Annotated in this window: 49 protein-coding genes (1 of these 49 running past the window's edge); 26 read left to right on the top strand and 23 right to left on the bottom strand. The window is 65.9% G+C overall.

All coding sequences use genetic code 11. From position 1 onward, the window contains the following. Nucleotides 1-967, top strand: the 3' portion of a protein-coding gene (locus tag E4K64_RS34585; RefSeq protein WP_135167347.1) for an MFS transporter. The gene continues 230 nt to the left of window position 1, outside the view; the window shows 967 of its 1197 coding nt (coding positions 231-1197); its start codon lies off the left edge, out of view; the stop codon is at nt 965-967. Here the strand turns inward: E4K64_RS34585 and dgcA are convergent. After that, on the bottom strand, nt 937-1932 hold the full coding sequence (gene dgcA / locus E4K64_RS34580; RefSeq protein ID WP_135167346.1) for an N-acetyl-D-Glu racemase DgcA: 996 nt from the start codon (nt 1930-1932) through the stop codon (nt 937-939). The genes E4K64_RS34585 and dgcA overlap by 31 nt on opposite strands. Nucleotides 1933-2066: 134 nt before the next feature. Here dgcA and E4K64_RS34575 point away from each other — a divergent pair, with 134 nt between their 5' ends. From E4K64_RS34575 to E4K64_RS34565, 3 genes are read left to right on the top strand one after another with little or no spacing between them, the layout of a single operon-like run. Further along, entirely contained in the window at nt 2067-3200 is a 1134-nt protein-coding gene (locus E4K64_RS34575; RefSeq protein ID WP_135167345.1) for an MlaE family ABC transporter permease, read from the top strand. Between the two features lie 2 nt (nt 3201-3202). After that, nucleotides 3203-3973: an ABC transporter ATP-binding protein gene (locus E4K64_RS34570; protein WP_167772417.1), complete on the top strand. Its 771-nt coding sequence runs from the start codon at nt 3203-3205 to the stop codon at nt 3971-3973. 29 nt (nt 3974-4002) lie between these two features. Further along, nucleotides 4003-4878 (top strand): MlaD family protein, encoded by an 876-nt coding sequence (locus tag E4K64_RS34565; protein ID WP_135167343.1) that lies wholly within the window; start codon nt 4003-4005, stop codon nt 4876-4878. A 112-nt stretch (nt 4879-4990) separates the two neighbouring features. Here E4K64_RS34565 and E4K64_RS34560 read toward each other — a convergent pair whose 3' ends face one another. From E4K64_RS34560 to E4K64_RS34550, 3 genes are all read right to left on the bottom strand, one after another. After that, complete coding sequence (locus tag E4K64_RS34560; RefSeq protein ID WP_135167342.1) at nt 4991-5299, bottom strand: GIY-YIG nuclease family protein; 309 nt, start codon at nt 5297-5299, stop codon at nt 4991-4993. Nucleotides 5300-5646: 347 nt separating this feature from the next. Then, the gene (locus E4K64_RS34555; RefSeq protein ID WP_135167341.1) at nt 5647-6153 is read right to left on the bottom strand and encodes a hypothetical protein; all 507 of its coding nucleotides are present in this window, start codon (nt 6151-6153) and stop codon (nt 5647-5649) included. Between the two features lie 92 nt (nt 6154-6245). After that, nucleotides 6246-12008, bottom strand: a complete 5763-nt coding sequence (locus E4K64_RS34550) for an apolipoprotein A-IV repeat region-like domain-containing protein (RefSeq protein WP_135167340.1) — start codon at nt 12006-12008, stop codon at nt 6246-6248. Between the two features lie 398 nt (nt 12009-12406). Between E4K64_RS34550 and E4K64_RS34545 the strand changes: the two genes are divergently transcribed. Beyond that, nucleotides 12407-12781, top strand: coding sequence for an Hpt domain-containing protein (locus tag E4K64_RS34545; RefSeq protein WP_135167339.1), 375 nt, complete (start codon nt 12407-12409; stop codon nt 12779-12781). Between the two features lie 177 nt (nt 12782-12958). Continuing rightward, entirely contained in the window at nt 12959-13279 is a 321-nt protein-coding gene (locus tag E4K64_RS34540; RefSeq protein WP_018317347.1) for a 2Fe-2S iron-sulfur cluster-binding protein, read from the top strand. 16 nt (nt 13280-13295) lie between these two features. Here the strand turns inward: E4K64_RS34540 and E4K64_RS34535 are convergent, their stop codons facing one another. Next, nucleotides 13296-13763, bottom strand: a complete 468-nt coding sequence (locus E4K64_RS34535) for an acyl-CoA thioesterase (RefSeq protein ID WP_135167338.1) — start codon at nt 13761-13763, stop codon at nt 13296-13298. Nucleotides 13764-13963: 200 nt separating this feature from the next. Between E4K64_RS34535 and E4K64_RS34530 the strand changes: the two genes are divergently transcribed. The 3 genes from E4K64_RS34530 (at nt 13964) to E4K64_RS34520 (ending at nt 16299) form a co-directional block, all read left to right on the top strand. Continuing rightward, nucleotides 13964-14992, top strand: a complete 1029-nt coding sequence (locus tag E4K64_RS34530; RefSeq protein WP_135167337.1) for an NAD(P)/FAD-dependent oxidoreductase — start codon at nt 13964-13966, stop codon at nt 14990-14992. A 105-nt stretch (nt 14993-15097) separates the two neighbouring features. Further along, nucleotides 15098-15691, top strand: a complete 594-nt coding sequence (locus E4K64_RS34525) for a DUF2147 domain-containing protein (protein WP_135167336.1) — start codon at nt 15098-15100, stop codon at nt 15689-15691. A 251-nt stretch (nt 15692-15942) separates the two neighbouring features. Continuing rightward, a complete protein-coding gene (locus tag E4K64_RS34520) occupies nt 15943-16299 on the top strand; it encodes a hypothetical protein (protein WP_126255814.1) in 357 nt (118 codons plus the stop codon). Between the two features lie 52 nt (nt 16300-16351). Here the strand turns inward: E4K64_RS34520 and E4K64_RS34515 are convergent, their stop codons facing one another. The 3 genes from E4K64_RS34515 to E4K64_RS34505 form a co-directional block, all read right to left on the bottom strand. Then, nucleotides 16352-16621, bottom strand: coding sequence for a hypothetical protein (locus E4K64_RS34515; protein ID WP_235884871.1), 270 nt, complete (start codon nt 16619-16621; stop codon nt 16352-16354). A 196-nt stretch (nt 16622-16817) separates the two neighbouring features. After that, a complete protein-coding gene (locus tag E4K64_RS34510; RefSeq protein WP_135167334.1) occupies nt 16818-18182 on the bottom strand; it encodes a sensor histidine kinase in 1365 nt (454 codons plus the stop codon). Further along, nucleotides 18179-18859, bottom strand: coding sequence for a response regulator transcription factor (locus E4K64_RS34505; RefSeq protein ID WP_135167333.1), 681 nt, complete (start codon nt 18857-18859; stop codon nt 18179-18181). Before E4K64_RS34505 ends, E4K64_RS34510 begins: the two co-directional genes overlap by 4 nt. Before the next feature lie 346 nt (nt 18860-19205). On the opposite strand from E4K64_RS34505, the gene E4K64_RS34500 reads away from it, so the two are divergent. Beyond that, a complete protein-coding gene (locus E4K64_RS34500) occupies nt 19206-20093 on the top strand; it encodes a MipA/OmpV family protein (RefSeq protein ID WP_167772416.1) in 888 nt (295 codons plus the stop codon). Between the two features lie 6 nt (nt 20094-20099). Next, nucleotides 20100-20840, top strand: a complete 741-nt coding sequence (locus tag E4K64_RS34495) for a hypothetical protein (protein ID WP_135167332.1) — start codon at nt 20100-20102, stop codon at nt 20838-20840. 17 nt (nt 20841-20857) lie between these two features. Here E4K64_RS34495 and garD read toward each other — a convergent pair whose 3' ends face one another. The 8 genes from garD to E4K64_RS34455 form a co-directional block, all read right to left on the bottom strand. Next, nucleotides 20858-22399: a galactarate dehydratase gene (garD, locus tag E4K64_RS34490; RefSeq protein ID WP_135167331.1), complete on the bottom strand. Its 1542-nt coding sequence runs from the start codon at nt 22397-22399 to the stop codon at nt 20858-20860. A 116-nt stretch (nt 22400-22515) separates the two neighbouring features. Further along, complete coding sequence (locus E4K64_RS34485; RefSeq protein ID WP_135167330.1) at nt 22516-23964, bottom strand: aldehyde dehydrogenase family protein; 1449 nt, start codon at nt 23962-23964, stop codon at nt 22516-22518. A gap of 18 nt (nt 23965-23982) precedes the next feature. After that, nucleotides 23983-25341, bottom strand: coding sequence for a glucarate dehydratase (gudD, locus tag E4K64_RS34480; RefSeq protein WP_135167329.1), 1359 nt, complete (start codon nt 25339-25341; stop codon nt 23983-23985). A gap of 24 nt (nt 25342-25365) precedes the next feature. Next, nucleotides 25366-26310 (bottom strand): 5-dehydro-4-deoxyglucarate dehydratase, encoded by a 945-nt coding sequence (kdgD, locus tag E4K64_RS34475; protein ID WP_135167328.1) that lies wholly within the window; start codon nt 26308-26310, stop codon nt 25366-25368. A gap of 135 nt (nt 26311-26445) precedes the next feature. Then, complete coding sequence (locus E4K64_RS34470) at nt 26446-27351, bottom strand: LysR family transcriptional regulator (protein ID WP_135167327.1); 906 nt, start codon at nt 27349-27351, stop codon at nt 26446-26448. A 421-nt stretch (nt 27352-27772) separates the two neighbouring features. Further along, nucleotides 27773-29725, bottom strand: a complete 1953-nt coding sequence (locus E4K64_RS34465; protein ID WP_135167326.1) for an SGNH/GDSL hydrolase family protein — start codon at nt 29723-29725, stop codon at nt 27773-27775. Nucleotides 29726-29811: 86 nt separating this feature from the next. Further along, nucleotides 29812-30894: a lysylphosphatidylglycerol synthase transmembrane domain-containing protein gene (locus E4K64_RS34460; protein ID WP_135167325.1), complete on the bottom strand. Its 1083-nt coding sequence runs from the start codon at nt 30892-30894 to the stop codon at nt 29812-29814. A 254-nt stretch (nt 30895-31148) separates the two neighbouring features. Then, nucleotides 31149-31358, bottom strand: coding sequence for a hypothetical protein (locus E4K64_RS34455; protein WP_135167324.1), 210 nt, complete (start codon nt 31356-31358; stop codon nt 31149-31151). On the opposite strand from E4K64_RS34455, the gene E4K64_RS34450 reads away from it, so the two are divergent. Both E4K64_RS34450 and E4K64_RS34445 read left to right on the top strand, forming a co-directional pair. Continuing rightward, nucleotides 31345-31851, top strand: coding sequence for a YciE/YciF ferroxidase family protein (locus E4K64_RS34450; protein WP_126255827.1), 507 nt, complete (start codon nt 31345-31347; stop codon nt 31849-31851). The two genes, E4K64_RS34455 and E4K64_RS34450, sit on opposite strands and share 14 nt — an antisense overlap. A gap of 287 nt (nt 31852-32138) precedes the next feature. After that, a complete protein-coding gene (locus E4K64_RS34445; protein ID WP_135167323.1) occupies nt 32139-34538 on the top strand; it encodes a bifunctional diguanylate cyclase/phosphodiesterase in 2400 nt (799 codons plus the stop codon). Nucleotides 34539-34541: 3 nt separating this feature from the next. Here the strand turns inward: E4K64_RS34445 and E4K64_RS34440 are convergent, their stop codons facing one another. Then, a complete protein-coding gene (locus E4K64_RS34440; RefSeq protein ID WP_135167322.1) occupies nt 34542-34976 on the bottom strand; it encodes a hypothetical protein in 435 nt (144 codons plus the stop codon). Between the two features lie 79 nt (nt 34977-35055). On the opposite strand from E4K64_RS34440, the gene E4K64_RS34435 reads away from it, so the two are divergent. Then, nucleotides 35056-35643: a hypothetical protein gene (locus E4K64_RS34435; protein WP_135167321.1), complete on the top strand. Its 588-nt coding sequence runs from the start codon at nt 35056-35058 to the stop codon at nt 35641-35643. An 8-nt stretch (nt 35644-35651) separates the two neighbouring features. Here the strand turns inward: E4K64_RS34435 and E4K64_RS34430 are convergent, their stop codons facing one another. Next, a complete protein-coding gene (locus E4K64_RS34430; protein WP_135167320.1) occupies nt 35652-36995 on the bottom strand; it encodes an aminotransferase-like domain-containing protein in 1344 nt (447 codons plus the stop codon). A 187-nt stretch (nt 36996-37182) separates the two neighbouring features. Here E4K64_RS34430 and E4K64_RS34425 point away from each other — a divergent pair, with 187 nt between their 5' ends. Together E4K64_RS34425 and E4K64_RS40700 are read left to right on the top strand one after the other, a co-directional pair. Then, nucleotides 37183-37419 carry a DUF1127 domain-containing protein gene (locus tag E4K64_RS34425; protein ID WP_164718393.1) on the top strand — a complete coding sequence of 79 codons (237 nt, stop codon included), beginning with the start codon at nt 37183-37185 and terminating at the stop codon, nt 37417-37419. A 1376-nt stretch (nt 37420-38795) separates the two neighbouring features. Then, entirely contained in the window at nt 38796-39065 is a 270-nt protein-coding gene (locus tag E4K64_RS40700; RefSeq protein WP_167772413.1) for a hypothetical protein, read from the top strand. A 256-nt stretch (nt 39066-39321) separates the two neighbouring features. Here E4K64_RS40700 and E4K64_RS34405 read toward each other — a convergent pair whose 3' ends face one another. The 4 genes from E4K64_RS34405 to E4K64_RS34390 form a co-directional block, all read right to left on the bottom strand. Further along, entirely contained in the window at nt 39322-39516 is a 195-nt protein-coding gene (locus E4K64_RS34405) for a hypothetical protein (RefSeq protein WP_126262056.1), read from the bottom strand. Between the two features lie 354 nt (nt 39517-39870). Next, the gene (locus E4K64_RS34400; RefSeq protein ID WP_135167317.1) at nt 39871-40677 is read right to left on the bottom strand and encodes a transglutaminase-like domain-containing protein; all 807 of its coding nucleotides are present in this window, start codon (nt 40675-40677) and stop codon (nt 39871-39873) included. A 417-nt stretch (nt 40678-41094) separates the two neighbouring features. Continuing rightward, nucleotides 41095-41520, bottom strand: a complete 426-nt coding sequence (locus E4K64_RS34395; protein WP_135167316.1) for a universal stress protein — start codon at nt 41518-41520, stop codon at nt 41095-41097. A 67-nt stretch (nt 41521-41587) separates the two neighbouring features. Continuing rightward, a complete protein-coding gene (locus E4K64_RS34390; protein ID WP_135167315.1) occupies nt 41588-42124 on the bottom strand; it encodes a SixA phosphatase family protein in 537 nt (178 codons plus the stop codon). A gap of 96 nt (nt 42125-42220) precedes the next feature. Here E4K64_RS34390 and E4K64_RS34385 point away from each other — a divergent pair, with 96 nt between their 5' ends. From E4K64_RS34385 to E4K64_RS34345, 9 genes are all read left to right on the top strand, one after another. Beyond that, nucleotides 42221-43690 (top strand): NAD(P)/FAD-dependent oxidoreductase, encoded by a 1470-nt coding sequence (locus E4K64_RS34385; RefSeq protein WP_135167314.1) that lies wholly within the window; start codon nt 42221-42223, stop codon nt 43688-43690. A gap of 186 nt (nt 43691-43876) precedes the next feature. Next, nucleotides 43877-44389 (top strand): peptide-methionine (R)-S-oxide reductase MsrB, encoded by a 513-nt coding sequence (gene msrB, locus E4K64_RS34380; protein ID WP_135167313.1) that lies wholly within the window; start codon nt 43877-43879, stop codon nt 44387-44389. 177 nt (nt 44390-44566) lie between these two features. Further along, a complete protein-coding gene (locus tag E4K64_RS34375) occupies nt 44567-46819 on the top strand; it encodes a flagellar hook-basal body complex protein (RefSeq protein ID WP_135167312.1) in 2253 nt (750 codons plus the stop codon). A 34-nt stretch (nt 46820-46853) separates the two neighbouring features. After that, on the top strand, nt 46854-48737 hold the full coding sequence (gene flgK / locus E4K64_RS34370; protein ID WP_135167311.1) for a flagellar hook-associated protein FlgK: 1884 nt from the start codon (nt 46854-46856) through the stop codon (nt 48735-48737). Nucleotides 48738-48758: 21 nt separating this feature from the next. After that, nucleotides 48759-50642, top strand: coding sequence for a flagellar protein (locus E4K64_RS34365; protein ID WP_135167310.1), 1884 nt, complete (start codon nt 48759-48761; stop codon nt 50640-50642). A gap of 71 nt (nt 50643-50713) precedes the next feature. Beyond that, nucleotides 50714-51499, top strand: coding sequence for a methylenetetrahydrofolate reductase (locus E4K64_RS34360; RefSeq protein ID WP_135167309.1), 786 nt, complete (start codon nt 50714-50716; stop codon nt 51497-51499). Continuing rightward, nucleotides 51489-53138 (top strand): hypothetical protein, encoded by a 1650-nt coding sequence (locus E4K64_RS34355; protein ID WP_167772415.1) that lies wholly within the window; start codon nt 51489-51491, stop codon nt 53136-53138. Before E4K64_RS34360 ends, E4K64_RS34355 begins: the two co-directional genes overlap by 11 nt. Before the next feature lies 1 nt (nt 53139). After that, nucleotides 53140-54393, top strand: coding sequence for an ATP-grasp domain-containing protein (locus tag E4K64_RS34350; protein WP_167772414.1), 1254 nt, complete (start codon nt 53140-53142; stop codon nt 54391-54393). Then, nucleotides 54390-55889 carry a pyridoxal phosphate-dependent decarboxylase family protein gene (locus E4K64_RS34345; protein ID WP_135167307.1) on the top strand — a complete coding sequence of 500 codons (1500 nt, stop codon included), beginning with the start codon at nt 54390-54392 and terminating at the stop codon, nt 55887-55889. Before E4K64_RS34350 ends, E4K64_RS34345 begins: the two co-directional genes overlap by 4 nt. Nucleotides 55890-55992: 103 nt before the next feature. Here E4K64_RS34345 and flbT read toward each other — a convergent pair whose 3' ends face one another. Next, nucleotides 55993-56433 (bottom strand): flagellar biosynthesis repressor FlbT, encoded by a 441-nt coding sequence (gene flbT / locus E4K64_RS34340; protein ID WP_126262042.1) that lies wholly within the window; start codon nt 56431-56433, stop codon nt 55993-55995. 319 nt (nt 56434-56752) lie between these two features. Between flbT and E4K64_RS34335 the strand changes: the two genes are divergently transcribed. Then, the coding region (locus E4K64_RS34335; RefSeq protein WP_135167306.1) for a DUF1522 domain-containing protein at nt 56753-57671 on the top strand (919 nt) is incomplete at its 3' end.

Raw genomic sequence — 57671 nt, 5'->3', positions numbered from 1 at the left:
GCGACAGGCGATCCGCGCGGCCATGATGGTGTCGGTGCTGGCGACCGCGATCGGCTTTACGGCGGTCGGCCTGCAGCAGCAGCCGCTGGCGCTGTTCCTGATCTACGCGCTGACCTGCACGATGTGGACGCCGACGATGCCGCTGACCGATGCCTATGCGCTGCGCGGCGTCGCCCGTTACGGGCTCGATTATGGACCCTTGCGGCTGTGGGGCTCGGCGGCGTTCGCCGCCGGCTCGCTCGCCTGCGGCTATCTCATCGACAGCATCGCCGCGCGCGACCTGATCTGGATCATCGTCGCGTGGGCCGTCGTTGCGGTCGCAGCCAGCCTGCTGCTTCAGCCGCTCGACGATCTCAGGCGCAAGACGACGGAGAGGCATGCCGGCAAGGCGCTGCTGCGCGATGCCGGCTTCTGGGCGATTATCGTCTCGGCCGCGCTGATTCAGGGCAGCCACGTCGCCTATTACACCTTCTCGGCCATCAACTGGCAGCTCCATGGGATCAGTGGGCTGACCATCGCGGGGCTGTGGACGCTGGGCGTGATCGCGGAGATCGTCGTGTTCGCGCTGTCGCCGCGCTTCTCGCTGCATCCCTCCACCATGATCGCGATCGGCGGCTTAAGCGCCGTGGTGCGCTGGATCGTCACCGCGAACGAGCCGCCGCTGGCGCTGCTCGCGATCGTCCAGCTTGGCCACGGCTTCACCTTCGGCATGACCATCCTCGGCACCATGAGTCTCCTGGTGCGGCGTGTGCCGCAGCACCAGATCGCGCGGGGGCAGGGCTACTACGCCGCGTGCAACGGCCTCCTGGGGGCTGCGACCTCGATCGCGTCGGGCGCGATCTACGCCCGCATCGGTGACGGCCTGTACTACGTGATGGCCGTGATGGCGGCCGCCGGTGCGCTGGTGATCTGGTCAGCGCGGCACCGGCTCATGGCTCAGCCCCAGAGCGAGGCGTCCGGCGGATAGACCAGGCTGTCGTCGTACCGCAGCCCGTGGTCGCGGTCGCGTGCCAGCAACAGCGGGCCGTCGAGATCGACGAAGCGCGCCTGCGGCGTCACCAGCATGGCCGGGGCCATCGACAGCGATGTCGCGACCATGCAGCCGATCATGATCTCGAAGCCGAGCGCCTGCGCCGCATCGGCCATCGCGAGCGCCTCGGTGAGGCCGCCGGTCTTGTCGAGCTTGATGTTCACGGCGTCGTAGCGGTCGCGCAAGGGCGCAAGCGAGGAGCGGTCATGCACGCTCTCATCGGCGCAGACCGCGAGCGGCCGCCTGATCCGCGCCAACGCCTCGTCCCTGCCCGCCGGCAGCGGCTGCTCCACCAAGGTGACGCCGACGGCGGCGCAGGCGGCGAGGTTGGCTTCCAGATTGGCTTCGGTCCAGGCCTCGTTGGCATCGACGATCAGCTCGGATTCGGGCGCGGCCCTGCGCACCGCCGCGATCCGCTCCGGATCGCCGTCGCCGCCGAGCTTGATCTTGAGCAGCGGCCGGTGCGCCGCCTTGGCGGTCGCGGCCGCCATGGCCTCGGGGGTTCCTAACGAGATCGTGTAGGCGGTGGTGCGCTCGCCCGGCACCGGGCGCTCGAGCAGGTTCCAGGCGCGCAAGCCGGCCGCCTTGGCCTCGAGGTCGATCAGGGCGCAATCCAGGGCGTTGCGGGCCGCACCGGGCGCCATGGCGGCCTGGAGGGCCTGCCGCGAGATACCGTCGGCGAACGCCTCCTGCATGGCCTGGATGGCCGCCAGCGTCGCCTCCGGCGTCTCGCCATAGCGGGGATAGGGCACGCACTCGCCGCGGCCGGTCAGCCCGTCCCGGCTGACCTCAACCGTGACGGTCACGGCCTCGGTCTTGGCCCCGCGGCTGATGGTAAAACTGCCCGCGATCGGGAAGCGCTCGATTCGCGCCGCCAGGGACGCAAATTTGATGGAAGTCATTTTGAACTCTGGCGAAATCTGAACCTGCTAGTTACCTCTAGCAACTAACATTAACCACTTGGGGATACCTTCTCTGGGTAAGGGCGCGTGCGCAACTCTCTGATTTTCTCCGCCCCGGTACGGGAGCGGACATCTTGAACAGCGATCCGAAGCTGGAACGGATTGCCAAGGGCAACGCGCTGGCACTTTGCGCCACTGGGACCTGGACCGCGAGCTTCGCGCCGGTGCTGGAACGGATAGTGGCCGACGCCGAGAAGCTCGCCGGCAGCCCCCAAAGCATCTTCATCGACGTCTCCGAAGTCGCCAAGCTCGACACGTTCGGGGCCTGGCTGATCGAGCGGCTGCGCCGCAGCCTGACCAAGGGGCCGGTCGAGGCGCAGATCGCGGGGCTGTCCGCCAATTATTCCAGCCTCGTCGACGAGGTGCGGCGGGTCAGGGCGGGGGCCGTGGTCGACAGCAGCCCGATCACCATCGCCGGCATGCTGGAGCAGATCGGCCGGACCGTGGCCGGCGTCGGCGGGACGGTCGCGGGCCTCGTCGACATGCTCGGTGCCGTGCTCGCGGCCTGGTTTCGCGTTCTCATCCATCCGCGCTCGTTCCGCCTGACCTCGACCGTGCACCACATGGAGCAGGTCTGCTGGCGCGCGGTGCCGATCATCGTGCTGATCACTTTCCTGATCGGCTGCATCATCGCCCAGCAAGGCATCTTCCATTTCCGGCGGTTCGGCGCCGACATCTTCGTGGTCGACATGCTCGGCGTGCTGGTGCTGCGCGAGATCGGCGTATTGCTGGTCGCGATCATGGTCGCGGGCCGCTCGGGCAGCGCCTACACCGCCGAGCTCGGCTCGATGAAGATGCGCGAGGAGATCGACGCGCTGCGCACCATGGGCTTCGATCCGATCGAGGTGCTGGTGCTGCCGCGCATGATGGCGCTGGTGCTGGCGCTGCCGATCCTGGCCTTCCTCGGCGCCATGGCCGCGCTCTATGGCGGCGGGCTCGTGGCCTGGCTCTACGGCGGCGTCGAGCCCGAGGCCTTCCTGCTGCGGCTGCGCGACGCCATCTCGATCGATCATTTCATCGTCGGTATCGTCAAGGCCCCGGTCATGGCCGCCGTGATCGGCATCGTCGCCTGCGTCGAAGGGCTTGCCGTGCAGGGCAGCGCGGAATCGCTGGGCCAGCACACCACGGCGTCGGTGGTGAAGGGCATCTTCTTCGTCATCGTGATGGACGGCGTGTTCGCCATCTTCTTCGCCTCGATCGGGATGTGACGATGGCTGGCGAGATTCAGAATCCCATCATCCGCGTCCGCGACATCACCGTGCAGTTCGGCACGACGCGCGTGCTCGACGGCCTCAACCTCGACGTCAAGCGCGGCGAGATCCTCGGCTTTGTCGGCCCGTCGGGCGCGGGCAAGTCGGTGCTGACGCGTACCATCATCGGCCTCGTGCCGAAGGTCGCAGGCTCGATCGAAGTGTTCGGCGTCGACCTGGATTCCTCCAGCACCGCGCAGCGCCGCAACGTCGAGCGGCGCTGGGGCGTCCTGTTCCAGCAGGGCGCGCTGTTCTCCTCGCTGACCGTGCGGCAGAACATCCAGTTTCCGATGCGCGAATATCTGCGGGTCTCGCAGCGGCTGATGGACGAGATCACCATGGCCAAGCTCGCCATGGTCGGCCTCAAGCCGGAAGTGGCCGAGCGCTTTCCCTCCGAGCTCTCCGGCGGCATGATCAAGCGCGTGGCGCTGGCCCGGGCGCTGTCGCTCGATCCGGACCTCGTGTTCCTGGACGAGCCGACCTCGGGCCTCGATCCCATCGGCGCCGGCGACTTCGACGAGCTGGTCAGGACGCTCCAACGCACTTTGGGGCTGACGGTTTTCATGGTAACCCACGATCTCGACAGCCTTTACACAGCATGTGACCGCATCGCCGTTTTAGGGAACGGTAAGATCATTGCGGCAGGGTCGATCGCCGACATGCAGGCCTCGCAGCATCCCTGGTTGAGGCAGTATTTCCATGGCAAGCGCGCCCGCGCGGTCATGACTTGAGTAGCTGGGATGAGTAGCCGGAGCACCTGATGGAAACGCGGGCGAACTACGTCTTGATCGGGTCGTTCACGCTGGCGGTAATCGCCGCGGCGATCGGCTTCGTGCTGTGGTTTCAGTCGCTGCACACCACCAAGCAGCGCAGCCCCCTGCGCGTCGTGTTCGAGGGCCCGGCGGCGGGCCTGCGCAACGGCGGCAGCGTCAACTTCAACGGTATCCGGGTGGGCGAGGTGGTCTCGGTGAAGCTCGACAACCCGCGGCGGGTTGTCGCACTCGCCATGATCGAGAACAACGCCCCGATCCGCAAGGACACGCTGGTCGGCCTCGAATTCCAGGGCCTCACCGGCGTTGCCGCGATCTCGCTCAAGGGCGGCGACGAGGCCGCGGCCCCGCCGCCGCTCGACCAGGACGGCATCCCGACGCTCACCGCCGATCCCAACAAGCTGCAGGACGTCACCGAGGCGATCCGCGGCACGCTGCAGAACATCAACAAGATCGTCGCCGACAATCAGGAATCGGTGAAGAACTCGCTGAAGAATCTGGAGACCTTCACCAATTCGCTCGCGCGCAATTCCGAGAAGATCGACGGCGTGATGGCCAAGGTCGACGGCGTCATGCTCAAGGCCGACAATCTCATGCTCGGTCTCAACACGCTCGCCGGCGGCAAGGATGGCGGCGAGCTGTTCCAGGCGGTGAAGTCGATCCGCGAGCTCGCCGACGATTTCGACAAGCGTTCCGGCGCGCTGATGGCCGACGGCCGCCGCACCCTCGGCGACATCAGTCGCGCCGTGAACAATTTCGACCGCAACCCGACCCGCGTGCTGTTCGGCGCCAGCAACAGCAGCGCCCCACCGCCGCCGCCCGAGCCGCCGAAGCCGGCGGCCGGTCCCGCGCCCCGGCGTCAGTAGTGCATCCTGCGCCCCCGCTGATAATTCCGTCATCCTGAGGTGCGCGGCCTGCGATGCGCAGCAGCGCGGGCCAAGCCTCGAAGGATGTCCGGCCCTTCTGCTGCGTCTCAATCTACGTTCTGGACTTCGGCGCGCGTGCGCGCCGTTGCGCAAGCTGGCTGACTGCGCTCCAATCCGAACGGACGAGCGCCTCTTTCTTGGCGCGGCTCCAGCCCTTGAGCTGTCGTTCGGCCGCGATACCGTCGGTGATGCGTTCGAAATGTTCAGACCACACGAGCACGACCGGCCGTCGCGAATATGTGTATCCGGGATATGCGCCGGCGTTGTGCTCGTCGACGCGCTTGGACGTGTCCTCGCCAGTCGCGCTCCCGATGTAATAGGAGCCGTCCGCACATTTCAGCATGTAGACGTAGATGCCCACACTGTCGTCCTTCGAGGCTCGCCGTCTGATGCTTGGCACCGTATGACGCGCAACTCAGGATGACGGCGGCGAGTTCCGTGTCAAGCAGAATTCTGCAATTTAAAGCTGCGTATCAGAGTTAAGTCATCCTGAGGTGCGAGCCATGCGGCGCAAAGCGGCGCATGGGGAGCCTCGAAGGACGCACGGCCGATGCAGCCGGGCTGTCGCCCTTCGAGGCTCGCCCTGCTTCGCAGGACGAGCTCCTCAGGATGACGGGATGGCGCGGTGGTTGCCGAGTCCAACTTCCAACGCTGCGCGCCTCGCAATCGCTCAAGCAAAAACGGAGGCCAGAGCACCGAACGCTGCTCTCAGCCGCACTCTGGCTTCGGTACCCACCGGAATTCGATATCGTCGGCTTCGATCATCCATACGAATGCCTTTCGCTGAGCGCCGTAGGCCCACTCGATCTCATGAATCAAGTGACCACGATCTGAAACCCGAAACTCGTCGTATCGCCAGTCGCCGTGTGACGTCGCATCCGCCGATAGCTCTTGAAGCGAATAGGCGTACACGGTCGGATATGTGATCTCGATGTGCCCGTCGTGGTAGGCGCCGAGCAGACGAAGCGCGATTGAGCAGGATCGCTGACGGGTCCGAGCGCCAGGTCTTTTCGATATTTGCAGCGACTCCAGCCAGGCATCATGCGGGCAGCGGTGGTCTCGCGGATTGTAGAACCAGTCGGAGGTCGCAAGTTCGTAGGCGCGCGGCGGGAAGGCGGACTGGCTTTCGGCCAGGTAAGTTTCGTACCGCTCGAACGCAGTCTTTGCCGCTGGATATCCGTCGTCGCGTCCGTCATCCGAGAGAATGAAGACCATCGGCGATTCCCGTGCTTGGCGCTTCCACAATGCAAAACGGAGCCCCCTGAGGGCTCCGCTTCGTTCGCTGTTCGCCACTCGCTATTCGCCGCTCACCCCAGCCGTCCGGCCGCATGCGCCAGCAGCGTGTAGACCAGGCCCGTCTCCGAGGTCAGGTGGCCGCGCAGCTCCTGCGGGCCGCGGCCGTCGCGGGCGACTTCGTCGAGCAGGCGCTCGAACTCGGCGACGTAGCGGTCGACCGTGCCCTTGAAGTTGCGGTCGGCGCGGTACTTGCGGGCGACCTCGTCGAAGGCCTTCTGGCCGGCGGGCGTGTAGAGGCGCTTGGTGAACGCCTTGTTCTCGCCGCGCTGGTAGCGGTCCCACATCTCGGCGGCGAGGTTGCGGTCCATCAGCCGGCCGATGTCGAGCGACAGCGATTCCAGCGGATTGCTGTTGGCCTGCGGGGCCTGCGGCTGCGGCGCGGGGCGGCCACGGGGAGCCTCACGTCCGGTCGGGGCGCCCTGATTGGCGTCGGTGCGGCTGAGCAGGTCCGACAGCCAGCCGTCACGGCCCGGATCGTTGCCGCCAGGCGCGACCGGCGGCGCTTCGGTGCGGCGCGCGGCCGGCATGCCGAGGTCCGGCGGCGGCAGCGTGGAGGCGCTGCCGGTGTCGCGCATGCGGGTCTCGGTCGCGCGAGTGCCCGCAACGGCCATGATCGGCTCCTCCTGGCGATGCACGGCGACGGAGGCGCGGCCCGCCGTGGTGACGTCGAGGCCGCGGCCGTGCTGGGCCACGATGCGGTTGAGCTCGGCGAGCGCCTCGATCTGGTCGACGATCACCTTGCGCATCTGCGCGGTGCTCTCGGCGGCCTCCTGCGGCATCTCGAGCACACCGCGGCGCAGCTCGTTGCGGGTGGCTTCGAGCTCGTTGTGCATCTCGAGGGCCATCTGCTTCATGCTGGCGACGAGGTTGGTGAACTTCTCGGTCGACTGCTTGAACATCGCGTCCGCCTCGTCGGTGGTCTGGCGGTAGATGTCGTGCATCGCCTCGATGGTCTGGCGGTGCTCCTCCTCGGAGGCCACGCGCACCGCCTCGAACTGGCGGGTGATCGCGGCCGAGCCGGCGCCGGCGGTCTCGGCGACGACGCGGGCGATATCGCGGGCACGCTCCTCGGCCGCGGCCAGCGATTCATCGAGCAGGCCGGTGAAGCGCGACAGCCGCTGGTCGAGATCGGCGGTGCGCAGGTCGATCGTGGTGACCAGCGATTCCAGCGCCTGCTTGCGCTCGGCGAGCGAGGCGGTGGTGTTCTTGTTGCTCTGCTCGACGACCTGAGCGGCCTCGACCAGTGCCTTGCCGTGCGCGTCGAACTGGGTCGAGAGCTCGCCGAGATCCTGCAGCGCCTTCGTGGTCTTGCTGTTGAAGACGTTGAGCTGCTCTTCCAGGTTCTGCGTCGCCGCGCCGTTGCGCGAGGTGACGTCGTTCATCGCCGAGACGAAGTCGGCGACGCGCGTCACCAGCGCCCGCTCGAGCGAGTTGAGGTTGTCGTGCGCACCGGTCAGCACTTCCTGGAGCAGGATGTTGCCTTCGCGCAGACGCTCGAACAGCGCCACGGTGTCGGTGCGCAGGATCTTGCTGGTCTCCTGCATCTCGGTGACGGCCGCGACCGAGACCTGGCGCGACTGGTCGATCGCGGAGCGCGAGGCCTGCTCGAGATCCTTGAGCGACTTGCCGACCGCGCTGGTGGCGATCTCGCTCGCCGCGTTGATGGTGCGGGCCACTTCCGAGCCGTTGCCCATCATGGTCTGCGAGAAGGCCTGGCCGCGCGTCTCGATCGACTTCAGCGCGTCCGAGGTGACGCGGTCGATGTCGAGCGTGAGCTGGCTGGTCTTCGAGCCGATCGCGTCGACCAGCGCGCCGCGCTTGGCGTCGATCATGTTCGACAGACGGTCGGCCTGCTGCTGCACGTAGGTGACGATCTCGTCGGTCTTGCCGGTCATGGCCTGGCCGAAGCTGGAGCTGGCGGCGAGCACCGAACGTTCGACGTCGGCCGAGCTCGACTTGACCCGCGAGCTCGCCTCGTTGGAGGCCGAGATCAGCGCGTTCTGGGCGTTGAGCGCGCTGGTCTGGATGTCGTTGGTGGCGTTCGCGGCGGCCGCGCTCAGCGTGCGCTCGATCTCGGTCGAGATCGTGCGGATCTGGCTCGCGGCGTCCGCCGAGGTCGAGGTCAGCGAGGTCTGGGCCTCACGGGCGCTGTTGAGGATGGTCGAGGCGGTGTCGGCGCCGACCGCGGTCAGCGTGCGCTCGATGTCCGTGGTCAGCGACTTGATCTGGCTCGCCGCGTCGGTCGAAGCCGAGATCAACGTGCCCTGGGCCTCGCGCACGCCGCTGGTGAGCGCCTCGATGGTGGCGCCGCCGGCGGTCGCCAGCGCGCGCTGCATCTCGGCCGCGAGCGAACGGACCTGGCTGGTCTGTTCGGCCGAGACCGTAAGCAGGGTGCTCTGGGCGTCGCGGGCGCTGGTGGTGATGGTCTCGGCGGTCGACTGGCCGACCTGCGAGAGCGAACGATGAACTTCGGCCGCCAGCGACTTGACCTGGTTCGCCGCATCCGAGGATGCCGTGACCAGCGTGCTCTGGGCTTCGCGGGCGCCGCTCATGATGGTTTCGGCCGTCGAGGTGCCGGCCATGGTGAGCGAGCGCTGCACGTCCGAGGACAGCGCCTTGATCTGGTTGGCGGTCTCGGTCGAGGCCGCGATCAGCGCGCTCTGCGCGTCGCGGGCGCCGGCGGTGATCGATTCCGCCGTGGTGGTGCCGGCCAGCGACAGCGAGCGCTGCACGTCGGCGGTGAGCGTCTTGACGTGGTTGGCCGCGTCCGAGGACGCCGTGACGAGAGTGGTCTGCACCTCGCGGGCGCCGGCCAGGATCGAGGCTGCGGTGGCCGAGCCTGCCGCCGACAGCGTGCGCTCGACGTCGGACGCGAGCCCCTTGATCTGGTTGGAGGCTTCGCCCGACGCCGCGACCAGGGTCGACTGCGCCTCGCGGGCGCTGCTCAGGATCGAGTTCGCAGAACCGGTGCCGGCCGCGGTCAGTGCGCGCTCGACCTCGGCGGAGGTCATCTTGAGCTGGGCGTTGACGTCGGAGGAGACCGTCATCAGCGACTGCTGGGCGGCGCGCGCGCCGGTCTGGATCGTCTCGCTGGTGTTGACGACGAGATTGGTGAGCGAGCGCTCGGCGTCCTCGACGTGCGAGCGGATCGCGGTCGAGATCATCTCGGCGCGGGACATCATGTCCTCGCTGGCCTGGCGGCCGCTGCTCTCGATGCGGCCGGCAACGGCCTCGACGCGCGAGCCGAGCAGGTCCTCGAACTGCGCCACGCGCACGTCGATGTCGCTGGCGACCGAGCCGACCTTGGTCTCGATGGCCTGCTGGATCTCCTGGAAGCGCGCGGTGACCGTGTCGGTCAGATGCATGCTGCGGCCGTCGATGATCTCGGTGACACCGGTGATGCGGCGGTCGACCGCCTCGATCGCCTGCGCGGTGCCGTCCGTGAGCGTCGAGGTCAGCAGCGTCAGCCGCGTGTCGATCGAGTGCACGGCCTGCGAGGCGCCGTTGGTCACCGTGGTGGTCAGGTAGGTGAGGCGGCTGTCGATCGACTCGAGCGCCTGCGAGGCGCCGCCGGTGAGCGTCGTCGTGAGGTGGGTCAGACGGGTGTCGATCGACTGGATGGTCTGCGAGGCGCCGTCGGTCAGCGTGCTCGTGAGGTGGTTGAGGCGCGCATCGATGGTTTCGACGGCCTGCGATGCACCCTCGGTGAGCGAGGTCGTGAGGTGGTTGAGGCGCGCATCGATGGTTTCGACGGCCTGCGATGCGCCCTCGGTGAGCGAGGTCGTGAGGTGGGTGAGGCGGCTGTCGATCGACTGGATCGCCTGCGCGGCGCCGTCGGTCAGCGACGAGGCGAGCGTGTTGATGCGCCCGTCGATCGTCTCGGTCATCGACCTCGCGCGGCTGTCGAACGACTGTTCGAGCGCGGTGACGCGGCCGCCGAGCTGCTCGTCGAAGGTCTTGATGTGGCCTTCGATCGTGGAATCGAGGCCGGCGATCTTGCCGTTCAGCGAGGCGTCGAAATTGCCGACGCGGTCGCCGATGGTGGTCTCGAACTGCGCCAGGCGCTGGTCGAGGATCGCGGTGATCTCGCCGCCGTTGGCGGTGAAGCGGGTGTCGAAATTGTCGACATAGGTCTTCAGCGACTCATGGATGTCCTGCGTGCGCTGGCCCATGCGCTCGACGATCTCGCCGCCGAAGGTCTTCACGGTGCGGTCGAACTCGGAGATGTGGCGCGTGATCAGGGCGCCCAGCGTGCCGGAGTCGCGGGCGAATTTCTCGACCAGCTCGGTGCCCTGGTTCCTGACCAGTTCGTCGAACGCGCTCATCTGCAGCGACAGCGAATCGTGCGCGGTCTCGGTCTGGCTGACGACCTTGGCGACGAGGGTGTTGACGGTGGCGTCGAGCGCCTCGCTCGCCTTGTCGCCGCTCGTCATGATCTGGCTGGCGAGGCGGTTGCCGGCGTCGTCGATCTTGGCGGAAAGGTCGTTGGAGCGCAGCTCGAGCTCGAGCAGCAGCGAGTCGGAAGAATTCTTCAGGCTGTCGTGCACCTGCTCGGTGCGCTCGGAGATGCCGTCGACGATCGCAGCGGAGCGCTGCTCGAATTCGCCGGTGATGCGGTCGATGCGCTCGTTCAGCATCTCGTGGACGCGGTCGGCGAGGTCGACGAACTCGTCGTGGACGTGGCCGGTCTTGAAGTTGAGGCTGGTGGTCAGCCGCTCGCTGGCGTCGAGCACGGCGCGCGTGGTCTCGTTGCTGGCCTCCTCGAGGCGGTCGAGCAGGTCGCCGCCGCGTTCGCCGAGCGCCAGGATCATGTTGTCGCCGGCATTGCTCAGCGCGCTGGTGATGTGGGCGCCGCGCTCTTCCAGCGCGCCGGTGATGGACTTGGCGACCTCGTCGACGCGCGAGGCGATCGCATCCGAGATCAGCGCGATGTCGTGGCGCAAATCGATCTGCACGCCGGAGATGGCGCTGCGGACCTGCTCGGCCTGGCCGACCAGGTTGTCGCGCTGGTGCGCGATGTCCTGGAGCAGGGCGCGGATGCGCACCTCGTTGTCGGAATAAGCGCGTTCGAGCGCGGCGACCTCGTTGGCGACCAGCGTCTCGAGCTCGCCGGCGCGCGCGATCGCGCGCTCGATGCCGTCGCCCATCGCCGCGACTTCGCGGCGGATGGCCTGGCCGACGGTGACCATGGAATCGGAGGCCGAGCCCTCGGGCTCGGAGAAGCGGATCGCGACCTGCGCCATCGCCTGGGCGATCATGCGCATTTCCTGGCCGCGCCAGACCAGGCTGGCGAGGAAGTAGAACAGCATGATCGGCGCGAAGAACATCGCGATCAGGCCGGCAATGACGAGCACGCCGCCGCTCTGGCCCATGGCGGCCTGGATCGAGGGCAGGAAGCCGAACGTCAGCGCGGCGCAGGCGGCGAGCCAGACGCCGGCGAAGATGGTGGCGAAGGTATAGACGCTGCGGGCAGGGCGGCCCTTCTGCAGCGCCTGCAGCAGCTGGCCGATGGTCTCGCGGTCGTCATTGGCGGCGCGACGCGAAGCGCGCGGCTCCTCGACCGGGTCGAACACGGTCGAGCGTTCGTTGGCGGCAGGGCGCGGCTCGAAGCTCGGCTCGTCGAAGGCCGGAGGCGTCACCGGGGGCGCCGTCTCGTTGCGCATCGCGGCGTTGCGGCTGGTGTCCGCAGCGGTGTCGCTGATGTTGAGGGCTTCCTGGATTGCAGAAAGCGCGACTTCTGTGGGGTCTTTGACCTTTTTCGGAGTGTTCGCCATGTTCAGTCCGAGCCCTCGTTACTTGTACGCGTCCCCCCGCGAGCCCTGCGCCCTGCGCAAGCCCACAGACCGGATCATGCCGCTTGCGCGGATCTCCGAGCCGTCCCCACCCGGACGGCTTGTCCGCCAATTTCCGAAACATCCTATTGGCAGAGCGTCGCGAATGAAATGCCCGCGATTAAGACATTCTTAATCATCGTTAACAGGATCGCGCCGTAACGCCTTAGCAATAAATGAAATTCTCCACCGGACTCGGCCAATTGCGGCAACTTTTCGTCAATAAGCGGGCGGAACTGCGTCTCCGACCCCGAACATTTCGTTAACCATTTCCATGCTTGGGTGAGGCGAAGTCACCGCCGGACCGGCGGAACCGTCGCGCGATGCCGGGGCCTTTCGCCATGACGCCTGAACTGCAACGGATGGACTGGATGCCTTCGCCCCCGATTGCCCCCATCGACAGCCCGCTCGACCTCGACCATCTCTCCCGGATGACGCTCGGCGATGCGGATTTGGAGCAGGAAGTGCTGGCCATGTTCGCCGAGCAGGCGGTCCGCCTGATCGCGGCGATGGCGGGATTGCCGGCCGAGGCCGGCGCGCTTGCCCACAAGCTCAAGGGGTCGGCGCGCGGGATCGGCGCCTTTGCGGTAGCCGACGCCGCCGCAAGCCTGGAGACCGCGATCCAGATCGGCCAGAACGAGCGCCACGCCTTCGCCGCGCTGAAGGAGGCCGTGACCGAGACCCGCGCCGCCATCGAGGCGATCCTGAAGGCTTGAGACCACGCGGCCGAGCCGGGCACGAGGCTCTTGTTTTAGCCTCTTGTTTTGACGCATTTTCCTGCCGCAAAGCGGCATTCACTTCGCATCAAAACCCTATGGCGCCGGGCTGATCGACCCGTTATAGGACAGCCCGGACCCTCCTTCATTCCCAGCACCGCGGCAACACGAGCACACATGGCCAAAATTCACTTTGTCGACCACAAGGGCGAAACCCGCACGGTGGAAATCGAGAACGGCGCAACCGTGATGGAAGCCGCGATCCGCAACAGCATTCCCGGGGTCGAGGCCGAATGCGGCGGCGCCTGCGCCTGCGCGACCTGCCATGTGTATGTCGACGAAGCCTGGCGCGAGAAGGTCGGCAGCCCGACGCCGATGGAAGAGGACATGCTCGACTTCGGCTTCGACGTGCGCCCGAATTCGCGCCTGTCTTGCCAGATCAAGGTCAGCGACGATCTCGACGGTCTCGTCGTGACGACGCCGGAACGTCAGGCCTGATCGTCCCTCGACAAGACTAACTGCTCGGCGGCGCGACCTCGATGCCGCGCTTGTGCCAGGGTCTGAATTTCTCGATCACCTCAGGGGTCAGCGGGGCCGGCCGGCGCGTCGCCTCGTCGAGCAAGACGCCGACCGACGTCGCCGAGGCGATGCATTTTCCTTCCGAGAACACGACCTGCTCGAAGGTCACGGACGTGCGTCCCAGCTTCACGACGCCGAGGCCGAGCTCGATGGTGCCCGGCCAATGCAGCTCGGCGCGAAAATGCATGTCGAGGCGCACCATGATCCAGGCGAGGCCCGGCGGCGTCAGGCCGTATTCCGGCAGCTTCATCAGCGTGACACGGCCGGTCTCGAAATAGGTGGCGTAGACCGCGTTGTTGACGTGCTGGTTGGGATCGAGATCGCCGAAGCGGACGTTGTCGCTGAGGCGGTAGGGGAAGTCCTCCAGGCGCGGTGTCGTATCGAGGCGACTTGGTGCGTTCACCGATTGATCTCCGTCATATCTTGCTCGTTACAGCCCAGTTATCCTGCCCCGGCAAGTGGCCGCGGCTGCGGGGCGCTCCCGCTTTTATGCCTTCCCTGATCCATCCCCGTTGGCTAGACAGGCGGGGTCACCTCGGCCCAGCGCGGTCACCTCGGCCCAAAGGGCGCCGTCCAACAGATAGCGACAGACAAAGAGACGACATGAGCGACGCGATCAAAACCGATGTGCTGATTATTGGCGCCGGCCCCTGCGGTCTGTTCGCCGCCTTCGAGCTCGGCCTTCTCGACATGAAGGCGCATTTCGTCGACATCCTCGACAAGGTCGGCGGCCAGTGTGCCGAGCTCTATCCGGAAAAGCCGATCTACGACATTCCCGGCATTCCGCACGTCTCGGGGCAGGGCCTAACCGAAGCGTTGATGGAGCAGATCAAGCCGTTCCATCCGACCTTCCATCTCGGCGAGATGGTCGAGACCGTGGAGAAGATCGGCGATCCCTTGTTTCGCTGCACCACGGATGCGGGCAAGGTGTTCGAGTGCAAGGTGCTGGTGATCGCGGCCGGCGGCGGCTCGTTCCAGCCCAAGCGTCCGCCGGTGCCGGGCATCGAGGCCTATGAAGGCACCTCGGTGCATTACGCGGTGCGCAAGATGGAAACGTTCCGCGACAAGAACGTGCTGGTCGTCGGCGGCGGCGATTCCGCGCTCGACTGGACGCTCAATCTGCACCCCATTGCCAAGCGCATCACGCTGCTGCACCGGCGCGACGAGTTTCGCGCCGCGCCCCACAGCGTCGAGCAGATGCGCGCGCTGGTTGTCGACGGCAAGATGGATCTCCGTCTCGGCCAGGTCACCGCGCTCTCCGGCGCCGAAGGCAAGCTCACCGGCGCCACCGTCAAGGGCAATGACAACAGCATCACCGAAATCGCCTGCGACACCATGCTGCCGTTCTTCGGACTGACCATGAAGCTGGGTCCGGTCGCGAACTGGGGCATTGCGCTGGAGAACAATCTGGTGCCGGTCGAAACATCCGCGTTCGAGACCAATGTGCCGGGCATCTTCGCGATCGGCGACATCAACACCTATCCCGGCAAGATCAAGCTGATCCTGTGCGGCTTCCACGAGGGCGCGCTGATGTCGCAAAAAGCCCATCGCTACGTCTATCCGGAGAAGCGGCTCGTGTTCCAATACACCACCTCGTCCTCAAGCCTGCAAAAGAAGCTGGGGGTCAACTGACGGCAATGGGGCGGGAGGGGATGCCCCATGTTTCTGGTGCTGGAACAGTTCGCGAAATCGCCGTAGTCTGCGGCCATTCCGGTCGTGGAATAGCAAGGTGATCTAATGCGGAATTTCTCCAGCTTTCGGCTGCTCTCCTTCCTCGCGCTCGCGTTGTCGCTCGCGGCGGTGACACCGTCTGCGGCGCAGACCGCCGAGCCCACGGCGGCGGGCCTGTGGCAGAAGGTCGAGGACGGCAGGACGGTCGGATGGTTTCTCTTCGTCGACCGCAACGGCATCTTCGAAGGCGTGATCGCAAAGACCTTCCCGCGCCCCGGTGACGATCCGAACGAGGTCTGCAGCAAGTGCACCGATGACCGCAAGAACGCGCCGGTGCTTGGCATCTCCTTCGTCCGCAACATGAAGCGCGAAGGCTTGAAGTACGAAGGCGGCAACGTGCTCAATCCGCGCGACGGCCAGATCTGGAAAGCCAACATGAAGGTCAGTCCCGACGGCCAGACCCTGACTCTGCGCGGCTATCTCGGCATCGCGCTGCTCGGCAAGGATGAGACCTGGACGCGCCTGCCTGACGCCAACATCGCCCAGGTCGATCCCGCCATCGTCGCAAAATATCTGCCCGCCCAAGCCGCGACCACCAAGCCGCCGGCACCGGCGCCGAAGAAGAGCGGCGGCACGATGATGGCACCGGCCAAGCAATAGGGCTGGTTTTCGGTATTTCTCAGCGTCATCTTCTCGGCGCCGGATTTTGATCCTAGGCCGCATCCGCCGAAAGGCGCATGGCCTTGCGCCGTGCGGCAGTAGTTGCCCGGAATGCGGGTTGGCAGCGGATTTGCATAGTTGTCGTCAGCTGCCGGGGGAACGAGTCGCCGGTGCCGCGCCTGATTCAAGGCGCGGACAACCGATGGCTTTGTCGTCCCCCGAACGGATCATTTTGATCGCGGGACGACGAGATGAAATTTTCAAGATTGTGCGCAGCGACGCTGCTGGGCGCGACGGCGCTTCTGACATTCTCGGCACAGGCGCGCGACGACGGGCGCTACGCCAACTCACCGCTAAAGCCCTGGTTCGAAAGCCTGCATAGCGAATTCGGTCAATGCTGCACCGACGCCGACGGCTACGTCATTGCCGACGTCGATTGGGAGTCCGATCGCGGCCGCTTCCGCGTCCGCATCGACGACGAATGGGTGGTGGTGCCCGACGGTGCCGTGATCACCGTGCCGAACAAGATCGGTCGCACCATGGTGTGGAAGCACTATATCGACGGTCATCCGCGCGTGCGCTGCTTCATGCCGGGCAGCATGACCTGAAAACGCTGACGGCGCCCGCATCCGATGCAGGCGCCGCAAGCGATGTAGAGGTTTAGCGCGCCTGGTTTCCCGAACCCGCGCTCGCAAGCTGCTTGACCCGGGGCGACAGCACCGAAACCTGGGCGGGCGAGGCGGGCATGCCGGCGATGATCATGGTGGGCGCGGCCGACTGCTCCTCGACGCCGGCGCCGCCGAGCACCTGCACCTGGGTCGCCGAGATCGGCAACGACTTCACTTCGTAAGAGGGAAGCTCACCGGCAAACGCGCTGGTCGAGCTCGCAAGCAAGGCGCCGGCGACGACGATCATGGTGAGAACACGCATTGGAAAATCTCCGTTGAAGATGTCAATCGGAGGTTTGGTCGTGACGATGCAGGAAGAGGTTCGCTCGCGTGCGAACAATCGTGTGTCCGTGCACGAACCCATTTGATTGCGTAATGCGATAGGATGAAACGACGACGAAGTTTTCCGCGTCAATGTTTCCGGATGGTTTCGCGGCATCGATCGACGCCGCTCGCAGCTAGCCGGTCTGCAGCTCCCGGTGCGGAGATCTGGCCGGCACTGCGGTCACGGGAAAGCGCAGGCTCATGGTCGTGCCGCGGCCGGGCGCGGAGGAGATGACCAGCTCGCCGCCATGGGCGGCCATGATCTCGCGGACGATCGACAGGCCGAGGCCGGCGCCGTCGCCTGCCGTATTGCCGGTCTGAAACGGTTCGGTCAGCCCTTGCTCGACGCCGTCCGGCAGGCCGGCGCCGTCGTCGTCGATCGAGATGCCGTTGCGGTCGAGCGTGGCGACGATGCGTCGCGCGCCACGGGCGTGGATGAGTGCATTGCCGACGAGATTGGCAAGCGCGCTGCGGACCGCAGCGTCGACGCCCTGTACCACGAATGGACCTTTGCCGTCCTGCTCCAGCGCAAGCTCGATGCCGGCGTCCAGCGCCGAGGGGCCGAAATCGGCCAGCACATCCAGCGTGATCTGGGCGAGATCGATCGGGCGCTTCTCGATCGCATGATTTTGCAGGCGCGCCAGGTCCAGCATGGCCGAGACCAGCGAGGTCAGCCGGCGGACGTCGCGCACCAGCTCGGCCTTCAGAGCCGGATCGGGCACATCGTCGATCTTGGCGCGCAGCAGGGTCAGCGGCGTGCGGAGCTGATGGGCGGCATTGCCGAGAAAGCGGCGCTGCATCCTGATATAGGCGTCGATCTCGCCGAAGGCGCGGTTCAAGGCCGCGACCAGCGGCTTCAGCTCGCGCGGGACCTCGGACAACGAGATCAGGCCCTGCGGGGCCGACGGATCGATTGCGAGGGCGCGACGCGCGACCCGCTCGATGCCGCGCGAGACGAAACGCGCAGCAAGCGCCGAACCGATCGCGACGGTGGCTGCGAAGGCCAGCGCCACCAGCATGATCGAAAAGACCCTGCGGAGGAGAAACGTCCTTGCAATACGGCCAAAGCGCACCTGAGGCTCGCCGACCATCATCGCGAGCCGCAACGGGCCCCGTTGCACCGCGGAGAGACAGAAGGTGCTGTTTTGGTCGAGCGTGCTGAAGACGGACGAACCGACGGGCCCGTGGTAGGGAAACACGAAGGGGAGGGCGGGCCGATGTTCGCTGCCGTACTCGCTGAGCAGGTCGCCCGCGGACACGACATACCAGAGGTTTGGGCTGTCCGCTTTCAGTTCCTCGAGGGCAGGAGTCGAACGTACCGTCAGTTTTTGCCCTTCGATCACTGTCGCGCGATCGAGAACGGCGGCCACAACTTGACAGGATCTAAACTCGCGTTCCTCGGTCGGATACCGCCAGATGAAGATACCGAGCATGGTCAGGAAGATCGCCGTGGCGGCGATGCCGAGCGACAGCGCAAACGTCCGGGCGATCGATCTCATTGCGCTGTCGCCAGCCGCAGGATGTAGCCAATGCCGCGCATGCTACGGATCTCGACGTCGCCGCCGAATGCGGCCAGCTTCTTCCTCAGGCGCGAGACCTGCGCTTCGAGCGTGTTGGATTCGATCTCGTCGTCGAAACCGTAGATTTCCTCGATCAGCGCGGCGCGGGTGATGACGCGATCGCGGCGCATCAAGAGGGCGGCGAGGATCAGCGCCTCGCGCCGCCGCAGCAGGAGTTTCCTGTCAGCGACCACGACTTCGTTGCTGCCGAGATGCAGCTCGACATTGCCGAGCGAAAGCACGGAGGGCGCGAGCAGGCGGGGCCGTCGCAACACGGCGCGCACCCGCGCGATCAGCTCCTGCGGCTCGAACGGCTTGCCGAGATAGTCGTCGGCGCCGCCGTTGAGGCCGTCGACGACGTCCTCCTTGGCGTCCCTGGACGTCAGCATGATGATCGCGGGGCGGTCGGGCGACCGGTTCAGCGCCGTGACCACCTGGAGCGCGTCGCCATCGGGCAGCATGCGATCGACGATCGCGAGATCATATTTGAAGTTGTCGAGCGCCTGACGGGCATCGGCGATCGAGCCGACGATGTCGACGATTCCGTGCAATTGTCCGAGCAGGCGGCTGACATAGGCGCCGATCTGCGGTTCGTCTTCGATCACGAGGGAACGCACGCGGGGTCGTCCTTGACTCTGCTGGGCAACACGCCCCTGAGCGTGACGCTCCCGGGCCGAAGTCTGGCGTTTCGGCTCTCGCAGGGTTCCCATTAAGGCAGCCAGCTTGGCGAATAAAAGGCAGGAGCGCGGGCGCTGGCGGTGCTGCCGCTCAAAGTTTTGACGCATGCAGGTCTCGCGGCAATGTTCGGGCAATGTCGGTTCGGCGGCCGCGACCGGCACACGGCGGCAGCGGGTCGGCCAGCAGCTCTCGCCTTGCAATCTTGGGGCAATTTTGCCGGACCACATGCTGGGGCTCGAACCACATCAGTCGACCAGGCCAGTAAGGCCGGTACGGGGCCCCCTAATGATGCATCTTGACGAAGCCGCTCTCCGCCTCTCGGGGAATGCGCGGCTGACGACCGCCGTGCTTGCCGCACTCGGCGCGACGCTGGCGATCCCTCAATCGGCCGTGGCGCAGACCGCGTTCACGCTGCCGGCGCCGCCGTTCGACCTGCCGATGCTGCCATCGCCCTCCGGAAACTGGACCGTCATGGTCGGCATCGGCGGACAGTACATGCCTGACTTCGTCGGATCGAAGAACGGCAAGCTGATGCCGATCCCGATCTTTTCGATTCGTCGCGCCGGATCGATCGATCAGTTTCGCGGGCCGCGCGACAGCGCCAGCATCGCGCTGCTCGACGTCGGCAATTTTCGCGCGGGACCTGCCTTCAAATACGTCGCCTCGCGCAAGGCCGACAAATATGCCGAGCTGATCGGCCTTGGCGACGTCAAGGCTGCCTACGAGCTTGGCGGCTTCGTCGAATATTATCCGGTCGATTGGCTGCGCTTGCGCGGCGAATTGCGCCAGGGCATGGGCGGCCACACGGGGACGGTCGCCGACATCTCCGCCGACGTCATCGTGCCGCTGATTCAAAGGCTGACGATCTCAGCCGGTCCGCGCTTCATCTGGAAGAGCACCAAGGCGACCGCGCCTTACTTCGGCGTCGATGCGGCGCAGGCACTGGCATCGGGATTGCCGATGTACGATGCGAAGAGCGGCGCGCACTCGGTCGGCTTCGGCAGCCAGATCTCCTATCGCATCAATCCGCAATGGGAGGTCCACGCCTATGTCGAATACGAGAAGCTGCTTGGCGACGCCGCGGACAGCCCGCTGGTGAAGCTGCGGGGATCGTCGAACCAGACCACCGTCGGCCTCGGCGCGTCCTATTCGTTCGATTTCAGGATTCGATAGCTCGCCATGCGCCGCATTGCATTTCTATGGATTGGCCTCGCGGCCGCTTGCGTCGCGCTCGGCGCCGCCGCGGCATTCGAGACGCGCGCGAGTCGTATTCAGGCGATCAAGACGGTCGGCATCGTCTCCGCCATCGGCGAGGAGATGAGCCTGACGCAAGCCGGTCTGACCCGACTGGGCACCACCGCGCAAAGCCTGCCGATCAGCGCGTGGGCGCTGGATGAGTTGATCGTCCAGCAGGCGAGCAGGCTGCTGGAGGGACGCTTTCGCGTGCAGCCCTTGACCTACAGGCGCGCTGCGTTTGCTGCCATCAGGGATTCGGCGGTTGCGCCCGTCAATCTCTTGCGTAGCGATCCGTTCAAGGAGCTGGTTCGCAGCGACGTCGCCCCGCAGGGGCTGGACGCGTACATCGTCATCACCCGGGCGCGGTCGAAACTTGGAAACGGCCGCAACGTCGAGGGCGTTGGCCTTGCCGAATACCGGACGCTGCTTGCGGATTACGGCCTGATCCACGCGCTGTACGAAGTTCGCATCATCGACGGCAAGTCGTTCAACGTGATCGAGAAGCGGGCGGCCGGGCCGCTCGACAACACCGGCACCGTGCCGCTGGCCGGTCCGAGCGGGCCAGTCGACGAGGCGCTGGGCGGTTCTGCGCCGAGCGAACGCCTGCGTGCGGCCGTCGTCGACCTCATTACGCGCAGCCTGCCGGTCACGTTCGGTGACATGCACTTGATCGGGGGATCGTGAAGCCGGCTCGTCGGCGCTCAGGTCACCGGCGCCGGATTGAACAGCGTGAGATCGTTGTGAATGCCCCAGCGGTCCGACCATGGCTTGGTGCGGCCGGAGGCGACATCGAGGATCAGGCGGAACAGGTCCCAGCCGCATTCCTCGATGGTCTTCTCGCCGGTGGCGATGCTGCCGGCGTCGAAGTCGATCAGGTCCTTCCAGCGTCGCGCCAGCTCGCTGCGGGTGGCGACCTTGATCACGGGTGCTGCCGCAAGACCGTAAGGCGTGCCGCGGCCGGTGGTGAACACCTGCAGGGTCATGCCGGAGGCGAGCTGCAGCGTGCCGCAGATGAAGTCCGAAGCCGGCGTTGCCGCGAACAGCATGCCCTTCTGCGTCGCCTTCTCGCCGGGCGAGAGCACGCCGGTGATGGCCGACGAGCCCGACTTGACGATCGAGCCGAGCGACTTCTCGACGATGTTGGCGAGGCCGCCCTTCTTGTTGCCGGGCGTGGTGTTGGCGCTGCGGTCGGCGCCGCCGCGGGCGAGATAGGAATCGTACCAGGCCATCTCGCGCACCAGCGCGCGGCCGACATCCTCGTTGATCGCGCGCCGCGTGAGCAACTGGATGGCGTCGCGCACCTCGGTGACCTCGGAGAACATCACGGTCGCGCCGGCGCGCACCAAGAGGTCCGCGGCGAAGCCGACGGCGGGATTGGCGGTGACGCCGGAGAAGGCGTCGCTGCCGCCGCATTGCAGCCCGATGACGAGATCGGAGGCCGGGCAAGTCTCGCGCTTGCGGGCGTTGAGCACCTTCAAGCGGGCCTCGGCCTGGGTCATGATGGCATCGACGATCGCTCCAAAGCCGTCGAAGGCTTCGTCCTGCATCCGCACGATGGCATCGCTGACGCCCTCCGGCACCAGCCGCTCGGGCGCAAGCTTCTCGCAGCCGAGGCCGACGACGAGGATTTCGCCGCCGAAATTCGGGTTGAGCGCGAGATTCTGCAGCGTGCGGATCGGCACTACCGCATCAGGCGCGGTGATGGCGACGCCGCAGCCATAGGCGTGGGTGAGCGGCACGACGTCATCGACGTTCGGGTATTTCGGCAGCAGCTCGGTGCGGATGCGCTTGACCGCATATTCCATCGTGCCTTTGACGCATTGCACGGAGGAGGAGATGCCGAGGATGTTCTTGATGCCGACCGAGCCGTCGGGATTGCGATAGCCCTCGAAGGTGAAGCCTTCGAGCGGCGGCAGTGGGGCGGGGACGGCGGTGGAGATTTCGAGCTTGTCGAGGTCGGGGGCCTCCGGCATGCGGATGCGCGCCTCGTCCACCCATTCGCCGGCGCGGATCGGCGACAATGCGTAGCCGATGATCTCGCCATAGCGGATGATCGGCTGGTCTTGCGCGATGTCGACCAGCGCCGTCTTGTGCCCCTGCGGCACGAAGGCGCGCAGCGTCAGTCCGCTGGCGAAGCGGGAGCCGGCGGGAAGCCCGAAATCATTGACCACGATCGCGACGTTGTCGCGCTCGTTGAGCTTGATGTAGCGGGGCTGCTCTTTCGCTGCGACGTCCTGGTCCATGGAGGACTCCGGGATTTGTAGGGTGGGTTAGCGCAGCGTAACCCACCAATGTCTCGGTCCGCAGAAAAAGAAGAGGTGGGTTACGCTGCGCTAACCCACCCTACGTAGTCAGCCGCTCAGCCCGGGAACGTATAGGCCGTCTTCACCGTCGTGTAGAACTCGCGCGCGTAAGAGCCCTGTTCGCGGGCGCCGTAGCTCGAGCCCTTCCGGCCGCCGAACGGCACGTGATAGTCGACGCCGGCGGTCGGCAGATTGACCATCACCATGCCGGACTCGCTGTTGCGCTTGTAGTGCGAGGCGTATTTCAGGCTGGTGGTGCAGATGCCCGAGGCGAGGCCGAATTCGGTGTCGTTGGAGATCGCGAGGGCCTCTTCGTAGTTCTTGGCGCGGATGACGGCGGCGACGGGGCCGAAGATCTCCTCACGCGCGATGCGCATGTTGTTGTTGGCTTCGGTGAACAGCGCCGGCTGCAGGTAATGGCCGGGGGTCTCGCGCTTGAGCAGCTCGCCGCCGTAGGCGAGCTTGGCGCCCTCGTCCTGGCCGATCTTGATGTAGCGCAGGTCCTGGTCGAGCTGGCTCTGGTCGACGACGGGGCCGATATGCACGCCGGCCTTGAGCGCGTCGTCGACCGACAGGCTGTTCAGGCGCTCGGCCATCGCCGCGACGAAGCGGTCGTGGATGCCTTCGGTGACGATCAGGCGGGAGGAGGCCGTGCAGCGCTGGCCGGTCGAGAAATAGGAGCCGTTGATGGCGACCTCGACGGCGGTCTTGAGGTCGGCGTCGTCGAGCACGACCAGCGGATTCTTGCCGCCCATCTCGAGCTGGAATTTCTTCATCGGGTTGGAGAGCACGCAGGCCTGCGCGATCTTGCGCCCCGTCTGCACCGAGCCGGTGAAGGAGATCGCGGCCACATCCGGGTGATCGAGCAGGGTCTGGCCGACCACCGAGCCGGAGCCGACCACGAGGTTGAACACGCCGGCGGGAATGCCGGAGCGGGTGATGATCTCCGACAGCGCATGCGCCGAGCCGGGCACCAGCTCGGCCGGCTTGAACACCACGGTGTTGCCGTAGCAGAGCGCCGGGGCGATCTTCCAGGCCGGGATCGCGATCGGGAAATTCCAGGGCGTGATCATGCCGACGACGCCCATCGGCTCGCGCGTCAGCTCGACGTCGAGGCCGGGACGCACCGAGGCGCCCTTTTCGCCGATCAGGCGCAGCGCTTCACCGGCGAAGAACGCGAAGATCTGGCCGGCACGGGCGACCTCGCCGATACCTTCCGGCAGGGTCTTGCCTTCCTCGCGCGCGAGCAGGCGGCCGAGCTCTTCCTTGCGGGCGAGGATCTCGAGGGAAATCTTGTTGAGCGCGTCGAAGCGCGCCTGCGGCGTCGATTGCGACCAGGCGGGGAAGGCGGCCTTGGCGGCGGCGATCGCCTTCTCGGTCTGCGCCTTGTCGGCCTTGGCGTATTCGCCGACGACGTCGTTGGTGTTGGAGGGGTTGATGTTCCTGGTGACGCCGGAGCCGTCGACCCATTCGCCGCCGATGAAGTTCTTCAGGATCGCAGTCATCGTTTCCTCCAGAGTGTTTTACCGTACAAGGCAGGGACGCTTGTCGTCGAAGGTCCAGCCGGGGATCAGGTCCTGCATGGCAATAGCGTCATCCCGGGCGCCAAGTCCATGCTGCTTGTAGAGGTCATGCGCGGCATCGATAGCGGCCCTGTCGATTTCGATACCTAGTCCCGGCCGGTCCGGGACCGCAATCTTGCCGCCCTTGATCTGGAGCGGCTCCCTGGTCAGCGCCTGGCCGTCCTGCCAGATCCAATGGGTGTCGATCGCGGTGACCTTGCCGGGGGCGGCGGCGCCGACATGGGTGAACATGGCCAGCGAAATGTCGAAATGGTTGTTGGAGTGCGAGCCCCAGGTCAGGCCGTTGTCGCGGCAGGTCTGGGCGACGCGCACCGAGCCCTGCATGGTCCAGAAATGGGGATCGGCCAGCGGAATGTCCACGGCGCCGAGGCGCAGCGCATGGGACAGCTGGCGCCAATCGGTCGCGATCATGTTGGTCGCGGTGGGCAGCCCCGTGGCGCGGCGGAACTCGGCCATGATCTCGCGGCCTGAGAAGCCCGCCTCGGCGCCGCAGGGGTCCTCGGCATAGGCAAGGATGCCGTGCATGTCCTTGCAGAGGCTGATCGCCTCGTCCAGCAACCAGGCGCCGTTGGGGTCGAGCGTGACGCGGGCGTTCGGGAAGCGCCGGGCGATCGCGGTGACGGCCTCGATCTCCTGCTCGCCGCGCAGCACGCCGCCCTTGAGCTTGAAGTCGGCGAAGCCGTAATGATCGTGGGTCGCTTCCGCGAGCCGCACCACGGTCTCAGGCGTCATCGCCTCCTGATGGCGGAGGTTGAACCATTCCGCCTTGCCGGTCTCGCCCTGGACATAGTTCAGCTTGGATTTGCGCCGGTCGCCGACGAAGAAGAGATAGCCGAGCGTCTCGACGCTGCTGCGCTGCTGGCCTTCGCCGAGCAGCGCGGCGACGGGGAGTCCGAGATGCTGGCCGAGCAGATCGAGGAGAGCGGATTCCACGGCGGTGACCGCGTGGATCATCACGCGGAGATCAAACGTCTGCTTGCCGCGGCCGCCGGCATCGCGATCGGCGAAGGCGGTGCGGATGTCGGCGAGAATGTTGTTCATCGCGCCGACGGTCTTGCCGATCACGAGGTCGCGGGCGTCCTGCAGCGTCTGCCAGATCTTCTGCCCGCCCGGCACCTCGCCGACGCCGGTGTGGCCGGCATTGTCGGTGAGGATGACGATGTTGCGGGTGAAGAACGGCGCGTGGGCGCCGCTCAAATTGAGGAGCATGCTGTCGCGGCCCGCGACCGGGATCACCTGCATCGCCGTGACGACAGGTGCGCCGGCGACCGGCGCGCCGGAAATCTCAGTCAGGGCCATCCTGCGCTCCTCGCTATTGTCGTCCTATTCTGCAGCCTGTTGTGTCGATCGGATGGCGGGCAGATTCTTCACCAGCGCTGTCAGCTCCGCGATCTCCTGCTCGGTGAGGTCGGTGAGCGGCGGGCGGACCGGGCCGGAGTCGCGGCCGATCACCTTCATGCCGGCCTTGATGATCGAGACCGCATAGCCCTTCTTGCGGTTGCGGATCGCGATCAGCGGCAGGATGAAGTTCTTCAGGCCGGCCTGGATCGTGGCGTGGTCGCGTTTGCGAACGGCCGTGTAAAAATTGGTCGCGAATTCCGGCACGAAATTGAACACGGCGGACGAATAGGTCGTCACGCCCATGTCGAGATAGGGCAGCGCAAAAGTCTCCGCGGTCGGCAGGCCGCCGACATAGGTGAGGCGGTCGCCGAGCTTGGTGTAAACGCGGGTCATCAGCTCGATGTCGCCGATGCCGTCCTTGTAGCCGACGAGGTTCGGGCAGCGCTCGGCAAGGCGGGCCAGCGTGTCGGGCTGAAGGATGGCGTTGTCGCGGTTGTAGACGATGACGCCGATCTTCACGGAGGCGCACACCGCCTCGACATGGGCGGCAAGGCCCTCCTGCTCGGAATGGGTGAGATAGGGCGGCAGCAAGAGCAGGCCGTCGGCGCCGGCCTTTTCAGCGCCAACAGCGATCTCGCGGGCGATCGCGGTGCCGTAGCCGGTGCCGGCGAGCACCGGCACGCGGCCCTTGGTCTCCTCGACGGCAACCTTCACGACTTCAGGAACCTCGGTCGGCGTCAGCGAGAAGAACTCGCCGGTGCCGCCGGCGGCGAACAGTCCGGCGACGTCGTAGCCGCACAGCCAGTCCATGTTGGCGCGGTAGGTCGCTTCGTCGAAAGAGTAATCAGCCTTAAACGGCGTGACGGGAAAGGACAGGAGGCCGGATCCGATCTTCTGGGCCATCTCCTGCGGGGTCATCTTGCTCACGGGCGCTGTTCCCTTCGTGCATGTTGTGGAGGACGGGGAGCGCCTTAAAGGCCTGCCTGTCCATGCGCCGTGGTTTAAGAGGCCGTTCGATGCGGGTCCAAGCCAAAGCCTATATCGACCGATGCGGATTGAGCATCAATCCTCCGCCACCTCCGGGGAGGACAGTTCACCGGCGATTTTGACCAGCGCCGAGAGCAGCGGATTCTCGTCGTCGCGGCGCCAGACCATGAACAGCTCGACCGGAACGCGGCCCTTCAGCTTCAGCGGCCGCAGCCGGACGTCGGAGATCTTCAGGCCCGCAGCCGCGGCCGGCACGATGGCAAGGCCGAGGCCGGCGCGGACCATGGCCAGGATCGAGTGGATCTGGCTGAGATGCTGGACATAGCGCGGCAGCACGTCGGCGCGGCTGAATTGCGCCACCAGCAGATCGTGGAAATAGCGGCTCTCATAGGGCGAATACATCACGAAGGGCTGATCGTCGAAATCGTTGATGGTGATGCTGTCGGCATTCGCGAGCGGATGCTTCTTCGGGATCGCGGCGAGCAATGGCTCGGCGACGACGCGGCGGCTGGCGAGCTCGGGCCGCGCGATCGGCGGCCGCAGCAGGCCGGCGTCGATCTGGCCCGAGGTCAGCGCCTCGAACTGATCGCCCGACACCATCTCCTTCAGGGAGAAGTCCACCTCGGGCAGCTTGGCGCGGCAGGCGGCGACCAGCTCGGGCAGGAAGCCATAGGCCGCGGCCGCGGTGAAGCCGATCTTCAACGAGCCCATCTTGCCGAGCGCGATGCGACGGGCGACCTGCGAGGCGCTTTCCGCAAGCTTGAGGATGCGCCGCGCCTCCGGCAGGAAGCTGCGCCCGGCAGGGGTGAGGCGGACCGAGCGGCTGGTGCGCTCCAGAAGCGGCGCATCGATGATGTGCTCGAGCACCTGTATCTGCCGGGACAATGGCGGCTGCGTCATGTTCAGCCGCGCGGCGGCGCGGCCGAAATGCAGTTCCTCCGCCACCGTGACGAAACAGCGGAGCTGGTTGAGGTCGAACATCGATACATGCCTTAGATGAATAAGGCGTTTCCCCGGCACTTCTAGCATCGATCACCTCCAAAAACAAAGACGGCGGCTTTTGAGGGCCGCCGTTGAGTTGCCTGGCCAAGCTCCCATGGGAGCCCTCAGGAGGAACGTTCACGAGTCGTAGAGGCGCACGCCGCGGCATGTCCAAGTTCAAGCGGGTATCGATCGATGCCGTTTTTGGATCGATGGAACGGCAGCCGGGAGACGATGTTGGCGCGAAGAAATCTGCAAGCGACATTGATGCGCGAGACGATGCCGCCCACTCCGCTGTCATTCCCGCGAAGGCGGGAATCCAGTACGCCGCGGCGTCTCAGTTCAATCGCGTCTGTCGCGGAGTACTGGATCGCCCGCCTGCGCAGGCGATGACACCGCGTGTGTGGACGCGCGGTGCGCGCTACTGCCGCCCGCTCGGCAGCAGCTGCGGCAGGAATCCGCGCGTCACGTTCGGCGGCACCGCATCAAGGCCGAGCACGGCACTTGCGGCCGGCAGGGCGGCATCCGCCATCGCGGCGTGGCCTTCCGCGCTCGGATGCACCGCGCCGCCATAGACGGCGGAGAGCACGCCCCAGGTCGCGTCGTGGATGTCGGTCGGCTGGCTCGCGGCCGGCAATCCTTGCGGATAAGTCATCGCGGAAAAATAGCTGTCATTGGCATCGCGGATCCAGCGCGCGCGGGGCAAATAGGCGCGATATTCCGAGGCGCCGCGGCCGCACAGCATCGGTTGGCTCGCTGCGCTCACGATATCGGGATTGAAGCTCTGGCCATTCTCGGCAAAGCAGGTGCGGTCGAATTCTGGATCGTTGCCGGAATGCGCGCAGAAGCCGTGATCGGCGAACGCAGCCTGGTGCGTATCGACGAAGGTCATGCGCTCGGCTTCGGGATCGCGGCACAGCGCGCCGCTTGTGCAGGTGGCGAGCCCCTTCAGCTGCGGCAGGAATTCGGTGTCGACGAAAGTCGAGACGCGGGCGAGCCGCTGCGGGTCGGCGTTAAAGGACGGATGGATGTCGAATCCGGCGCGGCCACCGCGGCAGGGCACGCCGCCCTCTGCGAGCGCGGGGTTGGCGTAGGAGACATAGACCACGCGCGAGAGATCGCCGCCGACCAGCGGCTTCAGTGCCTCGCGCAGCTTGACGAAGTCCTGCGGCAGCTCGCGCGTCAGCGCATCGCGGGAATCGTCGACGCTCGCCATCACGCCGGAGCGGCGGAACAGCGCCCGCTCGGTCGCGGTGTCGACGATGACGTCGGCGACGAGGCCGGAGAAATAGACGTCGTTGGCGCCGACCGACAGCAGCACGAGATCGAGCGTGCGGTCGGGCTGGCGCTTCTTCGCCGCGGTGAGGGCCTCGCGCAGCTCGGCGACCTGCGCGTTCACGCTGGTGTTGCAGACGCCGGTCTTGCCGGGCGGGCACTCGCGGGCGCGCTGCGAGCCGAGCAGGCCATCGTCGATGCTGGCGCCGGTGCAGGCGAGCGGCAGGTAGGTCACCGCAATGTGGGTGTAGCGCACCGCGAGCGCCAACGCGGTGCGCGTCTGGTAGCTGTACAGCGAGCGGTGGCAGGGTGCGTTGAACCAGAGCGCGCTATAGCGTTGCCAGTTCGCGAGCGTATCCGGCGCCTCGCAAGCGCGGCCGCCCTTGAAGCCGTGGCGGCTCGGCCGGTAGTACTGCGCGCCGGCGGTGCCGAGATAGGAGCGGAAGCAGAAGCCTTCGTCGGACAGCGCCAGCGGCCGGTCCGGATTGCCCTCGCCCGAGGCGATGCTGTCGCCGAGGCCGGCGACGAAGATGTCGCGGACCTGGATCTCGGTCTGGACCCGCTGGGTCGGATCGGAGCCGGCGGAGACATCGACCGTCGCAACCGTCTGCTTGCCGTAGCGGACACGCAAGTTGATCGGCTCGGCGCAGTCGAAGGTCGATTGCTGCGGGCCGTCGCCGTCGTCGAACGACCAGGCGCAGGTGGCGCCGACCGGCACCGCGCCCACGAGACGCACGGTGACGGGATGGTCGATCGGGGTGAGGTAGTTTTCCTTGGTGTTGTCGCGGGTGCAGGGCTGGTTGACGCGGCCCTGGAGGTCGATGCAGAGGCGGTTGACCATGTTGCGGGCCCAGCCGCGGCCTTCGCTCTGGAGCTCCAGCGATTGCTCTGCGGCCAGGATGCTGCGGTTACGCGCATTCTCGACATGGAGCAGGAAGTCGCGCTCCTCGCGGAACAGCCGGAAGCGGTTGCGGACCTCCCAAGTGATCTGCAGGGGGCCGGCGTCCTGCGCGCCGGCGCGCTCGGCCGGCAAAACGGTCAAAAGTCCGGCCAGCAGCAGGGCGCTGGCGGAGAGAGTACGGAGCAATCCAGGGATCATGGCCCGCGTCTTCAACGGCAAAGTTGAGGCGGAAATAAGAGAGCATTGCGCCGCCGCCCGCAACCCTTTGGTCCGGGCCGGCTTCTTCAGCGTCTATTGGCCTGCCGCAGCAACCGCTCGCGCTCCATCGGCGTCACCTCCCTGGGCAGATTGGCCTGCGCACAGGCCTCCGCCAGCCGCCGTCGCTCCTGCCAGGGCTCGACCACGTTCATCCACAGCTCGCGCGTGCCCATGATGGAGATGGCGAGGCCGAACGGGATCACGAAATAGAGGATGCGGAATACCAAGAGCGTCGCCAGAAGCTCCTCGCGGCCGAACTCGGGCAGCGCCACCAGCATGGCGGCATCGAACACGCCGATCGAGCCGGGCGCATGGCTGGCAAAGCCGATCAGGGTCGCCAGGATGAACACCACGGCGAGCGACATGAAGTCGATCGGCGGATTGGCTGGCATCAGCAGGTACATGGCCATGGCGCAGAAGCCGAGATCGACCACACCGATCAGGATCTGCACCAGCGTCAGCGGGGCCGAGGGCAGCACCACTTTCCAGCCCTTCTGGCCAAGCTCGCGCCGCTTCTCGCCCATGCACAGCCAGATGAGATAGGCCCCGATCGAGGCAAGGCCGCCGAGCGCGATCAGCCGGTTGATCGACGACGGCAGCTGATCCATCGAGGACGCCGCATCCGGGTGGATCGCAAGGCCGATCGAGAGCACGAAGATGTTACCGAGCCAGAAGGTCAGGCCCGACAGGAAGCAGATCTTGGCGACGTCGATCGCGTTCAGTCCGTAGTCCGAATAGATCCGAAAGCGGATCGCGCCGCCGGTGAAGACGGTGGCGCCGATGTTGTGGCCGATCGAATAGGAGGTGAAGCTGGAGAGTGCCGCGATGCGATAGGGCACGTGCTTCTTGCCGATCGTTCGCAGTGCGAAAAAATCGTAAAAGGTCAGCGTGCAGAACGCGAAAAAGACGCACACCGCCGCGAGCCCGATGCTGCCGCGGGGTATCTCGGTCAACGCCGTCAGGATGACCCCGGTATCGATGCCCTTGAGGGTCCGCACCAGCGTGGTGATCGCGAACGCGATGATGAAGATGCTCGCGGCAACGCCAAGCCGTCGCCAGCCGATCCATCTCTTGAAGCCGCGCTTCAACGCGGGCAGCAGTCCGTGCATTCATCCTCCCGGCGGGGGCAAGACCGACCGGGCCAGGCATGGCCGGTCGGGTGCGATCATGGCCAAAGGCAGGCATCGATCGCTAGGCATGATCCAGCTCATTTAAGGCAAAAACAGCGGCTTGTGCAGCCCTTGACAACAAGAGGTTCTGCGTCGGATCGGAAACTTTGTCATACGCGGTTCACATCGGAGGCGCGTTAAGCATATGAGTCGCGAAACCGCCCGGCTCGCGCGTACGTATGGGGCCCATGATTTCAGATCCCGGCGCCGTCCGCATTGTTCCAGCGCAAAAGCCATACGGGTGTTTCTTGCGGGTGTTTCTTGCGGCTGTTTTTTGGAACGTCGATGTCGCGCGTTCGTTGGGTCTCATCAGCAACCGAACATGGCGGAATGAGCGGCTTTTCGTGCAAGCCGCTGCCTTCGTGTTCCAACCGAAAAAAGGACGGAACGATGGGACTGTTCACAAAAGACATCAAGACCATGAACGACCTGTTCGTGCACCAGCTCCAGGACATCTATTACGCCGAGCAGCAGCTGACCAAGGCGCTGCCGAAGATGGCGAGCAAGGCCACTGACCCGCAGCTGAAACAGGGCTTTTTGACGCACCTCGAGGAAACCAAGCAGCACGTCGCGAGGCTCGAGGAAGTCTTCAAGATGCACGGCGTCGCCGTGAAGGCGGTCGACTGTCCGGCGATCGACGGCATCATCGAGGAAGCCGATGAGACCGCCGGCGAAGTCGCCGACAAGGCGGTGCTCGACGCCGCGCTGATCAACGCGGCGCAGGCCGCCGAACATTACGAGATCGTCCGTTACGGCAGCCTGATCGCCTGGGCCAAGCAGCTCGGCCGCAACGATTGCGCCAGCGTTCTCGCCAAGACGCTCGAGGAGGAAAAGGCGACCGACAAGAAACTGACGAGCCTTGCCGAAAGCAAGGTCAACCTGCGCGCGGCGAGTTGAGGCAACGATAGGTCGACCGATAGGTCAAAGGGCGCCGCGCGGTATCTGCGCGGCGCTTTTGCTTCTGCACCATCTACCGTCATGCCCCGTGACCGCGCTGCTCGGCAGCGTCGAGAAGGCGCGTTCCGACATCGCGGCCGGCGTGATCGGCCTCGGTGCGCCGGCGCGAGGACGAACAATGTGAGCGAACACACACATTTTCCATTCACTATTCCTGGAACAAGCTTGTAGCCGGTTACCGATCGTCCACCTCTGTCGGCTCAAGTGCGGCTCCATAGGGGCCGGCAATGTATCAAGTTCTCTACTGTCTCACCGACGAGCATGATTGGCGACTCGTCGCACTTGGCGGCGCAGTGTGTCTGCTCGCCAGCGCGGCGGCGATCAGCCTGTTTCAGCGCGCACGCGCGGCGCACGGCCCCGGGCGTCTGGCCTGGATTGCCCTGGATGCGTCCGTCAGCGGATGCGGAATCTGGGCGACGCATTTCATCGCGATGCTTGCCTACGGGCCGGGCGGCGCCGGCGCCTACAACATCCCGGTGACAATTCTCTCGTTGATGCTCGCGATCTCCGTGACCTTCGTGGGGCTGAGCATCGCCGTATCGTCCTCGCGCCCGGTGTGGATCGCTCTGGGCGGCGCCATCGTCGGCACTGGTGTCGCGGCGATGCATTACACCGGGATGGCGGCGCTGGAGATGCCGGCACGGGTGCACTGGATCGGAAGCACGGTTGCCGCCTCGGTGCTGTTCGGAATCGTCTTTGCAGCTTTCGCCTTGTTCATCGCCGCGCGGCGCGACGACCTCTCCCATGCGCTGACGGCGACCACCCTGCTGACGGTCGCCATCGTCGCGCATCACTTCACCGCGATGGGCGCGGTGCTGCTGACGCCGGACCCGACGCTCGTGATCGGCGGGCTCTCCATCCCGCCGGCCTCGCTGTCCTTCCTCACTGCCAGCGCTGCGGTCGCGATCATCGCGATTGCGCTCGTGGCCGCGCTGCTCGACCGCCGTGCCAAGGGCGAACTGGGCCGCCAGCAGATCGTGCTGGACAGCGCGCTGGAGAACATGTCGCAGGGCCTGTGCATGTTCGACGCCGACGGCAGGATCATCCTGTTCAACGAGCGCTACGCGGCGATGCTCCGTCGCACCGACATCCTGCTCACCGGCCGCCGGCTGGTCGACGTGCTCAGGGAAGAGCAGGCCAAGGGCCAGTGGCAGGGCGATGCCGATGAATTCTTCGCTCGCCTCGTGGTCGACGCGCGCGAGGGCCGCACCACGACCGACGTCGTCAACCGGTTCGGCCGCTCCATCCGGGTCGTCAACCAGCCGATGCCGGGCGGGGGCTGGGTTGCGACCTTCGAGGACATCACCGAATGGCTGGAGGCGCAGGCCAAGATCTCGCACATGGCCCGCCATGATGCGCTGACCAGCCTGCCGAACCGGGTGCTGTTCCACGAAGAGCTCGAGCAGGGACTGCGTCGGACCAAGTCGGGCGACCAGCTTGCTGTGCTTTGTCTCGATCTCGATCACTTCAAGGACATCAACGACTCGCTCGGCCATCCCATTGGCGATGCGCTGCTCAAGGAGGTCGGCCGCAGGCTCACGGCCACCGTCGGCGAGAACGACACCGTGGCGCGGCTCGGTGGCGACGAGTTCGCCATGGTCCAGATCGGACGTTCCGAGGAAACCGCTGCGAGGTCCCTTGCCGGGCGCCTCGTCGAGGTGATCTCGGCGCCTTACGAGATCGACGGCCATCAGATCGTGATCGGCGTCTCGATCGGCATCTCGCTGTCGCCGCAGGACGGCAGCAATCCGGACGAGCTGTTGAAGAACGCGGACCTTGCGCTCTATCGCGCCAAGGCGGACGGCCGCGGCACCTATCGCTTCTTCGAGACCGGCATGGATGCGCGCGCGCAAGCGCGGCGCCTCTTGGAAATGGATCTGCGTGCGGCGCTGCAGCGCGACGAGTTCGAAGTCTATTATCAGCCGATCCGTGACGTCGCCAGCGGTCGCGTCGTCGCCTTCGAGGCGCTTCTGCGCTGGAATCATCCGCAGCGCGGACTGATCGCACCCATCAGCTTCATTCCGCTCGCCGAGGAGACCGGGCTCATCGTTCAACTCGGCGAGTTCGTGCTGCGCTTCGCCTGCGCCGAGGCGGCCACCTGGCCCGACGACGTCGACGTCGCCGTCAATTTGTCGCCGGTGCAGTTCAAGAGCCCCAACCTGATCGCATCCGTGACCGAAGCGCTGGCTGCTTCGGGACTTGAAGCGCGCCGTCTCGAGCTCGAGATCACCGAATCGGTGCTGCTCCAGAACAGCGAGGCGACGCTGACGACCTTGCACGAATTGCGTGCCATGGGCGTGCGGATCTCACTCGACGATTTTGGCACCGGCTATTCGTCGCTGAGCTATCTGCGCAGCTTCCCGTTCGACAAGATCAAGATCGACCGCTCCTTCGTGTCGGAGCTGGCGACGCGCGAGGATTCCATGGCAATCATCCGTGCAGTGACCGGCCTCGGTCGCAGCCTTGGCATCGTCACCACGGCGGAAGGCGTCGAGAACGACGCGCAGCTCGAGCTGCTTCGGCGCGAGGGCTGCACCCAGGCGCAGGGTTATCTGTTCAGCAAGCCGCGGCCGGCTTCCGATGTGGCGATGATGCTGGAACGGCCGCGGTTGCGGGTGTCCGCCTAGGCTCTAGCCGCGGCGCAGCGCGAAATGGGCGCCGCAAAACGCCATGACGGCGCCGAGGCACAGCGCGGCGAGCCCGGCCAACACGCCCGAAACGGTCGGGATCGGGCTCGGCGCGGACGCCACCTGACCCGCCCCCGCGAGCAGGAGCACGCCGACCGCGATCAGGAACTGCCGCATCCGCTGCGGGATCTGCCCGGACACCGCGCTCTGCATCAACGTCGCGGTGAAATAGCCGCCGGAAAACCCGACCGAGGCGATCAGCCACCAGGCGATCGCCGCGCCCGCGGGGATGAACTCGGCCGTGTCGGAGCGCCAGAGCCCGCCGAGGTCGAGCCCGTAGCGCGCGCCCAGCATATGCACCGCGAGCGCCAGCAGCACGCCGGAGATCATTGCGGCGCCGAGAATCAGACGGCGCGGAAAAAAGGTCGTCTCAACCATGCCTCGCTTGTAGGATGGGCGAGGGCGATCGCGCAAGCGGATCGCGGGCGCGATGGCGCGGACGGGATCGATTGTCGGAATGCAGGGTTCGGAAGCCGAGGCCGCGGCAGTCACGAGCTATGCCTACAAGGCGTCGCTGATCGGCTCGGCGCATCGCTTCGCGCTGACGGAGCAGGGGCTGTCGTGGCACATTGGCGGCAGATCCGGCCTGTGGCCTTATGACGAGCTCAGCGCGATCCGGCTGTCGTTCCGCCCGGTGTCGATGCAGCAGCACCGCTTTCGCGCCGATATCACCCACAGCAGCGGCCGCCGCATCGCGATCCTGTCGACGAGCTGGCAGACCGCCGCGCTGATGGCGCCGCAGGACAACGGCTTTCGCGCCTTCATCGTCGAACTGCATGCGCGGATGGCCAAAGCCGGCAGCCGCGCGGTGCTGACGTCGGGACTCGGCCGCACGGCCTATGCGGCGGTGCTGGCATCCCTGGCGATGCTGACGGTCGCGATGGCGGGCCTGTTGATCCGCGCGCTGGTGATCGACGAGTTCGCCGGCGCGCTGTTCATCCTCGGCTTTGCCGCGCTGTTCGCCTGGCAGGTCGGCGGCTTCGTGCGCCGCAACCAGCCGCGGAGCTATGGCTTCGATCAATTGCCCCGGTCCTTGTTGCCGTAGACCGCTTCTTACTCCGTCGAGTCGAAATCCTCTTCCTTGGTGCCGAGCAGCGACACGATCGTGCGCAGGCCGGAATCGAGCTGCTCGAAGGTGGGCGGGGCGAGGGCGAGGCGCACCGCGTTGGGGGCGTGGCCGTGGGCGATGGCGAAGGTGGAGGACGGCGTCAGGGCGATACCGCGCCGGGCCGCGGCCGCGACGAAGGTCTGCGAGCGCCAGTGCGGCGGCAGCGTCAGCCACAGATGATAGGAGCGCGGGTCGGCGGCGAGCTGGTAGCCGGCGAGCAACCTTGCCGCGGTCTGCTGACGGCGCGAGGCATCGATGCGTTTCAGACGTGTGAGCTCGGCGACGGTGCCGTCGGCCATCAGCCGCTGCCCGGCCGCAAGCGCATGGCCGGAGGTGATCCAGCCGCCGGTGCGGACCGCGCTCATCACGCTCTCGCGCAAGCGCGGCGGCGCCACGAGGATGCCGAGCGCGAGGCCCGGCGCGACCTTCTTGGACAGGCTGTCGATCACGATGCAGCGGTCCGGGCCCAGCGCGGCCAGCGGCGTGTCGTCGGCGAGAAAGCCGTAGACCGCGTCCTCGATGATGGTGAGGTCGAGCTTTTCGGCGACACGCATGATGTCGGCGCGCCGCGTCGCGTTCATTGTGACGCCGAGCGGGTTCTGGATGATGGGCTGCAGATACAGTGCCGACAGATGCGCCTCGCGATGCGCCTTCTGGATCGCATCGGGCCGTGCGCCGAACTCGTCCATCGGAATCGGGACCAGCGTGATGCCGAGCCGCGCCGCGATGCTCTTGACGTAAGGATAGGTCAGCGCCTCGACGCCGCAGCGGCCGCCGGTGGGAACGAGCGCGGCGAGCGCGGCCGCGAGCGATTGCTTGCCGTTGGCGGTGAACACGATCTGCTCGGCCTGCGGCGCGAAATCCTTGCGCGCGAGATAGGCGGCGGCCGCGTTGCGCGCGCTCTTGGTGCCGGTGCTGGTCGAGACGCGCAGCGCGGATTCGAGCGCATCGACGCGCTCGAGCCCGGCAAGGCTCTTGGCGATCATCGCCCATTGCTGCGGCAGCAGCGGGTAGTTGACCTCGAAATTGATGCGCGCCTCGGCCGGCTCTCTCAGCGTCTCGACCTCGCGCCTGATATCGCCGGAGATGAAGGTGCCGCGGCCGACCTCGCCGACCACGAGGCCGCGGCGAAGCAATTCGGTATAAACCCGGCTCGCGGTCGAGACCGCGATGCCGCGGTCATAGGCAAAATTGCGCTGCGGCGGCAGCCGGTCGCCGGGCCTTAACGTGCCGTTAGAGATATCCGAGGCAATGGCATCGGCAAGCTTCACGTACTCGAACTTGGACATTATTGCACCGAGAGCAATGTTTTACTTGCTCCGAGCAGTGTACTGAAGCATTTAAGTTCCATCAAGGTCCGCGATTGAGCCGAGGAGAGCGAGAGCAATCCGAGGGCAAATGAGGTGCAGGCGCTCACAAGCGTCCGCGCCAACGACATTTGCTTCGCCGCGCGGAACGACAGGCCGGAGAAGAAAAATGACCACGATCTCGCAAACTGCCGGGCGGAGCTTTCGCCCATCCTCCTCGGGCGGCTTTTTCAGCACGCTCGCCAACGCCGCCTATGCGCTGTTCGACCGCCTGGAGCGCCGCTCCGCCGTCAAGACGCTGAACGAGCTCGACGACCGCGCCCTGCGCGACATCGGGATCACGCGCAGCCAGATCGAGGACGCGGTCTACGGACAGGTCAGGACCGAGCTGACGCGGTATCTGTGAGCTGACCAAGCTGTGTCCCGGACGGCGCTGCAACGCTCTTGGCATTGCGGCGTAGAGCGGGACCCAGCAGGCACGGCACTCGCTGCGACATGGGCCCCGGCTCTGCAGCGCATCGTCGAAGGGACGCTGCGCTGCGTCCGGGGCACGAGAGCGGGGTGTTGCGCACGAAAGCGGAAGCAATCCAGAATCTCTCCGCAGGACAGTATCAATTCCGTCATCCTGAGGTGCGAGGCGTGCGATGCGAATGCATCGCATGCTGAGCCTCGAAGGATGAACGGCCGAGCTGGTGCGGCGGGGCCGTCGCCCTTCGAGGCTTGCTCTGCGACGCTATCGCGCCGCAGCGCGCGCACCTCAGGGTGACGGTGATGCATAGGGTTTGCAACGTACTCGCCTCATGCGGACGCAGCGTCGCGTCCTCGCGGCATATCTTGCCCGAGCTTTGCCTGGTCGTCTCACCCTCATCAATTGAAAGAGGGCGCAGGGAAGACCGGGTGCCGGCCGGGCACCCACGGTCCACTGTGCGAAAGCGTGTGCTTAAGAAAAGCTGCACAGCGGCATACAGGTGGAGCCAAACATCCGGCCTTCCCTGCGCAGTGGTTTTACGGCTTATGTCGTGCTCTCCCCGGGGAGCGATGCACTATTGCCCCCGTCGCCTTGCGGCTGATCGATGCGCGTGCCCGGTCGGGCCGCCGCATCACCGCAAGACTTGACGCCAGACCCCGGGGCGTCAGGACCACACGATTTTGCCGTACGCCGATCGCACCGGTCGTGTGCGCGAGAGGTTTCGCTCACGGCTCTCCGCCCTGCAAAACGCTTCGCGCCGATGCCATCGGCGTCCACCGCCGCCCCGCCCGCGTTCGTGACGATCGCGATACGCCCCTCTTCCTTGGGCCGGGTTGCCGCGACACATACGTCAATTCCGAATTTCGGTAAAGTAGAATGTTTTTGGCGGCGCGGATTGACCCACCGCTCGGGTGTTTTGCCCGTCGGGCAGCGCAAGGAATTGTGGCCTCGGTGCCGGAAGGCGCTTGGGAATCACGTCTGGTTGCGGGGCGGTCCCGGCGAGGGGCCCGCCGCCACAAGCAAAAGCGCCGCCCGCTTGAAATGAAGCGCAGGCGGCGGCTGATCAGCCCCGGGAGGGTGAGAGTAAAATCCCGATACCAGTTGGTCTCTACGGAGGCGGCGTAGGTTCAGCCTGTTGGAGCTGAAGCCCTACCGTGGCGCCAATAGTCCCGGCGAGGTCAGCCACTTGTTGACCTCTCCGGCAGCATCGATCTGCCCGGCCTTTCGCAAAAGCTCCGTGCGGCGGATACCAGCGGGCATCCCTTTGGCCTGCTGGCGAAGGTTGAGTGCTTCTTGCGCCAGGCGATATTCGAATGTCGATGATGGTTCTGGGGATCGTCGAGCCAAGATTTTCATGCTCCGCTGCGGGGGTAAGCGGGAGCGCAACTCGCGTTCACACCACCGATAGATGCTACGGGCCGCTCGGCGGTGCCGAGACAATGCGACTTTATCTGCTGGATAGCGAGCGCTTTATTTCGTTTCCGCGCAGGAACTGTCTGTGGAACTCAGCAGCCGCGGCAAATAGTCTTCAGCTTCGCGGCGGTTCGGGCTTCTTCCGCAAGAAATGGATCTTTGTAGCCTGACGATGAGCCGATGCGGGCTTCGGCGGGACTTGTCATTTTGGGCGGAAATGCCGCATCGTAACAGGAGAGGCGCGCGCTGGTGCTTTCGATCGCACGGCAGTTCGGCTCCGCGGCAGACGTCGCGACCGTGGATGCGCCCAGTGCCGCTGCCAGCAAGAGTGCTGTGGTCCAAGTGCCCGTGATCCATGTGCTTGTGATCCAAGTGCTCGTAATCCAAGTGCTCGTTCGAGCCGTCGTCATGCTGAGCACTCCGTATTCACTTGGTTCTGCTCGCCCAGGTCGGACGCTCGCCGGTCCAGGCCGGAAGAGCATCCCATTCGGACCAGCGCATCCTGCGCTCCTCGTCGCCGACCCTCACGAAAACAAAGGGAGCATCGTCCCGACCTGTCTTCGAACCCACGAAAACCGCCGGAACGCCGTAGGCATCTCTGATGATTGCCGTGTTTGCCATTCCCGCCTCCTGTCTCGGCTCGCGTCTCTGGCCGCGTCTTGGCTGAAGCCGCGCCCCACGTTTTGGCGCAGGTCAATCGAACGGACCTGCCGCTAGAGAACGGCCACGATCGCGATCAGCAGCACGAGGAAAATAGGCACCAGCAAAGGTGGCACCAGCCACTCACGAATGTCGAATCTGACCAAATCGGACATCTGACCGCCTGCTTTAGGGTGGAGGCGGGAGCGCGATGCTCTCAGTCACCGATAACAGCCAGGAAGCGCGCGGTGATGCCGGGCTTGTAGCACCCACCTTGCCAATTAGCGAGGTCAATCTCGTCCGTCTTGCTGCGCGCAATTGACCCGGACCGGCGGCTCACACCAGTTCATCGGTCCACACCTTGAAGCTGATGAGCTCGCCCGGTCCGAAAATATGAACAATCGGAACATCCGCCGCATCGCGGCCCTGGGCGATCAGCACGCGGCCGATGCGCGGCGTGTTGTTGCGTGCATCGAAGGTGTACCAGCGGCCGCCGAGGTAGGCATCGAACCAACCTGCAAAGTCGCCGGGGGCGTGCGGCGGCGGAATGCCGATGTCGCCGAGATAGCCGGTGCAGTAGCGCGCTGGAATGTTCATGCAGCGGCAGAACGCGATGGCGAGGTGCGCATAGTCGCGGCAGACGCCCTTCCGCTCGTTGAAGGCCTCCCATGCCGTCATGGTCGCCCGCGCGTGCTCGTATCCGAAGGCGATGTGATGGTGAACGAAATCGCAGATCGCCTGGACGCGCGGCCAGCCGGGCGCCGTTTTCTCGAACAGCTTCCACGCGATGTCGGAAAGCCGATCTGTTTCGCAATACCTGCTGCCGAGCAAATAGAGCAGGGTGTCCGATGGAAGATCCTCGACCGCGTGCTGCGCAGCTGAAGGAACGATCACATCGGGCAAGCCGCTGTCGCGCACCGTTCCGTCGGCAGTAAGGCGCATGCGGCCGGGCGGCGCGACGATCCGGCTGCACCAGTTCCCGAAGCTGTCGCGGTAGGGCGTGATCGGAACAGAAGGCGAGGTGATGAGGTGATCCGGCACGACAACATCGGATGCCCGCGTGAAATGCGTTCCGACCATCGCAATCAATGGCGTGACTTGCGGGAAGTCGTAGACCATGTCGAAGCCGACCCGGATCTGCATGCTTAGGCCTCGGCTCCAACTGCGCTGACCGGAATTGGCCGCCGCATGAGTCGTGTCGGCTCGAACTCAGGTCGGCATCGCTGCGACAGTCCGGTCTGCGTCGTCGCTGAAGAGAAGATGGCTATGAGCCAGCCGAATGCAATGCCAAGCGGCGCTATGCCTGCCTGTGGACAAGGATCGCGACGGGGACGAGGGCGATGACCTTCCGCGCGGTCAGCCTGTCCAACTGCGCCGCCCCTCGGGTGTCCCGGACGCGCTGCAACGCCCTTGCGTTGCTGCGCAGAGCCGGGACCCAGGAAGCCGCGGCGCGTGCTGATGCATGGACCCCGGCTCTGCAGCGCACCGCTGAAGAGGCGCTGCGCTGCGTCCGGGGCACGAGACCATCGGTTGCGCACGCGCTGCCTCCAGGATCATGCTTTAGTGCCTCACGACCAGCACCGAGCATTTGGCGTAGCGCACGACGTGGCCGGCGTTGGAGCCGAGGAAATAGGTGCGCATCGCCGGCCGGTGCGAGGTCATCACGATCAAATCGGCCTTCATCTGCGCGGCTTCCTCCAGAATCTCGTGGTAGATGCCGCCCTGGCGCACCACGCTGGAGATCCGCCCCCGCTCGATGCCGGATTCGCGCGCGACGATGGCGAGCGCCTCTTCCGAGGTCTGGCGCTGCTGCTCGTCGAAATCGGCCGGCACGTATTCGGCCAGCATCACCGGCGTCATCGGCAGCACGTTGAGCAGCCGCACCGTGCCGCTCCAGGTCTGCGACAGCGTTGCCGCGGTCGCGATCGCCGGCTTGGCCAGATCGGTGTCGGCGAGGTCGATGGGCACGAGGATGGACTTGAACATCTGCGCCTCCAAATCTTCGGCCCTTGATCGCGTTAGGTCGGCCGGCCGAGACGGCGGGCCACGCATCTCATCCCGATCGAAGCAGCTTGGGGCTGGTGAACAGCACCAGTTTGCCGCGGCGGTAGGCCACGTCAGCCCAATCCTTGACGTCAAAGTCGAAGATCGCAAGTCCCGAAGTGGGCAGATTGTCGGCAAGCGCCTTGGCGCCGGCCGGATCGCCGCCGCCCATCAGCATGAGCGCGGCCTCGTGCATGCCGGGATTATGGGCGACCAGCAGCAATCGCTTCGGGTTGGCCGGGGCCGTTGCAGTGCGAATGGAGTCCAGGATCTGCGCGGGATCGGCGCCATAGAGTTCCGGCAGGATCTCGACCTGCGGCGCCGGGACGCGGTCCTTCATCGCCTCCCAGGCGATGTCCCAGGTCTGCCGCGCCCGGACGGCGTGCGACACCAGCACGGTATCGGGGAAGGGCGGATGGTTGGCGATCCAGTCACCGATCCGGGCAGCATCCCTGTGGCCGCGCTCGTCGAGCCGGCGGTCCTGGTCACGGCCGCTCGGCGCGTCAGTCTCGGTCTTGGCGTGACGCAGCAACATCAAACGGCGCATGGCATTCTCGAATCGTTCCCCGTCCAGAATAATCTACAGGCGCCGGTTGAGGACAAGGTGACAGGCGCCCGGTGGGTCCTTTAATAAGAAAACGGCATGAGCGAGACTTACACAAGCGTGTCCCAGGACGAAGCCGGCTTTCGCGACCGCGCGCGGCTGTCGTTCGACCTTGACGCCGACATCTGCGTCATCGGTGCGGGGCTGGCCGGGCTCACCGTCGCGCTGGAGGCGGCCCGGTTAGGGGCCAGCGTCGCGGTGCTCGAGGGCCGTCACATCGGCTGGAACGCGTCCGGCAACCAGCTCGGCACGGTGATGCCGGGCTTTGCGTTGCCGCTCACCGATCTGATCGAGCGCATCGGCTTCGAGGACGCACGTGAATTGTGGACGCTGTCGAAGCAGGGCGCCGAGTTCGTCCGGGCCAACGCCACGGAAGAGAACATGCCGGGAATCGCCAGAAGCGAGGGCGTGCTGGAGGTCTCGAACGTCGATGCCGGCGACCGGCTGATCAGCCGGTTGCAGATGCTGAACGAGGATTTCGACACCGAGGTCGAAGGCTGGCAGCTCGATCGCGTCCGCGAGGTGCTCAAGACCGATCGTTATTTCCACGGCGTGTATTATCCCAGGGCTTTCCAGGTCGACGGCCGCAAATATGTGCACGGCCTCGCGGGGCTGGCGCGGCGGGCCGGCGCCCGCATCTTCGAGGACACGCCGGTCGTCAGCATCGATCATTCCGGCATCCGCAAACGCATCGTCACGCCCTCGGCGCGGCTGCGCGCCACCCACATCGTGCTCGCGGGCAACATCCATCTCGGCGCGCCCTTGAGACGCTTGTCGGAGACGCTGCTGCCGGTCTGGCGCTATGCCGGAATCACCGCGCCGCTCGGCGAGCGCGTGCATGAGATCATCGCCTTCAAGGGATCGGTGATGGATACCGACGGTGTCGATCATTTCCGCATCGTCGACGGCGACCGGCTGATGTGGGAGAGCCCGGAGACCACCTGGGCCGCGCGTCCGCAGCGCTTCGCAGGCGCCGTCAGACGGCGGATCCGCACGATCTTTCCAGCGCTCAGTAATGTCGAGGTCACGGACATGTTCGGCGGCGCCACCGGCCAGACCGTGCACGGCATGCCGCAGATCGGCCAGTTGCGCAAAGGCCTGTGGGTGGCGAGCGGATTCGGCCGCCAGGGCATGAACACTTCGGCCATGGCCGGGCAGATGATCGCGCGCAGCATCCTGCGGGGCGACGAGCGCTGGAAGCTGTTCTCGCCGTTCGAGCTGGTCTGGGCGGGCGGGGCCACCGGACGGGTCGCAGGCCAATTGGTCGGGATCTGGGGCAGGGCGAGTTCCGCCGCCGCGGGCTCGCTCGCCCGCTATCGCGAGCGTGCCAGGGTCAAGGATCGCCAGCGCGAGGCGCGTCTTGCCGAAGCCAACCGGGCCGCCGGCACCGGCCCGCGCCGCCCGCCGCCCGGCGTCAGGCCGCGGCTGGCCCCGGCGCCGAGACCCGCGGTCCAAGCGGAAGATCGGGCGGGGGAACCGGCCGCGCACGAGGCCGATGTTTCGCGCTAAAGCGCGATGCGCTTAGGATGAGACGTCATCGCGCTTTAGGTTGTTGTTTGAGCATGATCTTTTCGGAAAACCGCTGCGCACTTTTCCGGATCATGCTTTAGACCCGCGAAAAATTCCGCCCGAACGTGTAACTTCGGCCGTTCAAGCCCGTATCTCAGGGCGTGGAGCTCCCGCACGGAGAATGAGATGTTTGACCGCCGCATCCTGTTGACGACTGCCGCCGGCCTGTTTGGCCTTGGGGCCTTCCGCTGGCTGAGGGGAACGCCTGCCGAGGCCGGCCAGAAGACTGCGGAAAAGTTCGAGATTACGAAGACGGAGGCTGAATGGCGCGCCCAGCTCACGCCGCAGCAATATGAGATCCTGCGCAATCACGGCACCGAGCGGCCGGGCTCCAGCCCGCTGCTGAAGGAGCATCGCAAGGGCATCTTCGCCTGCGCCGGCTGCGACCTTCCGCTGTTCGCGTCCGAGACCAAATTCGAGAGCGGCACCGGCTGGCCGAGCTTCTATGCGCCGATCGAGGGCAATGTCGGCAAGACCGAGGACCGCGCCTACGGCATGGTTCGCACCGAGGTGCATTGCCGGCGCTGCGGCGGCCATCTCGGCCACGTCTTCGACGACGGTCCAAAGCCGACCGGATTGCGCTATTGCATCGACGGTTTCGGGCTGGTCTTCCATCCCGCGGCGGCGTCGGCTACGTAAGGAAGGCCCGGCAATTGTTGCCGGTCCCGGCAATTGTGCCCCGGTCGTCAGGCCGGGGCTTTTTCATTAAGCCTTTGATTTCATGAGAAGACCCGCATTGGCATAGCCCTTGCGACGGTCTCCCCCGACTGCGGCCATGGTCGACCGGCCGCCGAGATCGGATTTGGAGACAAAGTTATGGGTATCTTCGATGCAATGAACACCTCGGTGGGTGGCCTGCAGGCGCAGTCCTACGCGCTGCAGAACATTTCCGGCAACATCGCGAACTCATCCACCACCGGTTACAAGGGCATCGGGACCAGCTTCGTCGATCTCATTCCCGACTCCTCGGTTCCGAGCAAGCAGGTCGCGGGCGGCGTGACGGCCAACGCCAAGGCCACCATCACCACGCAGGGCACGATCTCGGGCTCCACCGTCGCCACCAACATGGCGATCACCGGCGACGGCTTCTTCTCGATCCAGAAGGCGAGCGGCGTCGTCGACAACGTGCCGGTGTTCACCGGCGTCACCTACTACACCAGGCGCGGCGACTTCCAGCTCAATGCCAACGGCAACCTCGTCAACGGCGCCGGCTATTACCTGATGGGCGTCACGGTCGACCCGAAGACCGGCAACCCGACCGGCAGCGTCGCGAACGTGCTGCAATTCCAGAACAACTTCATTCCGGCGCAGGCGACCACCTCGATCCAGTACGCTGCGAACCTGCCGACCCAGCCGAACACGGTGGCGAAAACGACCGCCGGGGCCGGCACGCTGCTGGCGGCCGGTGGATTGAACCCGTCCGATTTCGCGGCCAACCCGCTGCCGGTCGGCACGCCGCCCGCGCCCTACACCAATGCGACGGTCTCCGGCGCCGCCGCCACCGGTAACATCCGCTCGGCCTATTCTTCGACGACGGCAACGGGCACGGTCGCGCTCCAGAACAACTCGTCTGCGGTGGCCTCGACCACCACGTCCCTCGACAACACGGTCGGCACGCATCTCGCCTCCAGCATTCTCACCGCGCTGAGCGGCCAGACGCTGACCATCAACGGCAACACGATCACCTTCAACGGCGGCACCACGGTCTCGACCGTCGGCAACAACACCACGATCGGCCTCGGCGCGGGCACGACGGCGACTGTGGCCGACATCCTGAACGGCATCCAGACCGCCGGCGGCGCCGGCGTCACGGCCTCGCTCTCCGCCAGCGGCAACATCGTGATCTCCAGCGGCACCGGCACCGACGTGGCTGTCGGCAGCGGCACGGCAGCCACCGCGCTCGGCATCAGCAGCGTGACCCGCGGCGGCAACGTGCTGTCCTCGCCCGCGATCTCGGGCGCCACGGTTCTGAGCGGCACGGCGACGGCCGGCGGCGCCCAGGTGCTCTCGTCCGGCTTCGCCGCCGGCGATACCATCACGGTCGATGGTCAGACGCTGACCTTCATGGCCTCGGGCGCCTCGGGCAACAACCAGATCAACGTCACCGACAACATCACGACGCTGCTCGGCAAGATCGACGCGCTGGCCGGCGCGTCGGGATCGTCGGTCAGCAGCGGGGGCGTGATCACGCTGAACACCGGCACCGTCTCCAACCTGTCGGTGTCGAGCTCCAACAGCGCTGCCTTCTCCGCGCTCGGCTTCACCTCGACCATCACCAAGAACCGCGACGGCGGCGGCACCGCCGGCACCGGCGGCGTGATCGGCAACGACATTTCGACCTTCACCAAGGAATCGATCAGCGGCGGCGCGGTGACCGCCTACAACGCCGCCGGCACGCCGGTGAACCTGCAATTGCGCTGGGCCAAGACCGACAGCGCCTCGCTTGGCGCGGGCCATTCCGACACCTGGAACCTGTTCTACCAGACCGATCCGAATGCGACCGGCACGACGGTCGGCTGGGTCAATACCGGCCAGGCCTTCACCTTTGCCGCAGACGGCTCGCTGACTTCGCCGAGCGGTTCGGGCATCACCATCAACAACGTCAGCGTCAGCGGCCAGTCGCTCGGCTCGGTCGCCTTCAACATCTCGTCGGGCGGACTGACGCAATATGCCAGCACCAGCGGCGCGGTGACCATCAACACCATCACGCAGAACGGCTATGCCGCCGGCCAGCTCCGCTCGGTCGCCGTCAACAACAACGGCATCGTGGTCGGCACCTTCTCCAACGGCCAGAACCTCAACCTCGCCCAGGTGCAGCTGTCACACTTCAACGGCACCAACTACCTGAAGGCGATGGACGGCGGCGCCTATGCCGCGACCGAGCAGTCGGGTGACGCCATCGACGGCGCTTCGGGCACCATCAGCGGCTCGTCGCTGGAGGGATCCAACACCGACATCGCCGACGAATTCACCAAGCTGATCGTGACCCAGCAGGCCTATTCGGCCAACACCAAGGTGATCACGACCGCGAATTCGATGGTGCAGGATCTCCTGAACGTGTTGCGCTGATCGGCGCGTAACGTAACCAAAGGCGGCAAGTAACATGGGTTTGAGTTCAGCCCTCGCCAGTGCGATGAGCGGTCTGCGGGCCAACCAGGCCGCGCTCTCGATCGTCTCCTCCAACGTCGCGAATTCGCAGACGCCGGGTTACGTCGTCCAGACGCCGAACCAGATCGAGGTCACCACCGGCGACTTCGGCTCGACGGCGATGACGACCGGCGTCAGCCGGGAGCTCGACGCCTATGTGCTGAACCAGCTGCGCACCGAAACCGGCGGCAGCGGCTACGCCGACCAGATGGCCAGCATCCTGAAGCAGCTTCAGAATGTCTATGGTACGCCCGGCAACAGCGGCACGCTCGAAACGGCGCTGAACAAGTTCACCACGGCGCTGCAGGCGCTGTCGACCAGCTCGGGTGCGTCGTCGGCGCAGACCGTTGCGCTCGGCGCGGCGCAGGCGCTGGCGCAGCAGCTCAACGTCACCACCAAGGGCATCCAGTCGCTGCGCTCCAACGTCGAGCAGGATCTCGGCACCTCGGCGCAGGCCGCCAACGCCGCGATGCAGCAGGTCGCCAACATCAACACCAAGCTGCAGGGCCTGTCGGCCAACGACCCCTCGGCCGCGACGCTGATGGACCAGCGCGACCAGGCCATCAACACCTTGTCGAAATATGTCGACGTCCGCGTCACCACCGACGGTTCGAACCAGGCCAACATCTACACGACGACGGGCATCCAGCTGGTCGGCGCCGGGCTAGCCTCGCAATTCTCCTTTGCCTCGGCCGGCACGCTGTCGGCGACCTCGCTCTACAACATCGACCCGGCCAAATCCGGCGTCGGCGCGCTGACGATCAAGCTGCCGAACGGCTCGCAGCTCGATGTCGTCGCCAACAACGTGGTCTCGTCCGGCCAGATCGCGGCCGATCTGAAGCTGCGCGACGAGACGCTGGTGCAGGCGCAGAACCAGATCGACCAGCTCGCCGCGACGATGTCGAGCGCGCTGTCCGACAGGACCACGGCCGGCAGCACCGTCTCCGGTCCTCCGGCCGGCTTCGACCTCGATCTTGCCGGTGCGCTGCCGGGCAACACCGCGACCTTCACCTACACGGACACGGCGACCAACACGCAGCGTCAGGTCACGCTGGTCAACGTCACCGATCCGGCGGCGTTGCCGCTGCAAAATGCGACCAACGCCAACCCGATGCGGATCGGCGTGAACTTCTCCGGCGGCATGGGCGCGATCGCCTCGGCGCTCAACACGGCGCTGTCGAGCTCGCACCTGACGTTCTCCGCAGCCCCGTCGCCGGCCACCGCCACGACGCTGCGAGTCACGGACGACAATAGCGGCCTTGCCAAGGTCAATTCGGCCTCGATCAGCAAGACGATCTCGTCGCTGACCTCGGGCAATCCGCAGTTGCCGCTGTTCACCGACGGCGGACAGGCGCTCTACACCGGCGCGATCACCGCCTCGGGCTCGCAGATGACCGGCCTTGCGGGACGCATCGCCGTGAACACGCAGCTCGTCGCCGACCCGACCAGGATGTCGGTCTACAACACCTCGCCGGTGACGCCCGCGGGCGACACCACGCGCTCGGACTACCTCTACTCGCAGCTGACCTCGGCGGTGTTCTCCTATTCGCCGCAGAGCGGCCTCGGCTCGGCCGGCCAGCCGTTCACCGGCAGCGTCTCGAACTTTCTGCAGCAATTCCTGAGCGTGCAGGCCAACGCCTCGACCCAGGCCACCCAGCTCCAGCAGGGCCAGAGCGTCGTTGTCTCGACGCTGCAGGCCAAGTTCGACTCCACCGCCAAGGTCAACCTCGACTCGGAGATGTCGAACCTGATCCAGCTCCAGAACGCCTATGCCGCCAACGCCCACGTGATGTCGGTGGTGCAGAGCATGATGAACACGTTGCTCCAGGCTCAAGGGTAACAAGTAACAGGGCTCTGAAACATGTCGATCAGCAGCATCAACTACGCCTCGTCGGTTCTCGGCTCGCAGATCCGCAACATCAATCAGCAGCTCACCGACCTGTCGACGCAGCTCTCGACCGGCAAGCTGTCGCAGAACTATGCCGGGATGGGCACCAACGAGGGCTTCGCGATCGCCGGGCGCGCGCAGCTCTCCAACATCGCCGCCTATACCGACACGATCACCAACGTCAATGTCAGCATCAACCTCGCCAATACCGCGTTGCAGTCGCTGACCAAGATCCGCAGCACGGTGCAGACGGGCTCCGCCAACACCGCGCAGGATCTCAACGTCAACGGCCAGACCATCGCGCAGAACACCGCCGCGGCCCAATTCGGCTCGATGGTCGGCGTCCTCAACACGCAAACGGGCAACCGCTATCTGTTCTCGGGAACCGCCGTCAGCACGCAGTCGGTTACGGATGCTGGCGACATCATCAACGGCACCACGACGCAGGCGGGCTTCAAGACGGTGATGGCGGAGCGCCAGGCCGCCGACTTAGGGGCCAGCGGCATGGGCCGTCTGGTGCAGACGCAGCCGACGCCGAGCTCGATTCAGGTGTCGGAAGACGTCGCGGGCTCGCCGTTCGGCCTCAAGATCAAGGCGGTCTCCTCGACGCTGACGGGCGCGACCGTCACCGGCCCGAGCGGCTCGCCGGTGTCGTTCTCGGTCGATCTCAACGGCGTCAACCCGAACAACGGAGACAAGCTCAGCATCCAGTTCACGCTGCCGGACGGCACGACCGAGCAGATCGACCTGACCGCATCCTCGGCGACGCCGACGCCGCTCGGCAGCTTCGCGATCGATGCGAGCACCCCCGTCAACCCGACCAATACCGCGACAAATCTCAATACCGCGCTGAACACCGCGATCACGAAACTCGCCAACACCTCGCTGGTCGCGGCATCCGCGATCGTCGCCGGCGACAATTTCTTCAACACCGCCAGCTCTGCGATCGGCACGCCGGTTAACAACCAGGCGGCGACGCCGGCGCCCGTCACCGGCGCCACGGCGCTGTCCGGGGCGAGCCCCTCGGATTCGATCTCGCCGGGCTTCGTTGCCGGCGACACCATCACAGTCAACGGCACCACGCTGACCTTCGTGGCCTCGGGCGCGACCGGCAACCAGCTCAACGTCACCGACAGCATCCAGACCCTGCTCGGCAAGATCGACGCGATCACGGGGACGTCGAAGCCCTCGACGGTCCACGGCGGCTCGATCACGATCAACACCGACGATGCGGCGAGCCTCAACATCACCAGCTCCAATACCGGCGCGCTGGGCTCGCTCGGTTTCGGCGCGACGCCGGTGACCGCCACGCAGCCGCCGCTGCGGGTCGGCTCCTCGCCGGCGAGCTCGGCGACGACGCTGGTCAACGGTTCGGCCAGCACCGTGAAATGGTACTTGGGCAATGACGGGCCCGGCTCGGCGCGCTCGACCGCGATGGCGCGGGTCGACGATTCCGTCACGGTGCAGTATGGCGCCCAGGCCAACGAGGACGCGATCCGCCGGCAATTGCAGGCGATCGCGGTGTTCGGGACCTTCTCGACCTCGCCGACGGGGCAGTATTCGGGAGGGCAGGTCTCCGCGCTGAGCCTGCGGGTGACGCAGGCGCTGACGCAGCAGCCAGGTCAGCAGCGCATCGAGGACATCCAGACCGACATCGCGATGGCCCAGAACACGATGAAGGACGCCTCCACGCGCCAGACTCAGGCCAAGGCGCAGCTCCAGACCATCATCGACCAGGCCGAATCGGCCTCGCCCGACCAGGTCGCGAGCGAGATCCTGGCGCTGCAGAACGCGCTGCAGGCGTCCTACCAAGTGACCTCGAACCTCGCGCAGCTCTCGCTCGTCAAGTTCCTGTGAGAGCGCGTTAAGGCGCCGTTAACCATGCCTCTTTACCTCTTGGTGAGGATTGGAGCGGGGCGGAGCTGCCGATGTCGGACAAGATGCAATTGGTGGTGGCGACGCCATGCTTCGGCGGGCAGGTCTCGAGCATCTATGCGAGCTCGATCTTCGCGCTCCAGCGCGCCGTTCACGGCATGTCCAATCTCGAGCTCAAGGTGCTGCTGCGGGACGGCGACGCGCTGATCACCCGCGCGCGGGCCAATCTGGTCGCGATGTTCCTGGACGATCCCAACGCGACGCATTTCCTGTTCATCGACGCCGATATCGGCTTCAAGCCGGAGCAGGTGTTCCGGCTGATCGAATGCGGCGCGGACGTCGTTGCCGGCTGCTATCCGATCAAGCGGGTCAATTGGGACAAGGCCGCGCGGGCGATCCAGTCGGGCCGCACCGACGTGCCGGCGGCTTCGCTGGACTACGTGCTCGAGATCGAGGATCCCGACCGCATCGTCGTCGTCAACGGCTTCACCCGCGTGCGCTATGCCGGCACCGGCTTCCTGATGATCCGGCGCCACGCGCTGGAGGCGATGTGCCGTCACCCGGACTATGCAAGCCTGCAGTTCTTCCGCGAGCATTCGCACGACACGCTGGTCGCGAGCCAGAACCGCTTCGCGCTGTTCGAATGCATGATCGATCCGGCGACCGGCACTTATCTTTCCGAGGACTTCGCCTTCTGCAAGCGCTGGACCGACATCGGCGGCGAGATCTGGGCGGACATCCAGAGCTCGCTCGATCACGTCGGACCGTCGGTGTTCCATGGCGACATCGCCTCGCAATTCGCACCGGCGCCCGCAGGGGCGGCGGCCGATGCCGCCTGAGCCTTTCGGGATGAGCACCGGCGCATCCCGCCTGTCAGGACCGGAACGCGCATCCGACAGCGGTTCGCGTTACCGCCTGAGCGATCTCTTCACGCCACTCGACACGCTGCTCGTCTCCGGCGGAGATCCGCGGCTGGTGCTCGACGCCGGGCATCGCCTCAACGTGTATGGCTGCGCGGCCGCGCCGGAGCCGGAGATCTGGAATTTCGCCTCCTCGACGGCGTCGACGATCTCGCAGGCTGCCTATGACCGCGTCGCGCTGGCGCGCGAAGAGCTGATGCACAAATGCCTGTTCGACGAAGTCGAGGTCGCTTTCGACTCGCGCTGCGAGGACATGCGGAACGAGCTGCGCGGCCACCTCCAGCTTCCACCGCGCGTTGAAATCGTGTTCTCGCCATCCGGCACGGACTCCCAGCTTCACGCCCTGTTCCTGGCGCGCGCGGTGCTCGGGGCGCCGCCGGTGACGATCGTGGTCGGCGCCGAGCAGACCGGAAGCGGGACGATCCATACCGCGCGCGGACGCCATTTCAGCTCCATGACGGCGAGCGGCCTTGCGGTTCGCAAGGACGGCGCGGTTGCGGGGCTCGCCGGCGCCAGTCTCGCATTGCCGCTGCTGGGGCCAGGCCCCGCGATTGCAATGCGCGGGGATGCCGATGCCGCGGTGCTGCGTGCGGTTGAAGCCGCGATCGCGCAAGGCGCGCCCGTGCTGCTCCAGATCATGGATGCATCGAAGCTCGGCTGGCGCGCACCGAGCGCGGCCTGCCTCGATGAGATCGCGCGGCGCTGGCCGCGCAAGGTCCAAATCGTCGTCGACGCCTGTCAGGCGCGGCTCGGTCGCCGACGGCTGCGCTCCTATCTCGACCGCGGCTACATGGTGCTGATGTCGGGCTCGAAATTCTTCGGTGGGCCGGCGTTCAGCGGCGCGCTGCTGGTGTCCAAGGGCCTGTCGCGGTCGCTCGACCGGATCGAGGGGATCGCCCCGGGCATCTTCGACTATGCCGGTCGCTGCGATTGGCCGATGGCCTGGACGGCGCTGCGTTCGCGCTTCGAGCGCCGTCCGAACTTCGGTCAATGGCTGCGCTGGGAGGCGGCGCTCGCCGAGATCGGCGGCTATGGCGCCGTGCCCGGCGCATTCCGCGCCAAGATGCTCGCCGAGCTCGCCGCCGGCATCGACAGCATGATCGCGTTGTCGCCGTCGCTTCGCTCAGTCCCGACCGCGACCAACACGGTCGACCCGGATGACGAGGAATTTGCACAAACGACGATCTTTCCGTTCATGCTGCTGCCCGGCGGCAAGCCGATTTCGACCGCCGAGACCAACGCCATTCATCAGGCGTTGGCGCGTGACATGAGCCAGGCGATCAGCGGCACCGCGGCGGACCGACAGGTCGCCGCGCAGCGCTGCCTGATCGGTCAGCCGGTCCGTCTGGAGCGGCAGGACGCGGCACCGCAGGCCGTGCTGCGTCTTTGCGTCGGCGCCCGAGTAGTGACCGAGGCCTGGTCGCCGGACGCGGCAGAGGCGCAACGCAATGTGCAGCAGGTGCTCGATCGCATCGCCCATGTGCTGGTAAAGATCGAGCTGCTGCTCGACCGTGGCGCAGTTGCCGCCGCGCCGGCAAACTCCGCGTTCGAGGTGTGAGATGCAGCATCCGCTTTCCGCGCCGATCGGCATGATTGCGCCGAACTATGCCGATCGCATCGGCTTTGCGCAGCTGACGCGCCAGGCCTTCGAAGGTGTCGACCTGCATCCGCTGCGCGACCAATTGGTGGCGCGGATCGCGGCGGGGACGGCGCTGGCGGGCGAAGGACTGGATCTGTCGTTGATCACCCAGCTTCTCGGCGACAAGGATCAGGGGCTTGCGATCCAGTCGGAGGTGCTGGCCTTCCATCAATTGTTTCGCACGCCGAGTGCCGCTCCGAAGCCCGGCCTGCGCGTGCTCGCGCTTGCGGCCGACATCGATATGGGCGGCAACACGCCGATCGATTTTCTGCTCGAAGGCTCCGACATCGAGCTGTTGACGCTCTACGTGGTCAAGGGCGTCGGCCTGCCGGAGAATTTGCCGGAGCACGACGTCGCCATCGTGGTTGCTTCCGATTCCGAGGAATGCCGCGAGGCGCTCGCCTTGATCGGGAAGGCCGCGCCGCATTGGCCGCGGCCGCTGCTCAATCGTCCCGATCGCATCGGCAATCTCGATCGCGACAAGCTGCATCGGTTGTTGTCCGGCGTGCCGGGTCTCGACATTCCCGCGACCATCCACGCGACGCGCGCGCAATTGTCGGACCTCTCGAGCGGGCAGATCGCTTGCCTGGACATCGCGGGTGAACTGCGCTTTCCGATGATCGCGCGGCCGCGCGGCTCGCACGCCGGCGTCGGACTCGCGAAGCTCGACGATACAGCGGCGCTCGCATCTTATCTTGCCGAGCGTAAGGAGGAGGATTTCTTCGTCGCGCGTTTCGTCGATTATGTGAATCCCGACGGGCTCTATCGCAAATATCGTCTCGCGATGGTCGACGGCAAACCTTACGCCTGCCACATGGCGATCGCCGATCGCTGGGATATCTGGTACCTCAACGCCAACATGGCATTCAGCGAGGAGAAGCGCGCGGAGGAGGCGATCTTCATGCGCGACTTCGACCACGCCTTCGCGGCGCGCCACAGGAACGCGCTCGACGAGATGAGCAGGCGCGTCGGCCTCGATTATTTCATCGTCGATTGCGCGGAGAACCAGGACAACGAGCTCCTGATCTTCGAAGCCGACAACACCGCCGTCGTGCACAACATGGATTCGCCGGCCGTGTTTCCTTACAAGCCGCCGCAGATGCGCAAGATCTTCGCGGCGTTCGCGGCGATGCTGTCGCGGCATGCAAGAGCGGGCGAGGGGAGTGCAACATGAACGAGATCGTCCGCAACGCGCAAAGCTCCGTGGCGCACGCCTCGCTCGATCCGCAGGACTGGAGCGCATTTCGCGCGCTCGCCCATCACATGCTGGACGAGGCGATCGACGGCATCACCAACGTCCGGTCGCGTCCGGTCTGGCAGCCGATCCCCGACGACGTCCGCGCGGCATTCCGGGCCGACGTGCCGCGCGAGGCGAGCGACCTCGCCGAGGTCTATCGCGAATTCGCCGATCATGTCGCGCCCTATGCGACCGGCAACGTCCATCCCGGCTTCATGGGCTGGGTGCATGGCGGCGGCACCGCGGTCGGCATGCTCGCGGACATGCTCGCGGCCGGCCTCAACGCCAATCTCGGCGGACGGGACCACATGCCGATCGAGGTCGAGCGCCAGATCGTCGACTGGATGCGCCGCCTGTTCGCCTTTCCGGACAGCGCGAGCGGCATCTTCGTCACGGGCACGTCGACGGCCAATCTGATGGCCGTGCTGGTGGCGCGCACGGCTGCGCTCGGCGCGCTGGCGCGCCAATACGGCATCGGCAATGACGGTGCGCTGCTCACGGCCTATACCTCGCAGGCCGCGCATGGCTGCGTCTCCAGGGCGATGGACATTGCCGGGTTCGGCACCGATGCGCTGCGCAAGGTCGGCGTCGATGCCGATCATCGCATCGACATTGCGGCGCTGCGCGCGCAGATCGCTGTCGATCGCGAGGTCGGCTTCAAGCCGTTCCTGGTCGTCGCCTCTGCCGGCACGGTGGACATTGGCGCGATCGACGATCTCAAGGCCGTCGCGGAGCTGTGCCGCGAGGAGGGAATCTGGTTTCACGTCGACGGTGCTTTCGGTGCGCTTGCGATCTTTTCGCCCGAGCTCGCGCCGCTGCTCGGCGGCATCGAGCTCGCCGATTCCATTGCGCTCGACTTCCACAAATGGGGACAGGTGCCGTACGATGCCGGCTTCCTGCTGGTGCGCGATGGCGAGCAGCATCGGCAGGCCTTTGCGCAGCCCGCGGCCTATCTGCGCCGCGAGGCGAGGGGCCTTGCTGCGGGGGCGGTCTGGCCCTGCGATCTCGGCCCCGATCTGTCGCGCGGCTTCCGTGCGCTGAAGACGTGGTTCACCCTGAAGACGTTCGGCATCGACCGGCTGGGTGCGACGATCGCGCGAAGCTGTGCGCTGGCGAAGTATCTCGAGGCGCGCGTGCTGGCCGAACCGCGGCTGGAATTGCTGGCTCCGGTCAACCTCAACATCGTCTGTTTCCGCTACCGTGCCGACGACGCGGTCAACCGCGAGATCGTCGCCGATATCCAGGAGTCGGGAGTGGCGGCGCCGTCGAGCACGACGCTGGACGGCAGGTTTGCGATCCGTGCCGCGATCGTCAATCACCGCACCGAGGAGGCGGACATCGATGTGCTGGTCGCTGCGGTGCTGGAGTTTGGCGGACGGCGGTGCGGCGACGGCGTGATCGAGGTCGAGGCGCCGCCGCTGGCGGCGCAATAGCACGCGCATGGTTCAAGCGAGAACGGCCCCGGAGATGATCCGGGGCCGTTGTCGTTTGCGCAGCTGGGTCGTTCGCGAGGCTTCGCCACGCGAACGTCAATGGTCAGGCGGCGGAGCTCACGTCGTCCTTGGCCGCTTCAGCCTTGGGATGGGTGGCCTCGAACTGGCTCCGCAGCTTCTCTTCATAGGCGATCAGCTTGCGGGCATCCTTCAGCGCCCGGTAGAGGTCGCCGTTCAGGATGTTGTTGTTGATGGCCTCGATGATCGGCCAGGCGCTCGGGACCGCGGTGACGATATCGCGCACCAGGTTGAAATAGGTGCCGTGCTGGGTCTGTGGATCCGGCGAGATGTACATGAGCTGCACCGCCAGATAGACGAGCTTGGCCGGCGTATCGGCGGTCTCCGGCGTGAGGATGTCGCGCTCGCGCAGGATCGGCACGTTGTCGCCGTCGATCAGGAGACGGGCACGCTGGTCCGTATTGGTAATCACGCAGTTGCCGACGATGATGCGTTCGTGCGGTCTGAGCTCGACCTTGAGGGCCATGCCTGTTCTCCATCAACGCTTTCGTAACCGAGCGTTCGTTGCGGCCTACCAAGCCGTGATTCTCGCTCGTAACTAGTTAACGAGTTGTAAATTCCCGCCCTTCGCGCCAAAAAGCTCAATGTTTTCAAAGGTGCGCCCGTGTGGCGGCGCTGCGATGTGCGCGGCATCCCGGACCGAATCACGCGCGGCCGGGCAAAAGCACGGGTTTCATTTCATGTTTCGTTAGAGGTCTCGGCGGCACCGTCCGCCGTCGCTGGGTCAATCGCGATCCAAGCAGACGCGTAACAGTAGCGTCGTTTACCAGAAAGGTAACAGAGTCATGTCCGGTATTGTTCTCTCTGCGTCGGTTCGTCAGAACCTGCTCTCTCTCCAGTCCACCGCCGATCTTCTCGCCACCACACAGAACCGTCTGTCGACCGGCAAGAGCGTCAACTCGGCTCTGGACAATCCCACCAACTTCTTCACCGCTCAGTCGCTCGACAATCGCGCCAGCGACATCAACAACCTGCTCGACGGCATCGCCAACGGCGTGCAGGTGCTGCAGGCCGCCAACACCGGCATCACCTCGCTGCAGAAGCTGATCGACAGCGCGAAGTCGATCGCCAACCAGGCGCTGCAGACCACGGTCGGTTACTCCACCAAGTCGAACGTCTCGACCACAATTGCCGGTGCGACGGCGGCCGACCTGCGCGGCACCACGAGCTTCGCCAGCGCGACTGCGAGCAGCAACGTCGTGTTTAGCGGCGCGGCGGGCGGCACCACGGCGGCAACCGGCACCACGACGCTCGGCGCCACCATCGGCTCGTTCACGGGCACTGCGGCTACGGCCGGCGACGGCACCACCGCCCTGACCGGCGCCATCACCCTGATCGCCACCAACGGCACGACCGCAACCGGCCTCGCCAGCAACGCTCAGCCCGCCGACGGCGACACGCTGACGGTGAACGGCAAGACCATCACCTTCCGCAGCGGCTCGGCTCCGGCCTCGTCCGCGGTTGCGGCCGGTTCGGGCGTCAGCGGCAACCTCGTCACCGACGGCAACGGCAACACCACCGTCTATCTCGGCACGGCGGGCACCCCGGCTGCGACTGTCAGCGATCTGTTGACCGCGGTCGATCTGGCCAGCGGCGTCAAGACGGTATCGATCAGCGCCGGTGCTGCGACGATCGCGACCAGCTTCAACCAGACTGCTTCGAGCGTTGGCGGCGGTGCCGTCACGTTGAAGAGCTCGACGGGTG

It is taken from the genome of Bradyrhizobium frederickii (genome assembly GCF_004570865.1).
Classification (GTDB): domain Bacteria; phylum Pseudomonadota; class Alphaproteobacteria; order Rhizobiales; family Xanthobacteraceae; genus Bradyrhizobium; species Bradyrhizobium frederickii.
This window is presented reverse-complemented; position numbering and strand designations above follow the sequence as displayed.

What these genes read in the sequence shown, in the direction of transcription:
- dgcA (WP_135167346.1), bottom strand. Translation starts at nt 1,932, where the DNA reads ATGACTTCCATCAAATTTGCGTCCCTGGCGGCGCGAATCGAGCGCTTC.
- E4K64_RS34570 (WP_167772417.1), top strand. Translation starts at nt 3,203, where the DNA reads ATGGCTGGCGAGATTCAGAATCCCATCATCCGCGTCCGCGACATCACC.
- E4K64_RS34565 (WP_135167343.1), top strand. Translation starts at nt 4,003, where the DNA reads ATGGAAACGCGGGCGAACTACGTCTTGATCGGGTCGTTCACGCTGGCG.
- E4K64_RS34555 (WP_135167341.1), bottom strand. Translation starts at nt 6,153, where the DNA reads ATGGTCTTCATTCTCTCGGATGACGGACGCGACGACGGATATCCAGCG.
- E4K64_RS34550 (WP_135167340.1), bottom strand. Translation starts at nt 12,008, where the DNA reads ATGGCGAACACTCCGAAAAAGGTCAAAGACCCCACAGAAGTCGCGCTT.
- E4K64_RS34545 (WP_135167339.1), top strand. Translation starts at nt 12,407, where the DNA reads ATGACGCCTGAACTGCAACGGATGGACTGGATGCCTTCGCCCCCGATT.
- E4K64_RS34540 (WP_018317347.1), top strand. Translation starts at nt 12,959, where the DNA reads ATGGCCAAAATTCACTTTGTCGACCACAAGGGCGAAACCCGCACGGTG.
- E4K64_RS34530 (WP_135167337.1), top strand. Translation starts at nt 13,964, where the DNA reads ATGAGCGACGCGATCAAAACCGATGTGCTGATTATTGGCGCCGGCCCC.
- E4K64_RS34525 (WP_135167336.1), top strand. Translation starts at nt 15,098, where the DNA reads ATGCGGAATTTCTCCAGCTTTCGGCTGCTCTCCTTCCTCGCGCTCGCG.
- E4K64_RS34520 (WP_126255814.1), top strand. Translation starts at nt 15,943, where the DNA reads ATGAAATTTTCAAGATTGTGCGCAGCGACGCTGCTGGGCGCGACGGCG.
- E4K64_RS34515 (WP_235884871.1), bottom strand. Translation starts at nt 16,621, where the DNA reads ATGCGTGTTCTCACCATGATCGTCGTCGCCGGCGCCTTGCTTGCGAGC.
- E4K64_RS34510 (WP_135167334.1), bottom strand. Translation starts at nt 18,182, where the DNA reads ATGAGATCGATCGCCCGGACGTTTGCGCTGTCGCTCGGCATCGCCGCC.
- E4K64_RS34500 (WP_167772416.1), top strand. Translation starts at nt 19,206, where the DNA reads ATGATGCATCTTGACGAAGCCGCTCTCCGCCTCTCGGGGAATGCGCGG.
- E4K64_RS34495 (WP_135167332.1), top strand. Translation starts at nt 20,100, where the DNA reads ATGCGCCGCATTGCATTTCTATGGATTGGCCTCGCGGCCGCTTGCGTC.
- garD (WP_135167331.1), bottom strand. Translation starts at nt 22,399, where the DNA reads ATGGACCAGGACGTCGCAGCGAAAGAGCAGCCCCGCTACATCAAGCTC.
- E4K64_RS34485 (WP_135167330.1), bottom strand. Translation starts at nt 23,964, where the DNA reads ATGACTGCGATCCTGAAGAACTTCATCGGCGGCGAATGGGTCGACGGC.
- gudD (WP_135167329.1), bottom strand. Translation starts at nt 25,341, where the DNA reads ATGGCCCTGACTGAGATTTCCGGCGCGCCGGTCGCCGGCGCACCTGTC.
- E4K64_RS34470 (WP_135167327.1), bottom strand. Translation starts at nt 27,351, where the DNA reads ATGTTCGACCTCAACCAGCTCCGCTGTTTCGTCACGGTGGCGGAGGAA.
- E4K64_RS34465 (WP_135167326.1), bottom strand. Translation starts at nt 29,725, where the DNA reads ATGATCCCTGGATTGCTCCGTACTCTCTCCGCCAGCGCCCTGCTGCTG.
- E4K64_RS34460 (WP_135167325.1), bottom strand. Translation starts at nt 30,894, where the DNA reads ATGCACGGACTGCTGCCCGCGTTGAAGCGCGGCTTCAAGAGATGGATC.
- E4K64_RS34450 (WP_126255827.1), top strand. Translation starts at nt 31,345, where the DNA reads ATGGGACTGTTCACAAAAGACATCAAGACCATGAACGACCTGTTCGTG.
- E4K64_RS34445 (WP_135167323.1), top strand. Translation starts at nt 32,139, where the DNA reads ATGTATCAAGTTCTCTACTGTCTCACCGACGAGCATGATTGGCGACTC.
- E4K64_RS34440 (WP_135167322.1), bottom strand. Translation starts at nt 34,976, where the DNA reads ATGGTTGAGACGACCTTTTTTCCGCGCCGTCTGATTCTCGGCGCCGCA.
- E4K64_RS34435 (WP_135167321.1), top strand. Translation starts at nt 35,056, where the DNA reads ATGCAGGGTTCGGAAGCCGAGGCCGCGGCAGTCACGAGCTATGCCTAC.
- E4K64_RS34430 (WP_135167320.1), bottom strand. Translation starts at nt 36,995, where the DNA reads ATGTCCAAGTTCGAGTACGTGAAGCTTGCCGATGCCATTGCCTCGGAT.
- E4K64_RS34425 (WP_164718393.1), top strand. Translation starts at nt 37,183, where the DNA reads ATGACCACGATCTCGCAAACTGCCGGGCGGAGCTTTCGCCCATCCTCC.
- E4K64_RS40700 (WP_167772413.1), top strand. Translation starts at nt 38,796, where the DNA reads ATGTCGATGATGGTTCTGGGGATCGTCGAGCCAAGATTTTCATGCTCC.
- E4K64_RS34405 (WP_126262056.1), bottom strand. Translation starts at nt 39,516, where the DNA reads ATGGCAAACACGGCAATCATCAGAGATGCCTACGGCGTTCCGGCGGTT.
- E4K64_RS34400 (WP_135167317.1), bottom strand. Translation starts at nt 40,677, where the DNA reads ATGCAGATCCGGGTCGGCTTCGACATGGTCTACGACTTCCCGCAAGTC.
- E4K64_RS34395 (WP_135167316.1), bottom strand. Translation starts at nt 41,520, where the DNA reads ATGTTCAAGTCCATCCTCGTGCCCATCGACCTCGCCGACACCGATCTG.
- E4K64_RS34390 (WP_135167315.1), bottom strand. Translation starts at nt 42,124, where the DNA reads ATGCGCCGTTTGATGTTGCTGCGTCACGCCAAGACCGAGACTGACGCG.
- E4K64_RS34385 (WP_135167314.1), top strand. Translation starts at nt 42,221, where the DNA reads ATGAGCGAGACTTACACAAGCGTGTCCCAGGACGAAGCCGGCTTTCGC.
- msrB (WP_135167313.1), top strand. Translation starts at nt 43,877, where the DNA reads ATGTTTGACCGCCGCATCCTGTTGACGACTGCCGCCGGCCTGTTTGGC.
- E4K64_RS34375 (WP_135167312.1), top strand. Translation starts at nt 44,567, where the DNA reads ATGGGTATCTTCGATGCAATGAACACCTCGGTGGGTGGCCTGCAGGCG.
- flgK (WP_135167311.1), top strand. Translation starts at nt 46,854, where the DNA reads ATGGGTTTGAGTTCAGCCCTCGCCAGTGCGATGAGCGGTCTGCGGGCC.
- E4K64_RS34365 (WP_135167310.1), top strand. Translation starts at nt 48,759, where the DNA reads ATGTCGATCAGCAGCATCAACTACGCCTCGTCGGTTCTCGGCTCGCAG.
- E4K64_RS34360 (WP_135167309.1), top strand. Translation starts at nt 50,714, where the DNA reads ATGTCGGACAAGATGCAATTGGTGGTGGCGACGCCATGCTTCGGCGGG.
- E4K64_RS34355 (WP_167772415.1), top strand. Translation starts at nt 51,489, where the DNA reads ATGCCGCCTGAGCCTTTCGGGATGAGCACCGGCGCATCCCGCCTGTCA.
- E4K64_RS34350 (WP_167772414.1), top strand. Translation starts at nt 53,140, where the DNA reads ATGCAGCATCCGCTTTCCGCGCCGATCGGCATGATTGCGCCGAACTAT.
- E4K64_RS34345 (WP_135167307.1), top strand. Translation starts at nt 54,390, where the DNA reads ATGAACGAGATCGTCCGCAACGCGCAAAGCTCCGTGGCGCACGCCTCG.
- flbT (WP_126262042.1), bottom strand. Translation starts at nt 56,433, where the DNA reads ATGGCCCTCAAGGTCGAGCTCAGACCGCACGAACGCATCATCGTCGGC.